Origin of the sequence: Streptosporangium sp. H16 (assembly GCF_051918855.1) — a bacterium.
In the GTDB taxonomy this organism is placed as follows: domain Bacteria; phylum Actinomycetota; class Actinomycetes; order Streptosporangiales; family Streptosporangiaceae; genus Streptosporangium.
On sequence record NZ_JBPXMD010000004.1, the window covers coordinates 286593 to 341226 of the forward strand.

The 54634-nt window shown below is 71.7% G+C and carries 57 protein-coding genes and 1 pseudogene (2 of these 58 only partly in view); 20 read left to right on the top strand and 38 right to left on the bottom strand.

The features are described from left to right. Positions 1–160, bottom strand: the 5' end (the start) of a protein-coding gene (locus tag ACTOQ2_RS09360; RefSeq protein ID WP_440099261.1) for a phosphotransferase. The gene continues 1109 nt to the left of window position 1, outside the view; the window shows 160 of its 1269 coding nt (coding positions 1–160); it begins with the start codon at positions 158–160; its stop codon lies off the left edge, out of view. Between the two features lie 109 nt (positions 161–269). Next, on the bottom strand, positions 270–1142 hold the full coding sequence (locus ACTOQ2_RS09365; RefSeq protein WP_440099262.1) for an MHYT domain-containing protein: 873 nt from the start codon (positions 1140–1142) through the stop codon (positions 270–272). Positions 1143–1391: 249 nt separating this feature from the next. On the opposite strand from ACTOQ2_RS09365, the gene ACTOQ2_RS09370 reads away from it, so the two are divergent. After that, on the top strand, positions 1392–1652 hold the full coding sequence (locus tag ACTOQ2_RS09370) for a hypothetical protein (RefSeq protein WP_440066237.1): 261 nt from the start codon (positions 1392–1394) through the stop codon (positions 1650–1652). 216 nt (positions 1653–1868) lie between these two features. After that, the gene (locus ACTOQ2_RS09375) at positions 1869–3071 is read left to right on the top strand and encodes a PP2C family protein-serine/threonine phosphatase (protein WP_440099263.1); all 1203 of its coding nucleotides are present in this window, start codon (positions 1869–1871) and stop codon (positions 3069–3071) included. Between the two features lie 58 nt (positions 3072–3129). Here ACTOQ2_RS09375 and ACTOQ2_RS09380 read toward each other — a convergent pair whose 3' ends face one another. The 4 genes from ACTOQ2_RS09380 to ACTOQ2_RS09395 form a co-directional block, all read right to left on the bottom strand. Further along, positions 3130–3954 carry an isocitrate lyase/PEP mutase family protein gene (locus ACTOQ2_RS09380; RefSeq protein WP_440099264.1) on the bottom strand — a complete coding sequence of 275 codons (825 nt, stop codon included), beginning with the start codon at positions 3952–3954 and terminating at the stop codon, positions 3130–3132. Positions 3955–4199: 245 nt separating this feature from the next. After that, positions 4200–4544: an RNA polymerase-binding protein RbpA gene (locus tag ACTOQ2_RS09385; RefSeq protein ID WP_089205581.1), complete on the bottom strand. Its 345-nt coding sequence runs from the start codon at positions 4542–4544 to the stop codon at positions 4200–4202. A 148-nt stretch (positions 4545–4692) separates the two neighbouring features. Continuing rightward, complete coding sequence (locus tag ACTOQ2_RS09390; protein ID WP_440099265.1) at positions 4693–6048, bottom strand: MFS transporter; 1356 nt, start codon at positions 6046–6048, stop codon at positions 4693–4695. A 92-nt stretch (positions 6049–6140) separates the two neighbouring features. Next, positions 6141–6938, bottom strand: a complete 798-nt coding sequence (locus ACTOQ2_RS09395; RefSeq protein WP_440099266.1) for a glycerophosphodiester phosphodiesterase — start codon at positions 6936–6938, stop codon at positions 6141–6143. A 241-nt stretch (positions 6939–7179) separates the two neighbouring features. Between ACTOQ2_RS09395 and qcrB the strand changes: the two genes are divergently transcribed. After that, on the top strand, positions 7180–8886 hold the full coding sequence (gene qcrB / locus ACTOQ2_RS09400) for a cytochrome bc1 complex cytochrome b subunit (protein ID WP_440099267.1): 1707 nt from the start codon (positions 7180–7182) through the stop codon (positions 8884–8886). 22 nt (positions 8887–8908) lie between these two features. On the opposite strand, the gene ACTOQ2_RS09405 is transcribed toward qcrB, so the two are convergent. The 3 genes from ACTOQ2_RS09405 to ACTOQ2_RS09415 form a co-directional block, all read right to left on the bottom strand. Further along, entirely contained in the window at positions 8909–9466 is a 558-nt protein-coding gene (locus ACTOQ2_RS09405; RefSeq protein WP_440099268.1) for a TrmH family RNA methyltransferase, read from the bottom strand. A gap of 163 nt (positions 9467–9629) precedes the next feature. Next, positions 9630–10241 (bottom strand): class I SAM-dependent methyltransferase, encoded by a 612-nt coding sequence (locus ACTOQ2_RS09410; RefSeq protein WP_362686291.1) that lies wholly within the window; start codon positions 10239–10241, stop codon positions 9630–9632. Between the two features lie 72 nt (positions 10242–10313). Next, positions 10314–11177 (bottom strand): LysR family transcriptional regulator, encoded by an 864-nt coding sequence (locus ACTOQ2_RS09415; protein ID WP_440099269.1) that lies wholly within the window; start codon positions 11175–11177, stop codon positions 10314–10316. 93 nt (positions 11178–11270) lie between these two features. Between ACTOQ2_RS09415 and ACTOQ2_RS09420 the strand changes: the two genes are divergently transcribed. Further along, positions 11271–12008, top strand: coding sequence for an SDR family oxidoreductase (locus ACTOQ2_RS09420; RefSeq protein WP_440099270.1), 738 nt, complete (start codon positions 11271–11273; stop codon positions 12006–12008). 185 nt (positions 12009–12193) lie between these two features. Here ACTOQ2_RS09420 and ACTOQ2_RS09425 read toward each other — a convergent pair whose 3' ends face one another. The 3 genes from ACTOQ2_RS09425 to ACTOQ2_RS09435 are packed head-to-tail and all read right to left on the bottom strand — an operon-like array spanning position 12194 to position 15119. After that, a complete protein-coding gene (locus ACTOQ2_RS09425) occupies positions 12194–13141 on the bottom strand; it encodes a VWA domain-containing protein (protein ID WP_440099271.1) in 948 nt (315 codons plus the stop codon). Beyond that, positions 13138–14118, bottom strand: a complete 981-nt coding sequence (locus tag ACTOQ2_RS09430; RefSeq protein ID WP_440099272.1) for a DUF58 domain-containing protein — start codon at positions 14116–14118, stop codon at positions 13138–13140. Before ACTOQ2_RS09430 ends, ACTOQ2_RS09425 begins: the two co-directional genes overlap by 4 nt. Beyond that, positions 14115–15119, bottom strand: a complete 1005-nt coding sequence (locus tag ACTOQ2_RS09435; protein ID WP_440099273.1) for an AAA family ATPase — start codon at positions 15117–15119, stop codon at positions 14115–14117. Before ACTOQ2_RS09435 ends, ACTOQ2_RS09430 begins: the two co-directional genes overlap by 4 nt. Positions 15120–15311: 192 nt before the next feature. Here ACTOQ2_RS09435 and ACTOQ2_RS09440 point away from each other — a divergent pair, with 192 nt between their 5' ends. From ACTOQ2_RS09440 to ACTOQ2_RS09470, 7 genes are all read left to right on the top strand, one after another. Continuing rightward, complete coding sequence (locus tag ACTOQ2_RS09440; RefSeq protein WP_440099274.1) at positions 15312–16076, top strand: hypothetical protein; 765 nt, start codon at positions 15312–15314, stop codon at positions 16074–16076. 253 nt (positions 16077–16329) lie between these two features. Beyond that, positions 16330–16938 carry a PadR family transcriptional regulator gene (locus ACTOQ2_RS09445; protein ID WP_440099275.1) on the top strand — a complete coding sequence of 203 codons (609 nt, stop codon included), beginning with the start codon at positions 16330–16332 and terminating at the stop codon, positions 16936–16938. Position 16939: 1 nt separating this feature from the next. Beyond that, entirely contained in the window at positions 16940–18385 is a 1446-nt protein-coding gene (locus ACTOQ2_RS09450) for an FAD-dependent oxidoreductase (protein ID WP_440099276.1), read from the top strand. A gap of 94 nt (positions 18386–18479) precedes the next feature. After that, a complete protein-coding gene (locus tag ACTOQ2_RS09455) occupies positions 18480–19436 on the top strand; it encodes a DUF2268 domain-containing protein (RefSeq protein ID WP_440099277.1) in 957 nt (318 codons plus the stop codon). Positions 19437–19512: 76 nt separating this feature from the next. Further along, complete coding sequence (locus ACTOQ2_RS09460; RefSeq protein WP_440099278.1) at positions 19513–19905, top strand: ChaB family protein; 393 nt, start codon at positions 19513–19515, stop codon at positions 19903–19905. A gap of 190 nt (positions 19906–20095) precedes the next feature. After that, positions 20096–21754, top strand: coding sequence for a catalase (locus ACTOQ2_RS09465; RefSeq protein WP_440099279.1), 1659 nt, complete (start codon positions 20096–20098; stop codon positions 21752–21754). Positions 21755–21963: 209 nt separating this feature from the next. Further along, positions 21964–22236 carry a WhiB family transcriptional regulator gene (locus ACTOQ2_RS09470; protein ID WP_362686321.1) on the top strand — a complete coding sequence of 91 codons (273 nt, stop codon included), beginning with the start codon at positions 21964–21966 and terminating at the stop codon, positions 22234–22236. 90 nt (positions 22237–22326) lie between these two features. Here the strand turns inward: ACTOQ2_RS09470 and ACTOQ2_RS09475 are convergent, their stop codons facing one another. The 17 genes from ACTOQ2_RS09475 to ACTOQ2_RS09555 all read right to left on the bottom strand — a co-directional run bounded on the left by ACTOQ2_RS09475 (position 22327) and on the right by ACTOQ2_RS09555 (position 39106). Then, on the bottom strand, positions 22327–23331 hold the full coding sequence (locus ACTOQ2_RS09475; RefSeq protein ID WP_440099280.1) for a DUF72 domain-containing protein: 1005 nt from the start codon (positions 23329–23331) through the stop codon (positions 22327–22329). A 30-nt stretch (positions 23332–23361) separates the two neighbouring features. Beyond that, positions 23362–24420 carry an NAD-dependent epimerase/dehydratase family protein gene (locus tag ACTOQ2_RS09480; RefSeq protein WP_440099281.1) on the bottom strand — a complete coding sequence of 353 codons (1059 nt, stop codon included), beginning with the start codon at positions 24418–24420 and terminating at the stop codon, positions 23362–23364. 244 nt (positions 24421–24664) lie between these two features. Then, on the bottom strand, positions 24665–25486 hold the full coding sequence (locus tag ACTOQ2_RS09485) for a DUF3152 domain-containing protein (RefSeq protein WP_440099282.1): 822 nt from the start codon (positions 25484–25486) through the stop codon (positions 24665–24667). 302 nt (positions 25487–25788) lie between these two features. Further along, positions 25789–26733, bottom strand: a complete 945-nt coding sequence (gene bdeA / locus ACTOQ2_RS09490; protein ID WP_440099376.1) for a bis(hydroxyethyl) terephthalate hydrolase — start codon at positions 26731–26733, stop codon at positions 25789–25791. Between the two features lie 220 nt (positions 26734–26953). Further along, on the bottom strand, positions 26954–29767 hold the full coding sequence (locus ACTOQ2_RS09495) for an AAA family ATPase (protein ID WP_440099283.1): 2814 nt from the start codon (positions 29765–29767) through the stop codon (positions 26954–26956). 298 nt (positions 29768–30065) lie between these two features. Then, entirely contained in the window at positions 30066–31745 is a 1680-nt protein-coding gene (ptsP, locus tag ACTOQ2_RS09500) for a phosphoenolpyruvate--protein phosphotransferase (protein ID WP_440099284.1), read from the bottom strand. After that, positions 31738–32043: an HPr family phosphocarrier protein gene (locus ACTOQ2_RS09505; protein WP_362686345.1), complete on the bottom strand. Its 306-nt coding sequence runs from the start codon at positions 32041–32043 to the stop codon at positions 31738–31740. The genes ptsP and ACTOQ2_RS09505 overlap by 8 nt, the downstream gene beginning before the upstream one ends. A gap of 146 nt (positions 32044–32189) precedes the next feature. Beyond that, on the bottom strand, positions 32190–33221 hold the full coding sequence (locus tag ACTOQ2_RS09510) for a zinc-dependent dehydrogenase (protein WP_362846881.1): 1032 nt from the start codon (positions 33219–33221) through the stop codon (positions 32190–32192). Next, positions 33218–33676: a PTS sugar transporter subunit IIA gene (locus tag ACTOQ2_RS09515; RefSeq protein WP_440099285.1), complete on the bottom strand. Its 459-nt coding sequence runs from the start codon at positions 33674–33676 to the stop codon at positions 33218–33220. Before ACTOQ2_RS09515 ends, ACTOQ2_RS09510 begins: the two co-directional genes overlap by 4 nt. Further along, entirely contained in the window at positions 33669–33977 is a 309-nt protein-coding gene (locus ACTOQ2_RS09520) for a PTS lactose transporter subunit IIB (RefSeq protein WP_344744158.1), read from the bottom strand. Before ACTOQ2_RS09520 ends, ACTOQ2_RS09515 begins: the two co-directional genes overlap by 8 nt. Positions 33978–33980: 3 nt before the next feature. Beyond that, positions 33981–35102, bottom strand: a complete 1122-nt coding sequence (gene mtlA, locus ACTOQ2_RS09525; protein WP_440099286.1) for a mannitol-specific PTS transporter subunit IIC — start codon at positions 35100–35102, stop codon at positions 33981–33983. 64 nt (positions 35103–35166) lie between these two features. Then, complete coding sequence (pfkB, locus tag ACTOQ2_RS09530; protein ID WP_440066291.1) at positions 35167–36108, bottom strand: 1-phosphofructokinase; 942 nt, start codon at positions 36106–36108, stop codon at positions 35167–35169. Positions 36109–36181: 73 nt separating this feature from the next. Continuing rightward, the gene (locus ACTOQ2_RS09535) at positions 36182–36943 is read right to left on the bottom strand and encodes a DeoR/GlpR family DNA-binding transcription regulator (protein WP_440066293.1); all 762 of its coding nucleotides are present in this window, start codon (positions 36941–36943) and stop codon (positions 36182–36184) included. 229 nt (positions 36944–37172) lie between these two features. Then, positions 37173–37715 (bottom strand): RNA 2'-phosphotransferase, encoded by a 543-nt coding sequence (locus ACTOQ2_RS09540; RefSeq protein WP_440099287.1) that lies wholly within the window; start codon positions 37713–37715, stop codon positions 37173–37175. A 206-nt stretch (positions 37716–37921) separates the two neighbouring features. Then, positions 37922–38365 (bottom strand): type II toxin-antitoxin system PemK/MazF family toxin, encoded by a 444-nt coding sequence (locus ACTOQ2_RS09545; RefSeq protein ID WP_440066297.1) that lies wholly within the window; start codon positions 38363–38365, stop codon positions 37922–37924. 147 nt (positions 38366–38512) lie between these two features. Further along, positions 38513–38716 (bottom strand): DUF5302 domain-containing protein, encoded by a 204-nt coding sequence (locus ACTOQ2_RS09550; RefSeq protein WP_329079480.1) that lies wholly within the window; start codon positions 38714–38716, stop codon positions 38513–38515. 207 nt (positions 38717–38923) lie between these two features. Further along, positions 38924–39106, bottom strand: a complete 183-nt coding sequence (locus ACTOQ2_RS09555) for a hypothetical protein (RefSeq protein WP_440066299.1) — start codon at positions 39104–39106, stop codon at positions 38924–38926. An 88-nt stretch (positions 39107–39194) separates the two neighbouring features. Between ACTOQ2_RS09555 and ACTOQ2_RS09560 the strand changes: the two genes are divergently transcribed. Then, positions 39195–39632, top strand: a complete 438-nt coding sequence (locus ACTOQ2_RS09560) for a MarR family winged helix-turn-helix transcriptional regulator (protein ID WP_440066551.1) — start codon at positions 39195–39197, stop codon at positions 39630–39632. A gap of 37 nt (positions 39633–39669) precedes the next feature. Beyond that, positions 39670–39897: an HGxxPAAW family protein gene (locus ACTOQ2_RS09565; RefSeq protein ID WP_440099288.1), complete on the top strand. Its 228-nt coding sequence runs from the start codon at positions 39670–39672 to the stop codon at positions 39895–39897. On the opposite strand, the gene ACTOQ2_RS09570 is transcribed toward ACTOQ2_RS09565, so the two are convergent. The 3 genes from ACTOQ2_RS09570 to ACTOQ2_RS09580 form a co-directional block, all read right to left on the bottom strand. Then, positions 39898–40242 carry an STAS domain-containing protein gene (locus ACTOQ2_RS09570; RefSeq protein ID WP_440099289.1) on the bottom strand — a complete coding sequence of 115 codons (345 nt, stop codon included), beginning with the start codon at positions 40240–40242 and terminating at the stop codon, positions 39898–39900. A gap of 81 nt (positions 40243–40323) precedes the next feature. Next, positions 40324–40995, bottom strand: coding sequence for a response regulator (locus tag ACTOQ2_RS09575; RefSeq protein ID WP_440087500.1), 672 nt, complete (start codon positions 40993–40995; stop codon positions 40324–40326). Next, positions 40992–42677: a sensor histidine kinase gene (locus ACTOQ2_RS09580; protein ID WP_440099290.1), complete on the bottom strand. Its 1686-nt coding sequence runs from the start codon at positions 42675–42677 to the stop codon at positions 40992–40994. The genes ACTOQ2_RS09575 and ACTOQ2_RS09580 overlap by 4 nt, the downstream gene beginning before the upstream one ends. 87 nt (positions 42678–42764) lie before the next feature. On the opposite strand from ACTOQ2_RS09580, the gene ACTOQ2_RS09585 reads away from it, so the two are divergent. Both ACTOQ2_RS09585 and ACTOQ2_RS09590 read left to right on the top strand, forming a co-directional pair. Continuing rightward, the gene (locus ACTOQ2_RS09585) at positions 42765–44123 is read left to right on the top strand and encodes a cation:dicarboxylate symporter family transporter (protein WP_440099291.1); all 1359 of its coding nucleotides are present in this window, start codon (positions 42765–42767) and stop codon (positions 44121–44123) included. Between the two features lie 281 nt (positions 44124–44404). Then, positions 44405–45247, top strand: coding sequence for an amidohydrolase family protein (locus ACTOQ2_RS09590; protein ID WP_440099292.1), 843 nt, complete (start codon positions 44405–44407; stop codon positions 45245–45247). 59 nt (positions 45248–45306) lie between these two features. On the opposite strand, the gene ACTOQ2_RS09595 is transcribed toward ACTOQ2_RS09590, so the two are convergent. Continuing rightward, positions 45307–45909, bottom strand: a complete 603-nt coding sequence (locus ACTOQ2_RS09595) for a hypothetical protein (protein WP_440099293.1) — start codon at positions 45907–45909, stop codon at positions 45307–45309. 2 nt (positions 45910–45911) lie between these two features. Next, positions 45912–46139 carry an RNA polymerase subunit sigma-70 gene (locus tag ACTOQ2_RS09600; protein WP_440099294.1) on the bottom strand — a complete coding sequence of 76 codons (228 nt, stop codon included), beginning with the start codon at positions 46137–46139 and terminating at the stop codon, positions 45912–45914. A gap of 185 nt (positions 46140–46324) precedes the next feature. Here ACTOQ2_RS09600 and ACTOQ2_RS09605 point away from each other — a divergent pair, with 185 nt between their 5' ends. Next, on the top strand, positions 46325–46687 hold the full coding sequence (locus ACTOQ2_RS09605) for a DUF2203 domain-containing protein (protein WP_440099295.1): 363 nt from the start codon (positions 46325–46327) through the stop codon (positions 46685–46687). A gap of 21 nt (positions 46688–46708) precedes the next feature. Here the strand turns inward: ACTOQ2_RS09605 and ACTOQ2_RS09610 are convergent, their stop codons facing one another. Next, a complete protein-coding gene (locus ACTOQ2_RS09610) occupies positions 46709–47119 on the bottom strand; it encodes an organic hydroperoxide resistance protein (RefSeq protein ID WP_440099296.1) in 411 nt (136 codons plus the stop codon). Positions 47120–47198: 79 nt separating this feature from the next. Here ACTOQ2_RS09610 and ACTOQ2_RS09615 point away from each other — a divergent pair, with 79 nt between their 5' ends. Beyond that, a complete protein-coding gene (locus ACTOQ2_RS09615) occupies positions 47199–47630 on the top strand; it encodes a MarR family winged helix-turn-helix transcriptional regulator (RefSeq protein ID WP_440099297.1) in 432 nt (143 codons plus the stop codon). On the opposite strand, the gene ACTOQ2_RS09620 is transcribed toward ACTOQ2_RS09615, so the two are convergent. Next, positions 47631–48542, bottom strand: a complete 912-nt coding sequence (locus ACTOQ2_RS09620; protein WP_440099298.1) for a hypothetical protein — start codon at positions 48540–48542, stop codon at positions 47631–47633. Between the two features lie 195 nt (positions 48543–48737). On the opposite strand from ACTOQ2_RS09620, the gene ACTOQ2_RS09625 reads away from it, so the two are divergent. The 3 genes and pseudogenes from ACTOQ2_RS09625 to ACTOQ2_RS09635 form a co-directional block, all read left to right on the top strand. Then, complete coding sequence (locus tag ACTOQ2_RS09625) at positions 48738–49946, top strand: LLM class flavin-dependent oxidoreductase (protein ID WP_440099299.1); 1209 nt, start codon at positions 48738–48740, stop codon at positions 49944–49946. After that, positions 49943–50971, top strand: coding sequence for an NtaA/DmoA family FMN-dependent monooxygenase (locus tag ACTOQ2_RS09630; protein ID WP_440099300.1), 1029 nt, complete (start codon positions 49943–49945; stop codon positions 50969–50971). Before ACTOQ2_RS09625 ends, ACTOQ2_RS09630 begins: the two co-directional genes overlap by 4 nt. Then, positions 50929–51833: pseudogene (locus tag ACTOQ2_RS09635) on the top strand (LLM class flavin-dependent oxidoreductase); the annotation flags it as partial. The gene ACTOQ2_RS09630 and the pseudogene ACTOQ2_RS09635, both read left to right, overlap by 43 nt. An 81-nt stretch (positions 51834–51914) precedes the next feature. Here ACTOQ2_RS09635 and ACTOQ2_RS09640 read toward each other — a convergent pair. Together ACTOQ2_RS09640 and ACTOQ2_RS09645 are read right to left on the bottom strand one after the other, a co-directional pair. Further along, positions 51915–52736, bottom strand: coding sequence for a hypothetical protein (locus tag ACTOQ2_RS09640; protein ID WP_440099301.1), 822 nt, complete (start codon positions 52734–52736; stop codon positions 51915–51917). Then, positions 52736–54634 carry the 3' portion of a polymorphic toxin-type HINT domain-containing protein gene (locus ACTOQ2_RS09645; RefSeq protein ID WP_440099377.1) on the bottom strand. It continues 4839 nt past the right edge of the window, so the window shows 1899 of its 6738 coding nt (coding positions 4840–6738); its start codon lies beyond the right edge, outside the window; its stop codon occupies positions 52736–52738. Before ACTOQ2_RS09645 ends, ACTOQ2_RS09640 begins: the two co-directional genes overlap by 1 nt.

The following is a 54634-nucleotide window of genomic DNA, read 5'->3' on the forward strand; positions in this document are numbered from 1 at the left end:
GCACCACCACGGGCGTGCCGAGCACCTCCTCCAGGTGGGCCACGACCGATCCGACCTCGGCCCACCAGGGGTCGGCCACCGGGAACGGCCCGACCGTTCCCAGCCACTCGTCGCCGGCCGTCACGAGGGCACTCACCGTGCGGCCCGATGCTTCGCTCACGCGGGCAGTGTGCCGCCGGGGAGGCCGCCGACGCCACGGGTTTTCGCCGGGCCCCCTGTCCAGCCGGGCCCCTGTCCAAGAGGGTGCCCGGTGTCCAAAGGGTGCCCGGTCAGTGCCCGGGGCCGTGGTCGTCGAACAGGGAGGGCTCGCGCCGCCGGTTCGGCCGCGCGTGGGGTTCCATCGGCCCGGCGGGCTGGCGGTTGTCGCCCGCGCGGTCGCGCCGCAGCTGCGACCGGAGCTCCGCGTCCTCGCGCAGCTCCTGCTCGGAGGGGGACAGGAAGATGGCCAGGAGCAGTCCGAGGGTGAGCAGGCTTATCCCGACGAGCAGGGGCAGCATGAAGTCCATCCCCTGTGCCCCGCTCGCCGGCGCGGCGTCGTCGTGCGCACCGACGCCGACGGCGAACATGCCGGTGTAGTGCATTCCATTCACTGCGAGCCCCATCAGCAGGGCGGCGCCGGTGGTGGCGAGCGCCCCGCGTACGCGCAGGCTGAACCAGAGCGCCACCGTCGCCGCGACCACGGCGATGAGCACCGACAACCCGACCAGGAGGGGGTCGTAGCTCACGGGCGAGGACATGTTCATGGCCGCCATGCCCAGGTAGTGCATCCCGGCCACGCCCAGGCCGGTGAGCAGCCCGCCGCCGACGAGCGCGCCGGTGCTGTTCTCCCTGCGCGAGACCAGGAAAAGGCCGGCGCCGACGACGACGACCGCGAGCAGCGCGGACGCGACGGTCAGCGGTACGTCGTAGCGGATCGACGCGCCCTGCACGTCGAAGCCCATCATCGCGATGAAGTGCATCACCCAGATGCCGGTCCCGCCGATGGACAGGGCCGCGCCGCCGAGCCAGAGCGCGCGCGAGCCGTCCTCCGCCCCGCGTGCCCGCGCGGCGAGCAGCAGCCCCAGCAGGCAGCCGATGCTCGACATGATGTACGAGGCCGCCGGCGTGACGAACCCGTAGGCGAAATGGTCGATGGCAGGCATGGCGGACTCCTGGCGGACGGGAGAGTGTTGGAACGTGCCAAAGGGAGGTCGGGTCTGACGGCGTGCGGGATCGGTCGTGGGGTGGCCCGGACCGCGATTGGTTGACCGACCAATCACTGCGAGGGGTGCTCACCATACAGTTCCGTGGTTCCGAATGGCCATAATGGGGTGATTAAGAATGTCTAAAACGATCACTCGGTGACTGTTCCGCTCACGTGAAGTGAACATTCCAGGAGAGGAGGAGGGCCGATGATCAGGCTCACCGGTCAAGGACGGAAGACGCCGCCGCCCCCGGTATGGCCGGAGGACCGCTACGAGGTCGTCTGCGAGCGTGACGAGCCGCACGGGAGCACCCGCGACCGCTACCACTTCCCCCGGCACGCGGTGCACTCGGCTCGCGACCTGGAGACGGCCGGGCTCGCCAGGAGGGTGCGCGTGGTCAGGCTGTCCGACGGAGTGGTGATCTACGACCGTGTCGACGGCGTAGACCTGCCCGCCGACGAATGGTGATCCACCGGCTCCCCGGAGGAGGGCGGGGGGGCCGGGTCAATCCCCCGGGCGGGGGTAGAGGTTCTGGATGGACGCCGATGCGCCACCCGCGCCGGCCGCCCCGGGTGGTGCCGTGAGTGTCGAGGAGTGGTCGTGGACGGATCCATGTCATCTGCACCGCGAACGGACGGGAATCGCGGGAACGGCAGGATGAGGCCCTACGAAGGACGCGCGAGAATGCTCGCGGGACTGGCCGAGGCCAGCCACATGAGCGCGATGGAGGATCTACCGGCCATCGCCGAGGAGCACGCCGCCCACGCCGGGCTGTACGACGTGCTGATCTACCTGGCCGACCTGCAGCAGGACGTGCTGCGCCCGCTGACCGGCCTTGGCGCCGGTGAGGAGACGGAGCGGGAGAAGGGCGAGCTGCGGATCGACGGGACGCTGGCCGGCCGGGCCTTCCAGGAGGTGCGCGTCCTTTCCAGGCCACCCATGGAAGACGAACCGGGCCGTTGGTGGGTGCCGCTGCTCGACGGCACCGAACGCCTCGGGATACTGCGCGTCAGCCTCCGGCCGAGGACGGACGGGAAACGGGCCCAGGAGGACATGAGGCATCTCGCGTCCATGATCGCGCTGCTGCTGGTGAGCAAGCACTCCCAGAGCGACTCCTACGCCCGGCTGGTGCGGACCCGGCCGATGAACGTCGCCGCCGAGATGCAGTGGAACCTGCTGCCGCCGCTCACCTTCGCCACCGAGAAGGTGGTGATCGGCGCCGCGCTCGAACCGGCCTACGAACTCGGTGGCGACGCCTTCGACTACGCGCTGGCCGGCGATTCCGTCCACCTGGCCATCTTCGACGCGATGGGCCATGACGCGTCCGCGGGGCTGACCGCGAACCTCGCGGTGGCCGCCTGCCGCAACCGCCGCCGCCAGGGCGCCGACCTCATCGAGGTCAGCGAGGGGATCGAGGAGGTGCTGATCGAGGAGTTCGGCCTGGGCAACCGCTTCGCCACGGGGATCCTGGCCGACCTGGACATGCGTACCGGCGTGTTCACCTGGGTCAACCGTGGGCACCACCCCCCGGTGGTGATCAGGAGGGGGCGCTGGGTCGCCACCCTGCAGTGCCCGCCCGCTCACCCGATGGGTCTCGGCCTGGGGCTGGCCGTGACCCCGTGCAGGGAGCAGCTGGAGCCCGGCGACCGCGTGCTCCTCTACACCGACGGCATGACCGAGGCCCGTAACCGGCTGGGGCAGGAGTTCGGCCTGGAGCGCTTCGTCGACTTCATCATCCGCCGCAATGCCGACGGCCTTCCCGTACCGGAGACCCTGCGCCGCCTGGTCCGCAGCGTGCTGGAGTATCACGACGGGAGGCTGCAGGACGACGCGACCGTCCTGCTGGTGGAGTGGCGGGGCGGCGCCCAGGGGAAACTGCGCCTCTGAGCCGGGCGCCGCAAAGCCCGTGCCGCCTGTGCCGGACGCGGGGCCCGGGGCGCCGGGGTCAGGGCGCGGACAACCCCGGAGAGTAGGGGCTCTCGCCGTCCCGGATCGCCGCGAGCATCCGGGCCGCGTACGCCCGTACGGCCTCGTGCAGGCCGTGACCGAAACTCACGCGGGCCACCCCGAGGTCCGCCAGCTCGCCGAGCGACGGCGTGCCGGGGCGGAACAGGATGTTGATCGGCCCGCCGATGCCCTCGACCAGTGCGCGGACGGCCCCCGCCTCGGCCGCGAAGATCGGATAGACGCAGTCGGCGCCCGCCTCCAGGTAGCGGCGGCCCCGCCGCACCGATTCGGTCAGCCTCTCCTCGGCGCTCCCCGTACCGTGGAGGTAGGTGTCGACCCGGGCGTTGATCACCAGGTCCACGCCCGCGGCGGTCGCGGCGGCCCTGACGGCGCCGAGGAGGGCGGCCTGCTCGTCGACGTCGGCCATCGCCCCGGTGCGGGGGTCGGAGTCCTCCAGGTTGCAGCCGGACGCCCCCGCGGCGACCAGCCGCTCGACCAGCTCCGCGGGCTCCAGCCCGTAGCCGCGCTCCATGTCGGCGGTGACGGGCAGGCCGACCGAGCGGCTGATCCTGGCGATCGCGGCCAGCATCTCCCCGACGGGCGTCTCCTCGCCGTCGTCGTACCCGAGCACCGGGGCGATCGCGGCGCTGCCGGTGGCGATCACCGGGAAGCCCGCCGCCTCGACGGCGCGGGCCGACGCGGCGTCCCAGACGTTGGGCACCACCAGCGGACGGCCGGGTACGTGCAGCGCCCGCAGCGCCGAGGCCTTCCCGCGGGCCTTCGATGCGGTGCCGCCGGTGTCCTCGCTGGTAGAAGTGGTCATGGGAGCGACCCTAGGGGGAGAGCGGACCGATCTTAAGAGCCAATTCCGCGCCAATCGATTGGGCCACTTCCCCTCCGGCCCGCCGCCGGGGAGGAGCCGGACGCCCTTCTCCCCTCGGGCCCGCCGCCGGGGGAGGAGCCGGACGCCCTTCCACGGCCGGGACGGCCCTCCGGGAGCGGGGAAACGCGGACCCCCGGCCCTGGTGGGGGCCGGGGGTCCGCGACTCTCCGAACTCTCCGAATCGGTCAGGCGCTCTTGCGGCGCTGGGCGCGTAGAATCGCCAGGCGCTCGTTGAGCACCTCCTCCAGGTCCTCGATCGTGCGGCGCTCCAGCAGCATGTCCCAGTGCGTCCGTGGGGGCTTGGCCTTCTTTGCCTCCGGCAGCTCGCCGTCCACCCGGAGGGCGGTCGCGCCGCACATGCGGCACTCCCAGGTCGCCGGGATCTCGGCTTCAGCGGCAAGCGGAACGTCGAATCGATGACCCTTCGGGCAGGTGTAGGACACCTCCTGGCGCGGGGCCAGATCGGTGTTGCGGTCGTTCTCGTAGCTGGTCGCCCCGAGTCTGGTGCCGCGTAGCGCACGCTCGCCCATGTCTGAATGCCTCCTGAGGGCCCCGTCGTGAGGGGTTCGTCTCCCACGGCGTACAACGCTTGATACCGTGTGTGGATTCCCACAGACAGGGTGATCCAATCGCACGTTCTTGACCCGGTCTGCGAAGGGCCCTCTTTTCCGGGGTTTCTCAGATGCGTTCCGGCACCTGGTTTCCGGCCGCCCTGATGGCCTTGGGCAGGTCGATGAGGGCGAGCAGCACGAAACCGAGCACGAAGAAGATCACCAAAGAGATGATGCCCAGGCGATAGCTGTCGGTCAGCTGGAGCGCCAGGCCGAGGGTGAACGAGCCGAGGAACGTCGAGCCCTTGTCGCTGATCTCGTACAGGCTGTAGTACTCCGCCTCCTTGCCCTTCGGGATCACGTGGGAGAACAGCGACCGCGACAGGGCCTGGGTCCCGCCCATCACGATCGCGATGGCGAACGCCAGCGCGAAGAAGGGCAGGTCCGCGCCCCTGGGCAGGAAGTAGGCCACGGCCACCACGGCGATCCAGGCGATCAGCGCGACCATCACCACCCGCTTGGCCCCGTACGAGGCGGCGAGCCGTCCGAGCAGCAGGGCGCCGAAGAAGGCCACGAACTGCACCATCAGGATCGCCTGGATCCGCGTGTCCTGATCCAGTCCGAGCTCCTTGTCGGCGTAGGTGGCCGAGAAGGAGATGACGGTCTGCACGCCGTCGTTGTAGATCAGGTAGGCGACCAGGAAGCCCAGGGTCAGCGGGTAGCGCCGCAGCTCCCTGATCGTGCGGCCCAGCTGGCGGAAGCTGCCCGTCACGGCCTGGGCGGCCGTCTCGGCGCCGGGAGCGAGCGCCCGCCGGTTGCGCAGCCGCAGCAGCGGGATGATCGTGAACCCGCCCCACCACAGGCCTGCGGACGACAGGGCGATGCGCACGGCGTCACCCTCGGCGATGCCGAAGGACTCGTGGTAGAGGAAGAGCACTAGATGGAGGGCGAGCAGCAGGCCGCCGCCGAGGTAGCCGAAACCCCATCCCCTGGCGGAGACCTTGTCACGCTCGTCCGCCGTGGCGATCTCCGGCAGGAACGAGTTGTAGATCACGAACGCGGCGGCGAAGGCGACGCTGGACACCAGGAACAGCGCGCCGCCCAGCAGGTAGCGCCCGTCGGCGACGAACCAGAAGCAGACGGTCGCACCGGCGCCGAGGTAGGCGAACAGGCCGAGAAGCTCCTTCTTGCGGCCGGTGTGGTCGGCCAGCGCGCCCACGACGGGCATCAGGATGATCTGCAGGACGGCCGCGAAGCCCACCACGAAGGAGTAGTAGGCGCTGGGCCGCACGTCGAACCCGATCACGTCCACGTACGGGCGTCCCTGGGCGGCGGTCTCCGCGATCGTCGTCAGGTACGGGCCGAGGAAGACCGTCAGGATGGTGGTCGGGAAGGCGGAGTTCGCCCAGTCGTAGAAGTACCAGCCGCGTTGCTCGCGGCGCCGGGACTGGGGGGAGTCCTCGACGGCCTGTTCGGAGGTCATGAGCGGTCCTCGGTCTGTCGGGGGGGGCGGGGGGAAATCGGGGAATCGAGGGAGGAGCGGGGAACGGGCGGGGGGACTCGTGCCCGCGCGGCCTACGCGGCGAGGCGACCTGGATACCACTGGCCGCGGGCCTCCAGCACGTCGCGCAGCCCCGAGATGTTGTCGGTCATCAGGCCGTCCACCCCGAGGTCGAGCAGGCGTTCCATCACCCCGGTGTGGTTGACGGTCCACACGTGGATCTGCATGCCGAGCGCGTGGGCCGTGCGGATCAGGGCGGGCGTGGTGATCCGCAGGCCGCGGAAGCCCACCGGCACCTGCGCGCACGGCACCCCGGCGCGGGCCAGGCGGGCGAGCAGGCGGCCGTACCCGGAGGTGGTGGCGGCGGCGCGCAGGGTCGCCACGCCGCGCGGGCCCAGCGAGGAGCACACCTCGCGGCCGATCGCGGCGCGGGCCCTGGCGAGCCGCTCCTCGGAGAAGGAGGTGAGGCAGATCCGGTCGTGGGAGGCGGTCCTGCCGATCGCCCTGGCGAGCGGCGCGATGGCCGCCGACTCCTTGACGTCGATGTTGAAGCGCACCTCGGGCCACGAACCCAGCAGGTCCTCCATCAGCGGGATCTCGTCGACGCCGCCGATCCGCGCCTCGCGCACCAGCCGGTACGGCAGTTCGGCGATCCGGCCCCGGCGGTCGGTTACCCGGTCCAGGGTGTGGTCGTGGAAGGCCAGCAGCACCCCGTCGGCGGTGGCGTGCGCGTCGGTCTCCAGATAGGTGTAACCGAGTCCGACGGCCCGCTCGAAGGCGGGGAAGGTGTTCTCCCTGCCCTCGGCGGCTCCACCCCGGTGGGCGAAGGGCAGGGGGCCGGGATGGTCGAGGAAGGGATAACGGCGTTGCACGTGCAGGAGTATGCCCCCTGCGAGCTGGACGCGTCATCGCGGGCGGGTGAACGTTTGGATCACAAGGCGCCGAACGGGACGCGGCCGGACCCCGGGCAGGACTTTGCCTTCGCCTGCCCATCGCCGTGGATGATGGGAAATACCTGGTTATCCACGGCCGACCTCGCTGTTTCGCCTGATCGCCGGTTTTTCCGGGGCGCGGCGGCGCCGAGGCGGAGGTCCGTGAGAACGGAGGCCGCGCATGAGCAAGGGAAGCACGTCCGGACGCCTGGCGAGCGTGAGCGGTTTCGCCGACGACCGCCTCGGCACGGCGGGATTCCTCAAGCGGAACATGCGGAAGATCTTCCCCGACCACTGGACCTTCCTGCTGGGGGAGATCGCCCTCTACTCGTTCGTCATCCTGCTGCTGACCGGCACGTTCCTGACGTTCTTCTTCAAGCCCGTCATGGAGGAGGTCGTATACAACGGCTCCTACTCGCCGCTCAAGGGCATCGCGATGTCCGAGGCGTACGCCTCGACACTGGAGATCAGCTTCGACGTGCGCGGCGGCCTGCTGATGCGGCAGATGCACCACTGGGCCGCCCTGCTGTTCATCGGCGGCATGATGATCCACATGCTCCGGATCTTCTTCAACGGGGCGTACCGCAAGCCGCGCGAGCTGAACTGGCTGATCGGCGTCGCCCTGCTGGCACTCTCCCTGTTCGAGGGCCTGACCGGCTACTCGCTGGCCGACGACCTCCTCTCCGGCGCCGGGTTGCGGATCACCGCAGGCGTGGCGCAGTCACTGCCGTTGGTCGGCACCTGGCTCACCTTCTTTCTCACCGGCGGCGAGTATCCCGGTGACGAGATCATCCCGCGGTTCTACTCGATCCACATCCTGCTCCTGCCGGGCATCCTGCTGGCGCTCATCACCGCCCACCTGATCCTGACGTGGGTGCTGAAGCACACGCAGATGCCGGGCAAGGGCCGCACCAACGACAACGTGGTGGGCGCGCCGACCTACCCCTCCTTCATGGCCAAGTCGGGCGCCTACTTCATGTTCACCTTCGGCGTCATCGCGCTGCTGGGCACCTTCGCCCAGATCAACCCCGTCTGGCTGTACGGCCCCTACACGCCGTCCGACATCTCGGCGGGCTCCCAGCCCGACTTCTACCTGGCGTTCCTGGACGGCTCGCTGCGCCTGATGCCCTCCTGGGAGATCAACTTCCTGGGCTTCACGCTGCCGATGAGTGTGATCATCCCGGCGCTGCTCCCGCTGGGGATCATCCTGCTGGGCCTGGTCCTGTACCCGTTCGCCGAGCAGTGGGTCACCGGGGACCGCCGCGAGCACAACCTCGTGGACCGCCCCCGCAACAACCCGCACCGCACCGCGATCGGCATGTCGGCGGTCACGTTCTACGGCGTCCTGTGGCTGATGGCCGCCACCGACGTGATCGCCGCGAACTCCCGCCTCTCGATAAACGAGATCATCTACACCGGCAGGGTCCTGGTCTTCCTCGGTCCGGCCGTGGCGTACTACGTCACCTACCGGATCTGCCTGGGCCTGCAGCGCCGCGACGCCGAGGCTCTCGGGCACGGCGTGGAGACCGGTGTGATCAAGCGCCGGCCCACGGGGGAGTACATCGAGGTCCACGTCCCGCCCATGGAGTCCATCGAGGCCCAGGTGCGGGGCAAGGAGCCGGTCCCGATCCTCGCGGGGACGGCCGAGGACGGCGACGGGGAAGGTGTCCCGGCGCACAACGGGAAGCATCACCCGCTCCGCAGGCTTCGCGCCATGATGAGCAGGGCGTACGGCGGCGAGAAGGTCCCGCTCGACGGCGACCGGGACCACGACGGCCACGGTGAGCACGACGGGCGTGACCGTGCCGGGCGCGGCGAGCACGACGGGCGTGACCGTGCCGGGCGCGCGGCCGTCGGGCCGGGGAAGGACGAGAACAGGTCGCCGTGACCGGCACGACGGCCGCGCGCCCTCACTCCTCGGGCGGCACCTTGCCCGACCACTCCTGGCGGCGGGCCTCGGCCACCGCGATCGCCGCCGCCACCGCGACGTTGAACGAGCCGACCCGGCCGACCTGCGGGATGTAGCAGACGCCGTCGGCGGCCTCCAGCAGCGCGGGGGAGCACCCGTGGTCCTCGCTGCCCACCACCAGGCACACGTCCCCGCCCAGCTTGACCTCGGACAGGGGCACGGCGTCCCCGGTCAGCTCCACCGCGACCACCGCGAACCCGTCCTCCTTGGCCGCCCGTACGGCCTCCAGGACGGGGACCGGCTCCTCCCAGGCCACCAGCCGGTCGGTGCCCAGCGCGGTCTTCTGCGCCTTGGGGTTGGTCGGCGGCGTGGCGTTGCCCGCCAGCCAGATCCGCTCCACGCCGAAGGCGGCGGCCGTGCGGAAGATGGAACCGATGTTGAACGGACCGGTCACCGACTCCAGGATCAGGGCCAGCCGCCCCTCGGTGTTCCTCCGCCAGGTGCGGTTGAGGCGCTTGACATCGGTCGGGCGCAGCTGCCTGCGCGGGTTCGCCGTCATCGGTCGTTCACCGTTCCTCGTCGTTCCTCGTTCGTCCCGCGTGTTTCGCGGTGATCCGCTTCTCGCCCGCCATCGTGCCGCCGGTCGTGCCCGCCCGCGCCCGCCTGCCCGCGCTCGCCCGCCCGTGCCCGTCGCGCCGGCGTGCTCGCGGGGGAGCGGGGGCTCACCGCGGCTCCGCCTCCGGGCGCGCCTCCACCCGGAGGATCCGGTACGAGGAGCGGGAGGCCACGCGCTCGGCGGGCCAGCCCCGCTCGTTCAGCCAGCGCTGCAGGGAGTCGGAGCCCAGGTGCTTCTGGACCACCAGGTGGGCGACGCCGTCCGGGGTGAGGCGCGACAGCCAGCGGGTCAGCATCTCGTGCATCGCGGCCTTGCCGATGCGGATCGCCGGGTTGGACCAGATGGCGGAGAACCGCACCTCCGGCGGGACCTCGTCGACATGCATCGACCTTACTTTGTCAAGGGAGGCGGCCCTGGCGTTTCTCGCGCACAGCTCGATCGACCTGCGGTTGACGTCCACCGCCCAGACCGTCGCCTCCGGGGCGCGCGAGGCCATCGTCAGCGCGATCGGCCCGTAGCCGCAGCCCAGGTCGAGCAGGTCGCCGCCCGGCGGCGGAGGGGGGACGCTCTCCAGCAGGATCCGGGTGCCCTGGTCGACGCGCTCGGCGGAGAACACCCCGCTGTCGGTCTCCAGTCTCAGATGGAGGTCGGGGAGCACGAGCGTGACCGAGCCGGGACGGCCCGCGGTCTCCGGACGCTCCTCGAAGTAATGTGCCACGTCGTAGAACGTTACCAACGGCCGGGACCGGCCGGTCTTGGGGAAGGACCGGGGCGGACGACCGGGAGAGGGTCACAGCCGTGTGGCCGTGCGGATCAGCCTGGCGAGGGCGGGGGAGCGGCTGTGCGCGGGCCAGGCGATGTGGGTGACGACAGGGGGTGCGTCGGTCAGGGGGACGGCGGTGTGCTCGGCCCACAGCCAGGCGCGGGCGGAGTCGGGGAAGACGGCCACGGTGCGTCCGAGGGCGATCAGCTGGGCCAGCTGCGTCTGGTCGTGGATCTCGGGGCCCGGGCCGGGCGGGTAGGTGCCGTGGCGGGACCAGCGGGCGAGCGGAAGATCGGGGATGTCGCCGACCTCGGCCAGGGACAACGTCGTGCGCGCGGCGAGGGGGTGTTCGGCGGGCAGGATGGCGATCTGCCCTTCGGTCATCAGTTCCTCGCTGTCGAACCCGGCCAGGGAGTTGAACGGCGCGTGCATGAGCGCCGCATCGGCGCGGCCATCGCGCAGCATCTCTCCCTGCTCGCACGTGCCGCTCGGTAGCACCTCGATCTCGGCGGCGCCGGGCTCGGCCGCGTAGGCGTCGAGGAGCTTCTGCAGCAGCTCGTGAGACGCGGCGGCCTTCACCGCCAGCACCAGGCGGTCGCGGGGGCCGCCCGGACCGTCGGCGCCACCGGCGCGACGGGTGCGGCGAGCGGCGGCGGTGGTCGCGTCGAGGGCCGCGCGGCCCTCGTGCAGCAGTACTTCTCCGGCGCCGGTCAGGGAGACGCCGCGGCGGTTGCGTTCCAGCAGGGAGACGCCGAGGCGCCGCTCGAGCCGCTGGATCGCCCGGGACAGCGGTGGCTGGGCCATGCCGAGGCGCTCGGCGGCGCGGCCGAAGTGCAGCTCCTCGGCGACGGCCGTGAAGTATCTCAACTCGCGGGTTTCCAGGGTGTCCACGGCCACAGCGTACCCCGGTGATACCTACCGGGTATGACAGGGCACCGTAGCGGTGTTGGATGCACCGCTCGTCCGCGAGCGAACATCGACGGCATGAGCGACACGAGAATCGCGTTGGTGACCGGCGCGAACAAGGGAATCGGGTACGAGATCGCGGCCGGGCTGGGTGCCCTCGGGTACCGCGTGGGCGTGGGAGCCCGCGACGAGGCCCGGCGCGAGACCGCCGTCGGGAAGCTGCGCGCCTCCGGGGTGGACGCGTTCGGGGTGCCGCTGGACGTGACCGGCGACCAGAGCGTCACCGACGCCGCTGAACTGGTCGAACGGCGGGCCGGGGGCCTGGACGTCCTGGTCAACAACGCCGGCGTCTCGGGGGAGGTGGGTCCCGGGTGGGTGCAGGATCCGACCACGCTCGACCTCGACGTGGTCCGCGCGGTCGTGGAGACCAACGTCATCGGTGTCATCCGGGTGACCAACGCGATGCTGCCGATGCTGCGGCGCTCGGCGTCGCCACGCATCGTCAACGTCTCCAGCGCCGTCGCCTCCCTGACCCGGCAGGCGGACCCGGACATCGAGATCGGCCCCGTCATGGCGGCCTACTCGCCGTCGAAGTCGTTTCTCAACGCCGTCACCGTGCAGTACGCCCGGCAGCTGGCCGGTACGAACATCCTGATCAACGCCGCCTGCCCAGGCCTGGTCGCGACCGACTTCACCGGCTTCCAGGGGCCCCGCACTCCCGAGCAGGGCGCGGCCACGGCGATCCGGCTCGCCACGCTGCCCGAAGGCGGCCCGAGCGGTTCGTTCTTCGAGGACGACGGCGTCATCCCCTGGTGATCCCGAACCTGTCGCGATCATGCCGTAAGCCCTGGCGTGCTCGACGCGGCCGCGGACGCCCGGGGAGTGCCGCGACTCGTGCGGGTCCCACCCGGTGCCGGTCTCGACCTGCCGGAAAGCCTCGGCGGCGCCCCCGGCGGCGCCCCCACCCGTACGCCCGCCCTCACCGGGTGAGGGGCACGAGGTCAGGGGATCCGCGACCCCAGCAGCAGGGCCACCCCGGCGGTCAGCAGCCCGGCCAGGATCGCCGCCACCACGAACCACTGGGTGATCTCCTGGTTGACCGTCCGGTAGCCCAGCGAGGTGCCGATCTGCTCGTACACCTGCTTCAGCTCGCTGCCCGACTCCGCCTCGTAGGCCCGGCCGCCCGTGCCCTCCGACAGGGTCTGCAGGGTGGCCTTGTTCACCGGTACGTTCACGTCGCGGCCGTCGATCGAGACCGTCCCCTCCTGGGTGCCGTAGGCGATCGTGGAGACCGGGACCCGTACGCTCTTGGCCGAGTCGATCGCCTCGGCCACCGAACGTCCCGAGGTGTTGTCGCCGTCGGACAGCAGCACGATCGCGGCCGGGGGCGGGTCGGTCACCGCCTGCTGGTCGAAGGAGCGCAGCGACTCCAGGGAGCTGAACACCGCCTCGCCGATCGCGGTGCCCGCCCGGGTGGTCAGGGTGCCGAGGGAGGTGCCGACCGCCTGGTGGTCGGTGGTGGGCGAGACCACGACCGACGCGGAACGGGCGAAGGCGACCAGTCCGACGTTGAACCGTTCCGGCAGGTCCGCGACGAACTTCTGGGCGGCCTCCTTGGCCGCGGTGATCCGGTTCGGCTGGACGTCGTCGGCCTCCATCGACAGCGAGACGTCCAGCGCGATGATGATCGTCGCCCGGTCGCGGGGAACGCGCACCGAGTCGGCGGGACGGGCCGCGCCCACGATCAGCAGGCTCATCATGACGAGGAACAGCGCCGGGGCCACGTGCCGCCGCCAGCCGGGCCCGGCGGGGGACACCAGCGTCAGCAGGGGCAGGTTGGTGAAGCGCAGCGCGTAGCGGCGCCGGGCGAACTGGGCGGCCACGTAGCCCGCCACCAGCAGCGCCAGCGCGGCGAACAGCCACAGCCAGACCGGAGAGAGGAAGGTCACCGTGTCGCTCCCGACCTCGGGGGCCGATGGGTCAGGTGCGCCATGCGACGCTGCCGCAGCACGAACTGCGCGATGTCGAACACCCAGTCGCGGTCGGTGCGCAACACCAGGTGGGCCACCCCGCAGCGGCGCAACGCCACCTGGTTGGTCATCCGCTGAGCGGCGGCGGCCTCCGCGTACGCCCGGCGGACCCTGGGCGTGAGCTGGATCTCGCGGCTCCGCCCCGTCTCCGGGTCGGTCATGCTGACCAGCCCGACCGGCGGCAGCTCCAGCTCGCGAGGGTCGATCACCTCGACGGCCAGCACCTGGTGGTGGGCGGCCAGCCGGCGGATCGGCCGCTCCCAGGGCAGCTCCAGGCCGGGATCGAGGGTGGGCTCGGGGTCGAGGAAGTCGGAGACGATCACCCGCAGGCCGCGCCGCCGCCGCGCCGAGGCGAGGATCTCGATCGCCTCGGCCAGGTCGGGGGCACCGGCGACGGCGCGGCCCCTGGGGGCGTCCATCAGCGAGTGCAGCAGGCCGTACAGCGCCGGACGGCCGCTCCTGGCGGGCATCCGGTGGACGTACTCGTCGTGCAGGACGTACGTGCCGAAGCGGTTGCCGATCCGGCCCGACAGGAAGCCGATCGCCCCGACGGCGGCCACGACCAGGTCCCGCTTCTCCATGCCGGCGGTGCCGAAGTCCATGCTGGGCGACAGGTCCGCCAGGGCCCAGGTCTCCAGTTCCCGGTCGGCGATCAGGTCGCGCACGTGCGGGACGGTCGTGCGGGCGGTCACCGCCCAGTCCATCCGCCGGATGTCGTCCTCGCCGGGCACGTAGACCCGGCTGTCGCCGAACTCGCTCCCCGGACCGGGGAGGAGTCCCTGGTGGGCGCCCTGCAGCAGCCCGTCCAGGCGCCGGACGATGGTGAGCTCCAGCCGCCGCAACGCCTGCTCGGCCGTACTCAGGTCAGGATCGCCGGCGCCTTCGAGGCCGGTCACCGGGGGCCCTGGTTCCAGACGACCAGCGGCGGCGGCACGGCGGCGAGGACCTGGCGGACCACGTCCTCGGGGTCGATCCCGTCGGCGATGGCGTCGAAGGTGAGCATCAGCCGGTGGGACATCACGTCCACCGCCACGTCGCGCACGTCGTCGGGGAGCAGGTAGTCGCGGCCGCGCAGCAGCGCCAGGCCGCGTCCCGCGGCGACCAGGCCGAGGGTGGCCCGGGGGCTCACGCCGATCTCGATGTTCTCCTGCAGCTCGGCCAGGCCGTACTCGGCGGGGGAGCGGGTGGCCATCACGAGCCTGACCACGTAGTCGGCGACGAGCTGGTGGACCGAGACCTGGTCGGCCATGGCCTGCAGCGTGGCCAGCCGCGCGGGGTCGAGCACCGGCCTGGGGGTCGGCGGGGTCACGCTCATCCGGTGCAGGATCTCCAGCTCCTCGTGGGCGCTGGGATGGGTGACGCGGACCTTGAACAGGAACCGGTCGCGCTGGACCTCGGGGAGGGGGTAGACGCCCTCCGACTCGATCGGGTTCTGGGTGGCCAGCACGATGAACGGCCTCGGCAGCGGATGGGTCTCCCCGGCGAGGGTCACCTGCCGCTCGGCCATGACCTCCAGCAGCGCCGACTGGACCTTGGCCGGGGCCCTGTTGATCTCATCGGCGAGCAGGAAGTTGACGAACACCGGGCCGAGCTCGACGTCGAAGGCCTCGCGGGAGGGGTGGTACACCCGGGTTCCCACGATGTCGCTCGGGACCAGGTCCGGGGTGAACTGGATGCGGGCGAACTCCCCGCCGACCACCGTGGCCAGGGTCGAGGCCGCCAGGGTCTTGGCCACCCCCGGCACCCCCTCCAGCAGGCAGTGGCCCCTGGCCAGGAGCGCCACGAGCAGCCGCTCCACCATGTGCTCCTGCCCGACGATGACCCGCCGGACCTCGGTCAGGGCGTCGCGCAGCAGTCCGGTGTCGGTCTCGCTCGGCAGTTCTTCGGCGACGGTCATGTCGGTATTCCATCAAATGAAATGGCGGCTCGCACGACGGGCCCGCTCCGTATTTCCTGACAGTGCCCGCCGCGTGCCCGCCGCGTGCCCGCCGCGTGCCCGCAATACGCCCCCGGCGTGCCCCGCGTGCCCGCGGGGCGGCCCGATCCCGGCGGCCCGCGGGGCGTGGTGTGATCGGCCGGGTGTGCTTTCATGTCAGACGTGGCCACTCCACTCCAGTACGGTGACCCGCCCCAGCTGGGGCCCTTCCTCGTGCAGGCCCGCCTGCGCGTGGGACCCGCCGGGCTGGTCTACCTCGGGCTGGCGCCCGACGGCCGGGCCGTCTCGGTCGCGGTGCTGACCAAGGGGGCGGCGCTCGACCCGGCGGCCCGCGACCGCTTCGTCACCGGGGTCCGCGACGCGACGGCGAGCCGTTCCGGCGTGCGGGGCTGGGTGGCCAGGGCGACACGTGCGCGCACCGCGGTGGCCGACACGGTCCCGCAGGTGCTGGCGATGGACGGCGGGAGCGCCCCGTGGGTGGCCACGCCGTACGAGCCCGACAGGGCCGGGGCGGAGCGGTTCCTCGAACCGGTGCTGGTCAGCGGCACGCTGATCGGCGAGCAGCACGGCCCCGACTTCGCGCCGCACTGGGTGGGCGACCGCTCGCCCGCGCTGCCCGCGCCGCCCAAGGGCGCTCCGCCGCCGACCGAGACCCGCAGGTCCGTGATCATCGCCGGGGTCGTGCTGGCCGCGCTGCTCGTGCTGCTGGCGGTGATGGTCTGGTTCCTGCTGCGCAGGGAAGACGATTTCGAGCCGTTGCCGAGGCCGCTGCCGCCCACGGTGTTCGTCCCGACCCCGCCGCCGGTCCCGGCGACGCCCGAGCCGGGCCGGCCCACCCCGTCGCCGTCGCCGAGCCAGAGCGGGACCGGCACGCCCGGCCCGCAGGAGGGCGACGAGAACGAGGGCGAGCCCATCTAGGGATGCCCGCCCGGGGCGTCCGGACGCACCGGGGCCGGATACGCCCGGGGCCCGAAGCGAGCCGGGCGGATGCCCAGGTGGGGAGATCGCACTCCCCTGTCGAACTGGCCTGTCCGGGCGAGGTACGCCCGTCGCGCCTGAAGTGAGCCGGGTGTGTGTCCAGGGAGAGGTCCCGTGGGTCTTCTCCGCTTCACTACTCGTTTGCGAGTACTCATGTTTGACTATCCTTACCTACTCGTGTTTGAGTAGTCGCATGAGTAGTACGCGATTGTTCATCCTGGGGGCGCTGGCCCGCAGGGGGCCGATGCACGGCCACCAGATCCGGCAGAGCGCGCAGACGGACAGGACCGAGCTGTGGACCGACATCAAGGTCGGGTCCCTGTACGGGGCGCTGCACCGGATGGAGGCCGAAGGGGTGATCGAGACGGTGCGCACCGAGCAGCAGGGCAACCTCCCGGCACGGACCGTCTACGCGATCACCGAGGACGGCGGGCTGGAGCTGGAGTCGCTGCGCGAGGCGGCCCTGCGCGACACCCGCCTGCGGCCCGATCCCGTGGACCTCGCTCTCCAGCTCAGCTCCGACATGGGCGAGGGGGAGCTGCGGGCCGTCATCGAGGACCGGCACCGCAAGCTCACCGCCGAGCTCCAGACCTGGCAGCGGCTGAGGGAGGCGGCCACCCCCCACCTCCGCGGCCTCGAACCACTCGGCTTCGACCACACCCTCGTCCGCCTGCGGGCGGAGATCGCCTGGCACGAGACGCTGCTCGACGAACTGCCCCGGCTCCTCGGCGCCGCCGGGGGATCCCCCGGGACGCCCCCCGGCGACAACGACGGCGGCGACAACGACGGCGAAGGAGCCTGACATGCCCGCGAAACCACTCGACGTCCTCGTCGTCGGAGGCGGCATAGGAGGCCTGGCGCTGGCCCAGGCGCTGTCACCCTCCGGGGTGAACGTCCAGGTCTACGAGCGCGAGCGCGAAGCCGCCGGCTGGGTGCGGGGCTACCGCATCCACCTGAACCAGATCGGCAGCCGGGCGTTGCACCGGTGCCTGCCGGGCCCGCTGTGGGAGGCGTTCCTCGCCACCTCCGGCCACCCCGGCCCCGGCTTCGGCTTCCACACCCACCGGCTGCGAGAACTCGTGTTCGTGGAGGAGAGCGTGATGACCGGCGGGGCCGCCGACCCCTCGGGAGGCCAGTACGCGGTCAGCCGCACCACCCTGCGCAGGCTCCTGCTGGCCGGGCTGGAGGGCGTCGTCCACCACGGCAGGACCTTCCAGCGCTACGAGGTGAGGCCGGACGGCAGGATCGTCGCCTTCTTCGCCGACGGCACCTCGGCCACCGGGGACGTGCTGGTCGGCGCGGACGGTGCCGGCTCGCGCGTACGCGGCCAGTATCTGCCGCGGGCCCGCCGCGTCGACACCGGCGCGCTCGCGATCGGCGCCCGGCTGCCGCTGGACGACCGGGTCCGCGGGTGGCTGCCCGGAAACCTCGCCGACGGGCTCAACCTCATCCTGCCGCCGAGCGGGAGCGCCATGTTCACCGCGGCCTTCAACGGCAGGCGCAGGGCGGATCGCCTCCTCGCGCGGGGGGCGGGTCCCGGTTCCGCCCGCGAGCCCGGGGCCGCCGGAGGAACCGCGCGGGAAGGGGGCCTCGCCGAGCTGGAGACCGGCCTCGCCGGGTTCGGGCTCGACCTGAGGTCCCTGGCCGACGATCTCCAGGACTACGTGCTGTGGGCCTTCGTCGCCCCTCACGGGGCCTATCCGGCCGGGGCCGCGGACCTCGACGGCGACGGGCTCAAGGCTCTGGCCGGGACGATGACCTCCGGCTGGCACCCCGACCTGCGCCGCCTGGTCGCCGAGGCCGACCCGGCCAGTGTCCAGTTGATGCCGTTCAAGACCTCCGTCCCCGTCGGCCCGTGGCCCGCGACGCCGGTGACGCTGCTCGGGGACGCCATCCACAACATGACGCCCGCGATGGGCTTCGGCGCCAACACGGCGCTGCGCGACGCCGCCCTGCTGGCGAGCAGGCTGGTGGCGTTCCAGCGGGGCCGGGGCAGCCTGACGGAGGCCATAGGCGGCTACGAGACCCGGATGCGCGAGTACGGCTTCGGTGCCGTCCGCACCTCCGCGAGGTTCGCGGAATTCATGATCTCCGGCAGCCCTCTCGTCCGGCGCGGTGCGAAGGCCTGGTTCCGCCTGTGCGACACCCTGCCGCCGGTCAAGCGGATGAGCTTCGGCCGCCTGTGGACCGACGGCGCGGCAGGGGAAGGGGAGGCGGGACCGGCCAGGGAGGCGGTGGCGCGCCCCTGAGGGCGGGCGATCCGTAACCGGCGCCGCGTTCCCCCGGGTCCTCGCCGGTAATTCGCTTGAATCTCCCGTAACGGGAGACTTTACCATCGCGGCCATGGAAATCACCGTTCACGACACCCCGCGGGCCATGCTGGACCTGGCGAATCTCCCGCTGGAGCGGCGCCCGGAGGCGCTGCGCGCGATGCTGGCGCCCATGCGCGAGGCCATTCCCATGCCCGGCGACCTCGTCGACATCCACCACATGGGCGGCGGCTTCCGCGTGGACCGTGACGACGACCGCCACCTCCCCGCGCTGCGGCGGCTGGTCGAGCAGGACGTGCGCGGCCGGATCGAGGACGCCCTGCGGTCCGCCTGGAGGCATCTCGGCGACGCGGTGCCGGACCTCAAGGGGCCGGAGAGCCTGCGGGTCATGCTCGTGCTCGGCGACCCCGGCGACGCGTACCTCATGGACGTCGCCGGCGGCTACTACGGCATGGGCGGCTCGCCGGGCTGGCTCTACCTGCTGGCCTGGCCCTCGGACGACGTCATCGGCAGGATCGCCCACTGCGCGGTGCACGAGTTCCACCACCAGGTGCGCTACCACAACGTGGAGTGGAACCCCGCGACGGTCACGGTCGGCGAGCACGTCGTGTCCGAGGGGCTGGCGGAGGCGTTCGTCAGGGAGTTGTCCGGCCCCGAGGCCATGGGCCCGTGGTCGGGGATGGTGACCGGCGCGGAGCTCGACCGCGCGTACGAGACGATCATCGCGGCCGCCGGTCTGCGGGGCATGTGGAACACCCCGGCCTACGTGCTGGGCGACGCGGCCATGCGCAGGTTCGGCCAGGAACCGGCCGGTGTTCCCGACATGGCCGGTTACGGGGTGGGACTGCGCATCGTGGACGCCCACCTGGCCGCGTCCGGCCTGACGGTCGCGCAGAGCACGGTGCTGCCCGGGGAGGAGATCCTGCGCAACGCCGGGGTGACCGTCCAGCCGCCCCCGCCGTCCCAGAAGTCCCAGGTGGTCTCCGGGGTCTCGGCGGGGGGCGACGAATCCCTGCCGGGCGGGAGGTGACGGCATGATCGACGATCGGGCGGGCATGTCGCCGTTGAGGTTTTGACCTGCGAGGAAGAGGAGAGGTGACCACGCGATGCCGGCACGCGAGGAGATCCCGACCACCCTGCGGCGTTCGCCGAAGAAGGCGCAGGAGACGTGGATCAAGGCACATGACTCCGCGGTGGAGACCTACGGGGAGGGGGAGCGGGCGCACCGCACGGCGTTCGCCGCGCTGAAGCACTCCTTCGAGAAGGTCGGCGACCGCTGGGAGCCGAAGGGCCGCAAGGGCCCGTCCGACGCCCAGGCCGCCCGGAGCAGGCCCAAGGCGGGCAAGACCGCCGAGGGGGTGGACGCCAACGCCTCCAAGCAGCACCTGTACGACGTGGCCAGGCGCCTGGACGTCAGGGGGCGGTCCACGATGTCGAAGGAGGAGCTGGTCTCGGCCATCATGAAGGCGAACCGGCGGGCCACGGCGAAGGCCCGCTGAGCTCCTGAGCGCCGGATACCCACCCGGGGGCCGTGTTCCCGGGTGGGCATCGTCCTGCGTAAATCACTGCCCCTTTTTACGAAGATTTTCTTCCTTATCGCCATAAAGCGCCTTATGTCGGATAAGCGTGCCGTGTATCGATGTGTATATCGCACGCCGAAGCGACCGCGGCAGGGAAGGAAGCGTCGTCATGACGGATGTGTCGAGCACGGGACCCCAGCCGGGCGATGACCGTCCGGTCCTGACGAATCGTCAGGGGCACCAGGTCTACGACAACCAGAACCAGCGCACGGTCGGCGCGAGGGGACCGGCCACGCTGGAGAACTACCAGTTCCTGGAGAAGATCAGCCACTTCGACCGCGAGCGCATCCCCGAGCGGGTGGTCCACGCCCGGGGGACGACCGCCTACGGCCACTTCGAGGCCTACGGCAAGCTCGGCGACGAGCCGATCGGCCGCTACACGCGGGCGAAGCTCTTCCAGGAGGCCGGCAAGCGGACCGACGTGGCCGTGCGGTTCTCCACGGTGATCGGCGGCAGGGACTCCTCGGAGGCCGCCCGCGACCCGCGCGGGTTCGCGGTGAAGTTCTACACCGAGGACGGCAACTGGGACCTCGTCGGCAACAACCTCGGCGTCTTCTTCATCAGGGACGCCATCAAGTTCCCCGACGTGATCCACGCGCTCAAGCCGGACCCGGTGACGTTCAGGCAGGAGCCCGGCCGGATCTTCGACTTCATGTCGCAGACGCCGGAGAGCATGCACATGATCGTCAACCTGTTCAGCCCGCGCGGCATCCCCACCGACTACCGGCACATGCAGGGCTTCGGCGTCAACACCTACAAGTGGGTGAACGACCGGGGCGAGACCCACCTGGTCAAGTACCACTGGATGCCCAAGCAGGGCGTGCGCAGCATGACCGCCGAGGACGCCGCCGCCGTACAGGGGCAGGAGCTCGGGCACGCCACCAAGGACCTGCGCGAGGCGATCGACCGGGGCGACCACCCCGAGTGGGAGCTGCTCGTGCAGATCATGAGCGACGACGAGCACCCCGAGCTGGACTTCGACCCGCTGGACGACACCAAGGTGTGGCCGGAGAACGAGTTCCCGCCCATGCCGGTCGGCAGGATGGTCCTGGACCGCAACGTGGCCAACAACTTCGCCGAGAACGAGCAGATCTCCTTCGGCACCGGCGTCCTGGTCGACGGTCTCGACTTCTCCGACGACAAGATGCTGGTGGGCCGCACGTTCTCCTACAGCGACACCCAGCGCCACCGGGTGGGCCCGAACTACCTGCAGCTGCCGGTCAACCAGGCCAAGAACGCCGAGGTGCGCACCAACCAGCGCGACGGCCAGATGACCTACCACGTCGACGGGCAGGGCGAGAACCCGCACGTCAACTACGAGCCGTCCATCACCGGGGGGCTCAGGGAGGGACGGTACCCCACCCACGACGAGCAGGGGCCGGTCGTCTCGGGGCGGCTGACCCGCAAGCGCATCCCTCGGACCAACGACTACACCCAGGCGGGCCAGCGCTACCTGCTGATGGAGGAATGGGAGCGCGACGACCTCGTGCTCAACTTCGTCGGCATGCTGAGACAGGCCGACCGGGCCGTCCAGGAGCGCATGGTCTGGCACTTCCTGATGGTCGAGGACGACCTCGGGCTCAGGGTCGGGGAGGGACTCGGGATCGGCCCCGACGACGTCTCCCACCTGGAGCCCCTGGCCGGCCAGGACCTGGGCGACGAGGACCGCGAGCGGATGTCCGGACTCGGCAAGAACGGGCCGCGCGACGTGACCGGCCTGAAGATGACCCACTGCGTGCCCGACGAGAGGACGCGGGCGCAGTTGTAGGACCCGTCGCCGGGTCGGAGCGGGCCGCGCTCCGGCCCGGCGCGGAGGGGAGTCGTGAACGGAGGTGACGGCGTCGGGACAGCACGAAATCCTCGGTCAAGGTCGCCCGATTTTTCCGCTTAAAAGGTATGAATGCCATTACAGCGGGCACGCGATCCTCAACCTGAGCCGCCGACACCTGAGCCTTTCCTACTCCCAATTGGATCGCCATGCCTGTTAAGAGCAACGTCATTCCGATCATCCACTGGTCCCGCCGCTCGTCCTGCCTCAGCGAGGACCCCGAGCTTTTCTTCCCCGTGTCCTACGAGGGGCCGGGCCGTGAGCAGTACGAGCGCGCCAGGGCGGTGTGCCGCCGGTGCCCGGTGCGCGGGCGCTGCCTGGAGTACGCGTTGAACACCCAGCAGATGTACGGCGTCTGGGGAGGAACCACCCCGGAGGAGCGCAGGGCCGCCATGACCGGGGAGAGGCGCAGGGTCAGATAACGCCTTCCGCGGCGACGGGCCGTCCCGGCCTCCTCCGTATTTTCCAGGTTCAGGGTCCCCGCGTCTCCCGGTCCTTTTCCGCGTCGGCCGTCAGCCGGCCATCCGGCCCTTCACGGGCCTGCCCGCTCCGCCCTGCCCGCCCGGCGCGTAGTCCAGGGCGATCTGCCCGCCAGGCTCGCCGGTTTCACCCCGCTCCCCGGTCTCCTCGCGCTCCCCGGTCTCCCCGACGAGGGCGCGGAGCCGGCCGGCGTTGCGCTGGGAGTTGTCCGCGCAGCAGTTGTTGAAGAGCACGTGGGTCTCCTCGGCCCCCTCCGCGAGTTCCAGGACCCTGGCCGCCCACCGCGCGAGCTCCGCCTCCGAGTACATGTACGCGAAGCGCTCGTCGACGTTCTTGCTGGTCCACTTGTCGGAGTGCCCGTGCAGCCGCAGCACGGCGAGGCCGGAGGTCGCGGCCAGGACCGGCGGGATCGACGAGGTGTGCCCCTGGGGCATGTCGACCCCCACGTACGCGAGATCGTGCCCGGCGAGGAAGGCCAGGGTGTCCTCGCGGTTCTCCTCGTCCATCCAGGTGCGGTTGCGGAACTCGACGCTGACGCGCATCGGCGCGCAGCGCCGGGCGCACTCCAGGATGTAGCGCCTGTTGCCCTCCCCGATCGGGAACCACGGCGGGAACTGGAAGAGCACCGCCCCCAGCTTGCCCGCCTCGTGCAGCGGTTCCAGCGCGCCGAGGAACCGCCGCCAGACCTCGTCGGTGATCTCCCGCGGCACGTCCTTCGGGTAGAGGTTGCGCTGCGGGGGCGCGCCGAGGTTCTCCCGCAGGTCCTTGTAGAGGGAGGCGGGCCGGGTGGGATGCCCGGTCAGCAGGGAGAACGCCTTGACGTCGAAGGTGAAGTCCGCGGGCGTACGGTCGCGCCACGCCTCCACGGTGCTCTGTGACGGCGGGTGGTAGTAGGTGGCGTCCACCTCGGCGATCGGGAACCTCGTCGCGTAGTAGGCCAGGCGTTTCGCCGGGGTGGAGGCGTCGGGGGGATACCAGCCCGACTCCAGCAGCGACCGGTGCGTCCACGAGGCCGTGCCCACGAGGATCCTGCCCATACCCGCGTCCTCCCTCACGCCGCCGGGCCGCTAGGGCCTTCCACCGACGCCGCCGGCCAGCTCACCCAGGCGCGCGGGCCCTCCGGTGCTCGGCGACAGCGGCGGGGTGTCCATACCCTCGGCGCCCTCGGCGCCCCGCAGTCCCTCGAACAGCGCTTTCATCGCCTCCACCGCCGTGTGGCGCGGCTGCCAGCCCAGCTCGGCGCGGGCGCGGCCGATGTCCATGATCGGCATTCTGAGCACCAGGTCGACCAGGCCCGGCGAGGCGGGGATCAGTCTCATGTGCCAGGCCGCGGCGACGGTGCTCCTGAGCGCCCAGCCCGAGACGGGAACCAGCCGGGCACCGAGCAGTTCGGCCAGCACCGAGGGCTCGATCACCGGGTCGGCGGCGATGTTGAAGGCGCCCGACACCGGCCGGGTGACCGCCAGCCGGTAGGCCTCGCCGACGTCGTCGGTGTGGACCGTCTGGAAGCGGAGCCCGGGAGTGTCGGGCACGAACGGGATCAGGCTCGGCCGCACCAGCCGCTGAGGCACGAACGGCCCGCCGAACAGGCGCCGCTGCCCGACCGCCGCCTCCCGCTTGAAGATGAACCCCGGCCGCAACCGCACGACCCTGATGCCGGGGTGGTCACGCTCGAACAGGTCGAGCACCCGCTCCACGTAGGCCTTCTCCCGGCCGTAGGCGACACCTGGCCAGCCATGGGTCGGCCAGTCCTCGGTGACTGCCCGGTCCTTGGGAGCGGAGGAGTAGGCGCCCACCGAGGAGGCGTGCACGAGCGTGGAGACACCCGCCCGCGCGGCGGCCTCGAAGACCCTGATGCTGCCCAGGACGTTGTTCCGCCAGGTCGTCACCGGGGCACGGGTGGGCTGGAACAGCCACGCCAGGTGGACGACCGCGTCGGCTCCCTCCAGGTGTGGCGCCAGGTCGCCGCCGGCGACGTCGACGGTCCGCCAGGTGGTCTTGGGCGGATTCCAGTCCGGCTGCCTGCGGGCCAGGCCCACGACGGATGTGACGTCCTGATCGGCCGCGAGGGCGGACACCACGCTCGTGCCCACGTTTCCTGTCGCGCCGACGACTACTACTCGCATGCCTACCGGGTGCCCCGGGAGGGCCCGGTGAATCCATCCTCACGACTGCTTTGCCGTACGAGGAGACGATCCGGCGACACGCGATCGCCGCGTCCGGCCGTTCGGGGGCGTCGTCCACCGGCCGGGCCGGACGCGGGGCCGGGTCCGTCGCCCGCCGTCCGGGCCGGCCCCGGACCGTCGCGCCCAGGGTTCCCGGAGCCGCCCGCGAGGGGCGGCGGGGAGACGGCGGCGAGACGGCGGCGGGTCAGCGCCGGGGGGACGGCCAGGGGTTGGGGCGGCAGCCGTACAGGGACTTGGTCTGCTGGAGCATCACCGGCGCCCGCCGGCCGCGCCCCGGGCAGGAGACGTGGCCGTGGCCGAGGCCGTGGCCGACCTCGTGGCTGATGACGTACTCGCGGTAGGAGGCCACGTCGCGGCCGTAGCCGGTCGCCCCGCTGTTCCAGCGGACCGCGTTGATGACCGCGCGCCCGCCGTTCCAGCAGGAGAGGATGCCGTTGGTGCGCATCGGCAGGCACCGCCTGTCGGTCGTCTCGGGGCTGTTCAGCGAGACCCTGATCCTCACCGGGCCGTGGGCCACCCGCTTGAACCGGTACCCCCAGCCGCGCGGGTCGTTGAGGATCCGGTGCACCTCGGCGGCGAACTCCTCCACCTCGAACGGCAGGCCCCGCTCGACCTCCACCACGTACCGGATCACCTTGCCCTTCCCCCTGGGAGGCCGGGCCTCGCCGGGGGCGACGGTGTAGCGGCCCTTGGCCGACCGGGGAACCCTCACCTTCAGCGGCTGCTGCCGGCCGTTGGCGAGCAGCAGCGGCTCCTTGGCCGGTGACGGGGGCGTGGGACCGGCGGAGTTCGCGGGCGCGGCCGTGTCTCGAAGGTCCTGGGGTTGCGGCGGCGGGGTCGGCGTCGCGGGCACCGCCGGTATCCCGGGCGGGGCGGCGTCAGGAGGCACGGGCCTGTCGGGAACGGGTTCGAGGTGACCGCTCAGCACCGTGGCCCCACCGGCTGTGAAGGTGACCACGATGCTCAGCGCGAGAAGCCACAGAACGGTCTTAGGGTCACGTCTCATTGCGTTCCTGGGCATAGACCGTAAACCTTATTGCCCCTCGGCGGTAACTGATCAAACCAGGAGAAAATCCGTCATATGACGGCGGTGCCGGGGAACTTCGGGGGGTACGCCGACGGCGGCCGCATGCTGCGGCCGCCGTCGGATCAGGAGTTTTGTGGGCTTAAAAAGCCTTTTGTTAGCTTAACGGATGGTTTGCTGACCTATGTCGTCGAGCGTCACCGGCTGTCGCAGGGAACCACCGGCCGGCGGCGGGGGCCGCGGCCGGTGTCGTGGCCCGGTGGCGGTCCTGCGGTCCCGCGGTATTACGAGTGCGGGCAGGTGTCCCGGTACTCGGAGATGCTCAGGCTGACCTGGGGCGCCGGGCACAGGAACTGCTCGTAGCGGGTGTCGTCGTCGATGAAGCGCTTCATCCACGAGACGCTGTACTTGGCGATCGTCGTGTTGGAGGAGTTGGGCGCGAAGTGGCTGGCGCCGTTGAGCTCCAGGTACGCCTTCTCCGAGGAGGCGGGGATGCTGTTGTAGAACGGCTTGGAGTGCAGGGTCACCGAGGCGATCGAGTCGTTCTCCGCGCCGATGATCATTGTCGGGACGCGCACGTCCGACCAGCTCTTGGTCGTGTGCCACGGGGTCAGCGGGATGGCCGCCTGCAGCTGCGGCCGGCTGTCGGCGGCCGCCAGCGTGCCGCCGCCGCCCATCGAGTGCCCGGCGACGCCGAGCCTGCTCGCGTCGACCCGGTTCGCGACCGAGCTCTCCCGCGTGAGGTAGTCGAGCGCGGCCAGCAGCTGCCGTCCTCGGCTGGCGGGCTGGTCGGAGCGGGTGATGGTGTCGATGTTGAAGACGACGAAGCCGTGGGAGGCCAGCCGCGAAGCGAGCCAGGCCATGGTGGACCTGCTCGCGGTGTATCCGGGGGCGATGGCGATCCCGCCGAACGTCCCCTCGGCGGTGGACGTCGGGTAGTAGATCGTGCCTCCGCCGAAGCCGCTCACCCGCAGCGAGGAGACGGTGGTCTCCGAGATCGAGAACGGTCCTCTGACCGCCTCGATGCTGGAGTTGGTCGGGTCGGGGCCGCGGTCGTAGGGACCGGCGGAGGCGGCCTGCGCGGCGGGGGCCGCGACGGCCTGCGCGGCGGGCGCGAGGGTCCCGCCGGTGCCGAGCAGAGCGAGTGCGAGGGTCAGCGTGGCGACCGTCGTCGCCCGGCGGGAACGCCTGGGCGCGGGGGCCTGGGGGGTGGTGCCGTACGGCTGCACGTTGCTGTACTCCGTTCCTGTGGGGGGAACCACGGCGATACGGCGGTCGAGGCTGACGGCCGTTCGTCGCGCGTCGGCCCGCCACCGGGAACGGCGGCGGTACGGTCAGCGCACCGGGGTGACCCCTCGGGTTTCTGACAGACGCAACTTTCTCCCTGTCAGCCCCGGAGTGCATCGGTGAAATCACCCGTACTCCATCGCACTGGTCAACACCGGTGAATCACGACATCAACCGCACCAGTTCCACCCGGGAGCGGATGTCGAGCTTGGCGAAGATGTTCCTGAGGTGGTGCTCGACGGTCCTCGGGCTCAGGAAGAGCCGGGCCGCCACCTCCCGGTTGGTGGCGCCGTCCGCCACGATGCGCGCGATCTGGTACTGCTGCGCGGTGAGCTTCTCCGTGGCCTTCGGGCGGTGCGACCGGACGGCCTCTCCCGCCCCGCGCAGCTCGGCGCGGGCCTGCTCGGCCCAGAGCCGCGCGCCGGAGCGCTCGAACGTCTCCAGCGCGCTGTGCAGGTGCTCCCTGGCCGCGCCCGGACGCCGGTTCCTGCGCAGCGCGCTGCCGAAGAGCAACTGGGTGCGGGCCGTCTCGAACTCGGAGAACCCCTGGTGGTGCAGGTCGAGCGCGGCCCTGAAGTACTCCTCGGCGTCGCCGGGGGCGGCCAGGAGCGCGTGGCAGCGCGTGGCCAGCGCGCGCCGGTCGGGACTTCGGGTGCTGCCCACCCAGCGGTCGAGCACCCGCAGCGCCTCCCCTGCCCGCTCCCGGTCGCCCGTGCGCGCGGCGGCCTCGACGAACAGGGGGGTCGACATGACCCGCACGACGAGGTGGCCGCTGGTCCCGTCCGCCCTGGTCGTGGCCCGCAGCCGCTTGGCGGCGTCGGCGTGCCGGCCCGCCGCGAGGTCGAGGTGGGCCAGCGCCCAGGTGCCGAGCGCTCCCGCCACGCACACGCCGTGGGCGCCCGCCAGCTCGATGGCGCTCGCCGCCCTGATCGCGCACGTCTCCTCGTCCCCCTCGACGGCCGCGGTGAGGGCCAGCCACCCCAGGTGCTGGCCCGCGCTGTTGGGCCGCCCGCGCTCCTGGGCCAGCCGGAGCCCCTCGACGGCGCTGGCGGTGATGGAGGCGTAGCGGCCCATCCAGAGCTCGGCATTGATCATGAACTCCAGGACCTGCGGCACCGTGGAGACCGCCCCGCGGGCGCGCGCCGTCTCCACCGCCCGGCCGCACAACCGCACCGCCTGCGCGTCGTCGCCGAGCAGCAGGCTGGCCACGCCCGCCCACACCAGCACCGAGGGGGTGCGCACCGAGGGCGCGAGCTCCAGCACCCGGCGGAGCGGATCGGCCGCCTCCCGGTGACGGCCGTCGAAGGTCGCCGCCGTGCCGGCCAGATACTCGAACATCAGCTGGGTGGCCGCCGGGTCGTCCGGGCGGCGCAGCGTGGCGGCCCACCGCGCCATGTCCAGGTAGCGAAGGTTGTCGCCGGCCAGGTAGCTCGCCTCGCCCGCGCGGATGAGCACCCGCACGGCCTGCCCCCGGTCCCTGTCCAGCAGCGACTCGGCCGCCGCCAGCAGGTCCTCCCCGGCACTGCCGGTCTTCCCGCTGCGCATCTCCAGGCTGCCGCGGATGAGCTCGGCCTGGCTGCGCACCTCCTCGGAGATCGTCAGCGACTGCAGGCGGGTGAGCAACGACCGGGCGCGGCGGGGCAGGCCCGCGTGCCAGGCGCGGTTGGCGGCCGCGGCCAGCCGCGCGGCCTTGACGTCGCCGTGCTCGGTCAGCTCGGCCGCCCGCTCGAAGGCGAGGAAGGTCGCCGGGTGGCCGCCGGGGGAGGTCGCCGCCGCCGCGGCCGCCGCCAGCTCGTCGGCGAGCGACTCGGCGGGGCCGTCCATCGCGGCGGCCCGGTGCCAGGCCCGCCGCAGCCGCTGGTGGTCGTGGCACAGCATGCCCGCGAGCAGGCGGTGCGCGGCGCGGCGGCGGGCGAGGGAGGCGCCGGCGTAGACGACCGTCCGCATCGCCGGTTCGCGGAAGTCGTAGCGGTCACCGGCGCCGGCGCCGGCACCGCCGCCGCCGACATGGACGATCACCCCCGCCCGCTCCGCCGGTTCCAGCGCGGCCGGCGCGCACTCCGGCTCCGCCGCGTCGGCCAGGGTGACCGTCTCCAGGTCGGGATCCGCCGCTAGCAGCAGGAGCATGTCCGCGGTCTCGCCGGGCAGCCGCGCCAGCCGGTCGGTGTACGCGCGCCAGAGCCGCCCGCCCCTCGGCAGGGTTCCGGGCGGGGCGGCGACGCCGGAGATCTGCTCGGGGCTCAGCGACCTGGCGAGCTCTCCGAGCGCCAGCGGGTTGCCGCAGGCGATCTCCAGCAGCGACGCCCGTACGTCGTCGGCCAGTCCCGGCACCAGGTCGTCGGCGAGCCGCCTGGCGGCCTTCTCGTCCAGGGCGCCCAGCTCGAACGCCGGTATGTCGTCGGGGGCGGCTGCGCCGCCGTCGCCGCCGTCGTCGGCCCCGAACAGCAGCACGACCGGTTCCCCCGCCAGCCGTCTGGCCGCGAAGAAGAGCGCCGCGCGGCTGGGCGCGTCGAGGTGGTGAACGTCGTCGACGCAGGCCAGCACCGGGCCACCGGCCGCCGCCAGGAGGTTGAGGACCGCCGCGGGAAGCGTCAGCCCGCCGTCCGCCGCGCCCAGCTCCAGCGCCCGGGTCAGCGCCTCCGCCTGCGCGGGGGGGAGCGCGGGGAGCCGGTCGGTGACCGGCCTGAGCAGGCCGTGCAGCCCGGCGTACGGCAGGTGCGACTCCGCCTCGGTACCGCGCACCCTGAGCACGACGAAACCGCCCGTGCCGCCCGTGCCGCCGGGGTTGTCGGTGCCGCCCGCGTGGGCCGCCGCGAGGTCGAGCAGCGCGGTCTTTCCCGTGCCCCGCGCCCCCCGCAGGATCGCCGCGCCCCCGGAGCCGCGCCGGGCGGCGTCGAGCAATCGCAACAGCGCGTCCTGCTCCGTGTCACGGCCGTGCAGCACCGGTGACCGGGTGGCGGCGGAGGGGGAGGGCATCCCTCAGTGTTACGCGCGTGTGTCGCGCCTGGAAAGAGCGCGTGGCGGGGTTCCCCACCGGCCTCCGCCGACCTGCGCCGGTGTACCGGTGGCCCAGGAAAGACCGGTGATTTCACCGATGCGCGCCGAGGGGATCCCGGACGGGTCCCGGGCGGACCTCGGGCGGATCTTCAGCGGACACCAGGCGGGATCCGGGTGGACTCCGCGCGGGTTCCGGGGAGGGGCCGCGGAGTGGAGGGGGCCGGACCGGCGGGGGCCGGCCCGGCCGAGGGGTGGGGCCGGGGTGGGGCCGGGGCGCTCACCGGTCCGGGGCGATCGCCTTCCTGGCCTGTCCGGGGTCGTCGGCGGCCAGGGCGATCCGGGCGTTGTCGCGGCACCGCTGCAGGGAGTGGGCGGCGAGAGCCTCCCGCACCGGGGAGATCCCTGGTGCGGACATCGACAGGCTGGTGACGCCCAGGCCGACCAGGACGGTCGCCAGAAGCGGGTCGGCCGCCGCCTCGCCGCACACGCCGACGGGCTTGCCCGCCGCTCGCCCGGCGGCCGCGCAGTCGGCGATCAGCTGGAGCAGCGCGGCCTGCCAGGGGTCGAGCAGGTCGGCGAGTTCCCCGTGCTGCCGGTCGGAGGCGAAGGTGTACTGGCTCAGGTCGTTGGTACCGATGCTCAGGAAGTCGAGTTCCTCCAGCAGACGCCCGGCGCGCAGCGCGGCGGCGGGGACCTCCACCATCGCCCCGACGCGCGTGATCCCCCGGGCACGGGCCCGCCCGGCGAAGCCGGCGGCCTCGGCCACCGTCGTCACCATGGGCGCCATCACCCACGGCTCGGTCCCGGTCACGCGGGCCGCCTCGGCGATGGCGTCGAGCTGGGCGTCGAGCACCTCGGGCCTGACCCGGGAGACCCGCAGTCCCCGTACGCCCAGCGCCGGGTTGGTCTCCCCGGCCAGCCCGAGGAACGGCAGCGGCTTGTCCGTGCCCGCGTCGAGGGTACGGACCACGACGTGCCCGCCGGGGGCGGCGCGCAGGACCGCGGCGTAGGCGGCCACCTGCTCCTCGCGGCTCGGCTCCTCGCGCCGGTCCAGGAAGAGGAACTCCGTGCGGAACAGCCCCACCCCCTCGGCGTCCACGCCCCCGGCCCCCTCCGCCGGGGGAACCCGGTCCGGCGGTGCGAGGTCGGCCGCCGAACCGATGTTGAGCAGCAGCTTGACCGGGTGGCCGTCGGAGGTCCGGCCGGGGCCCCGGACGGTGCCCGTCCGGCGGCGGTCGGCCTCGGCCCGGCGCTGGATCTCGGCGGCGGCCCCCTCGCCGATGCCGACCTCCACCTCGCCCCGCAGGCCGTCGACCGACACCCACGTCCCCTCGCCGATGTCGCCCGCCCCCCGGCAGGCGACCACGGCGGGCAGGCCGCGGGCACGGGCCAGGATGGCGGTGTGGCTGGTCGGGCCGCCCTTCTCGGTGACGAGGGCGAGGACGGACCCGGGATCCAGGTTCACCGTGTCGGCGGGGGACAGATCCGCGGCGACCAGGACGAACGGGTGACCCGGGTCGGGCACCCCGGGGACGGGCAGGCCCAGCACCGCCGCCACGGCCCGGTTGCGGATGTCGTCGAGGTCCGCGGCACGCTCGGCGAAGTAGCCGCCCGCCGCCACCAGCGCGCGCCGGTGGTGGGCGCAGGCCTCGTCGATGGCGTGCGCCGCGTCCTTTCCCGACCTGACGTTCGCCTCCACGGACTCGTGCAGGCCGGGGTCGTCGGCGATGAAGGACTGCGCCTCCAGGATCGCCCTCGCGTCGGCGTCGGGCGCCTTTTCCGCCCGCGCCGCCAGCTCGGAGACCGTGGCCCGCAGCGCGTGCATCGCCCGGTCGAGCTCGGCGCCGGCGTCGGTGACGGGGGAGGGCGCGGGCAGCTCCGGCGGGCCCGCCATCCGGCAGACCCGCCCGGCGGCCCGGCCCGAGCTCACGCCCAGGCCACTGAGCGTCTCAGCCACGGGAGGTCTCCCCGGCGCCACGAGGGGCCTCTTCGGCGTCGAGGTCGCGGGCGAGCAGCTCGGCGAGGGAGTCGAGCGCCTCGTCGGCGCCCGGTCCCTCCGCCTCGATCGTGACCTCCGTGCCGTGCGTGGCGCCCAGCGCCAGCACGGCGAGCATGCTGTTCGCCGGTACGGGCTTGCCGTCCCCGACGCGGATGCGGACGGGCATCCCCTGCTTGGCCGCGGCCTGCACGAAGATCTTCGCGGGCCGGGCGTGAAGGCCCGTGCGTGAGGCGACGACCACTGTCCTCTCCGGCATCTCCGGTTCTCCTTCTGCGCGTTCTGCGAGTGGTGCGAGCTTGAGGGGGCCCGCGCGAGTTCGGCGGGCCTGTCCGGGCCTGTCGTGTGTGGGGGGCGGCCCCTTCCGCCGGGCTTGGCGGAAGGGGCGTGGGAGACCGGAGCCGGTCAGGGTTCGATGGTCACCTTGATGGCCTCGCCCCTGCTGACGATGTCGATCCCCTCCAGGACCTCCGCGAGCGGCAGCCGGTGCGTGATGAGGTCGGCGACCGGCACCGAGCCGTCGGCGATCAGCCGCAGGGCCCGGGCGTTGTGCGCCGGGCTGGACCCGTTGGCGCCGACGATGGTCAGCTCCCGGTAGTGGACCAGGTTGGAGTCGCACTGGATGATCGGGTTGTCCTTGGGCAGGCCGCCGAAGAAGCTGATCCGTCCCTGTCGGGCCGCCATCCGCAGCGCCTGCTCCTGGGCGGCGCCGGAGGCGGCGGCGGTGATGACGACGTCGGCCCCCCTGCCGTCGGTGAGCTTGAGCACCTGCTCGACGACGTCCTCGCCGTGGACGACCGCGTCCGGGTGGACCAGCCCCGCGGCCATTTCCAGCCGCCCGGCGTTGATGTCGACGAGGAAGACCCGCGCCGCGCCCCGCGCCCGCGCCAGCCGCACGTGCAGGCAGCCGATCGGGCCAGAGCCCATGATCACCACATCGTCGCCCTCGCCCACGCGGGCCAGCTCCTGGCCGTTGAGCACGCAGGCCAGCGGCTCGGCCACCGACGCCTCGGCGAAACCGACGCCGTCGGGGACGCGGTTGACACCGTCGACCGCGAGGACCTTCGCCGGGATGATCATGTACTCGGCGAACCCGCCGTCGTAGTGGTAGCCCATCGACTCCTGGTTCGGGCAGACGGTCATCCGGCCCCGGCGGCACTCCGCGCACTTCCCGCAGGGGATCGCGGCGATCACCTGCACCCGGTCGCCCGGCGCCCACTCGCCCGCGTCGACGGCCTCGACCACCTCGCCGGCGATCTCGTGCCCCATGACCCTGGGCGGCTTGATGTGGTGGTGACCGTGCTTGAGGATCTTCGCGTCGGTGCCGCAGGTCGAGCAGTTGCGCACGCGTATCTTGATCTCGCCTGGTCCGGTGACGGGTTCCGGCGCCTCCTCGACGCGGATGTCGCCAGGGGCGTAGAAACGGGCGACCTTCACTGTGCTTCGTCCTCTTCGTTCGGTTGCAGCAGCCGGACCACCTCGGCGACCTCCGTCGCCTCGCGAAGGGCCCGAGCCTGGTCGGGATCCATCAGGATCTGGGCGAGTTCGGCGAGCAGCCGTACGTGGCCGTCGCCCTTGGCGGCGATGCCGATGCACACCGTCACCTGGTCGCCGTCCCAGTCGACACCGCCGGGAAAGCGCACGACGCTGATGGCGTCGTGCCGGACGGCGTCCTTGGCGGCCAGGGTGCCGTGCGGGATGGCGACCCCCTCGCCGACGTAGGTGGAGATCGAGCGCTCCCGTTCGAGCATGGTGTCGATGTATGCGCTCTCCACCGCGCCGACGGCGAGCAGGGCCTCCCCGCACTGCCGGATCGCGTCGTCGCGGTCGGCGGCCGAGGCCGCCAGCCGGATGGCGCGCGGGTCCAGCGGCAGCGGCGCCGTCTCAGGCATTGACGGTGCCACCACTCTTGATCGTGCTGACCAGCCTGGTCACCGCCGGGTCCCCGATGAAGACCTGGAACGGGATCAGCACCTTGTCCGGGGCCCCGGCCCTGGCCCGGTTCGCCAGGCCGGCGTGGCAGACCACCACGTCGGCGTCGGCGGGGATCGAGTTGACCGGGGTGTGCTCCACCTGGACGTTCTGGTCCTTCAGCTGCTTGCGGAGCTGGGTGGCGAGCATGACGCTGCTGCCCATGCCCGCGTCGCAGGCCACGACGATCTTGTGGATGTCCTTGCTCTCGATGCTGGCCATCGGTCAGGCCTCCTTGGCGACGGGTGCGGTCTCGGTCTCGGTCTGGGCCGGGGGTTCCTCGGGGTTCTCCTCCGTCTCGTCCTTACCCCTGCCGAAGCCGAGGAGGGCCGAGGCGACGGCGAAGGAGACGAGGGTCGCGGCGAGGACGCCGGCGATGGTGCCGAACCACCCGCCCCTGGGAGTCACCGCGAGGAAGGCGAAGATGCTGCCGGGCGACGGCGTGGCCACCAGCCCGGCCCCGGTCATGATGAAGACCAGGACGCCCGTGGCGCCACCGGCGATGACCGCGAGGATCAGCCGGGGCTTCATGAGCACGTACGGGAAGTAGATCTCGTGGATGCCGCCGAAGAACTGGATGATGATCGCGGCGGGGGTGCTGGGGCGCAGCGCGCGGGGGCCGAAGAACATGAAGGCCAGAAGCAGTCCGAGCCCGGGTCCGGGATTCGACTCCAGCATGAACAGGATCGACTTGCCCGTCTCGGCCGCCTGTGCCACGCCCAGCGGGCCCATCACGCCGTGGTTGATGGCGTTGTTGAGGAAGAGCACCTTGGCGGGTTCGATCACGACCGAGGCCAGCGGCAGCAGGTTGTTGCCGATCAGCCAGGCGACCGCGTCGCTCGCGACACGGGTGATATTGGTGACGACGGGGCTGATGGCCAGGACCCCCACCAGGGCCATGGCGCCGCCGATGATGCCGGCGCTGAAGTTGTCCACCAGCATCTCGAAGCCGGCCTTGACCCGGTCGGCGACGAGCCCGTCGAACAGCTTCAGGAGGTACGCGGTCAGCGGCCCTATGATCATCGCGCCGAGGAACATCGGGCTCTCCGCGCCGGCGACGACGCCCATGGTGGCGACGGCGCCGACCACGGCTCCGCGCTGGCCGTGGACCATCCGCCCGCCGGTGTAACCGATCAGGATCGGCAGCAGCACCTTCACGATCGGGTCGACCAGGACGGCGAACTTCTCGTTGGGCAGCCAGCCGGTGGGGATGAACAGAGCGGTGATCAGGCCCCAGGCGATGAACGCGCCGATGTTCGGCATGATCATCCCGGCGAGGTACCCGCCGAAACGCTGGATGCTCGCTCTCGCCCCGGTTCCTGTGACAGTCGGGGTGTACTCGCTCATGTGTGCTGCTCCTTCCGGGGCGGCCGGCGGCTGGGCCGGCCAGGGGGGTGGATCCGCGCCACTGTCAGCCCCCGGACCGCAGCGGCAGGGCGGGATCGGCTCCGGTGACGCGGACGTCGTCGCGCCGGATGTGGTGCGGGGAGGGCATCCGGCTTCCCGGTAGCCCGACCGCGGCGGTCGCCCAGGCCAGCGCCTCGACCAGCGCGCTCTCGCCGCGCGCCCCGCCGGCGAGGAACCCCGCGAGCATGGCGTCACCGGCGCCGACGGTGCTGCGCGGCTCGGCCACCGGGCACTGGCCGTGCCAGATCTGGTCGTCCTGCAGGAGGATCGCGCCGTCGGCGCCCAGGCTGGCCAGGACGGCGCCCGCGCCCCGGACCCGCAGGCTCTCCGCGGCCTTGATGGCGTCGCCCAGGGTCGAGATGGCGATCCCGGTGGCCTCGCCCAGCTCCTCCCGGTTGGGCTTGACCAGGGCGGGGGCCTCGGCGAGCGCCGAGACGAGGGCGGGGCCGCTGGTGTCGATCGCGACGTTGATGCCCGCCGCGCCGAACCGCTCGCACAGGCGGGCGTAGACGTCGGCGGGCACTTCTGGCGGGAGGCTGCCCGAGGCGACCACCCAGTCCGCGGAGCTGGCCGCGCCGAGCACGGCCTCGGCGATGGTGTCGAGCTCGGCCGGCGACAGGGCCGTCCCCGGCTCGTTGATCTTGGTGACCGTGCCGTCGGGTTCGGCCAGGGCGACGTTGGACCGGGTGGTCCCGGCGACCGGGACGGTGATCATCTCGATGCCCTCGGCCGCGAGCAGGCTCACCAGCTGCCGTCCCTCGTCGCCGCCGAAGGGGACGACCGCGCACGAGCGAATCCGGTTGGCCAGCAGCGCCCGGGAGACGTTGACGCCCTTGCCGCCGGGGTCGAGGTGGGCGGCGGCGGCGCGGATGACGGCCCCGCGGGTCAGCGACGCCACCTCGATCGTCCGGTCCAGGCTGGGGTTGAGGGTCAGGGTGACGATCACGCCGGGACCACCTCGATCGTACGGCCGGGGCCGGGGCCGGGGCCGGGGCCGGGGTCGGGGGACAGGGGGACGGTCACGCCCGGACCACCTCCGGCCCGGCGGCGGCCAGCTCGGCCGCGACCCCGGTGTCGAGCCCCGTGTCACTGATCACCGCGTCGATCTCCTGGATCGAGGCGAAGCGCGCCAGGTAGGTGTTGGCGAACTTGGTGTGGTCGGCGAGCAGCACGCACCGCTGCGCCGCGCCGATCATCGCCCGCTTGATGGCGGCCTCGGCCGGGTCGGGCGTCGTCAGCCCCTTGGCCACCGAGCACCCGTTGGTCGCCATGAACGCCACGTCCACGTGCAGGTCGGAGAGGGGGCGCAGCGCCCAGTCGTCGACGGTGGCCAGGGTCCGCCCGCGCACCCGCCCGCCCAGCATGATCACCGTCAGGTTGGGGCGGGTGGCCATCGCCGTCGCCAGCGGCGGGGAGTTCACGATCACGGTCAGCTCCCGGTCGACCGGCAGCGCCTGCACCAGCCTGCCGGTCGTCGACCCGGCGTCGATGATGATCGCGCCGTCCTCGGGGAGCTCGGCGAGCGCCGCCTTGGCGATGCGCTCCTTCTCTCCGATCATCACCTCGTCGCGGGCGGCCAGCTCGGGTTCGAACCCCAGCCGCTCGACCGGAATCGCACCGCCGTGCACGCGCCGCAGCATCCCGGAGCGCTCCAGCACGGTCAGATCGCGGCGAATGGTCTCCGTGGTGACGGCGAACTCCTCCGCCAGCGTCACCACGTCCACCCGGCCCACGGTCCGCGCCCGGCGCAGGATCTCCTGTTGCCGCTCCTCGGCGTACATGCTGTTGATTCACCACCGTTTCAGTGTTGTTTCAGCTTTATTTACACCCGTATGTGTTGGAACGTCAATGGGTTGACTTCCCTCCAAACCAGCATGAACATGAAAAAACCCCAGGTGCTTGCCCGGGGGTGTGGTGCGGGGTGGGAGTGGCCTGCGGTTGGCTCAGATTTTGGAATGCGTTGGAAATCCTGTGTCCTCCGGCGCGAGGTGAGGAGGGGATCCGAGTCCCTCAGCCGGGGAACGAGATGTGGGCGGGCGGCACGTGGGCGGCCAGCCATACGCCGTTGGCGCTGACCCGGAACTCGTGACCCGCCCGGTGCATCTCCCCCGAGCGGACGACCAGCACGACAGGCCTGCCCCGCCGCGCGCCCACCCGGGTCGCGGTCTCCCGGTCGGGGGACAGGTGCACGGCGTGCCGGCTCATCGGCCGCAGGCCCTCCTCCCGGATGGCGGCCACGTACGAGCCCACCGTTCCGTGGAACAGGAACTCGGGCGGCTCGACCGGGAGGAGGCCCAGGTCGACGTCGATCGTGTGGCCCTGGTTGGCGCGGATCCGGCCGCCCTCGATGGCGAAGCGCCGCTTGTCGTTGCCCGCGACCACCTGCGCGAGCTCGTCACGGGTGATCGTGAAGCCGTGCCGCGCGGCGGCCGCCAGCAGGGCGTCGATGTCCGTCCAGCCCTGCGGGCCGAGGACCAGCCCGATGCGTTCAGGCTGGTGCCTGAGGTGTTTGGAAAGATACTTGGAGACTCGAACGAGCCGTCTGTCGTCCATGGGATACCAGGATGCTGGCTCACCCCGCCGTTTTCCACCGGATTCGCGCCCGGCGCTTCCCTGCCTGAGCGCATGTCCGGATGCCTTCGCGTGCCTGTGCCTTGCGTGTCCGGATACCTTCGTGGGCCCGTGCTTCGCGTGTCCGGACGCCTGTGCGGTGTCCGTACCTTCCGCCGGGCGCCGCCCGGGGCAGGCGCGGAGCGGGCTCAGCCGTCGGCGGCCCAGCCGTGGGTGCGCTTGAGGACGGCGGCCACGCGGGCGAAGCGCGCGCCGTCGAGGACGGAGCCCTCGCGGCGGATGTCGCCCTCGGCGAGGGCGAAGACCCGGTCCAGGCGCAGGTACGAGACCCGGTTCTCCCGGTCCCACTGGCCGGGGCCGATCTCCAGCCAGTCGCCCGGGTCGCCGCCGCCGGCCCGGCTGGACAGCATCAGCGCGAGCAGCTTGCGCCCGTGGCGGCCGACGACCAGCAGTGGCCTGTCCTTGCCCCGGTCCGGATCCTCCTCGTAGGGGACCCAGGCCCAGACGATCTCGCCGGGGTCGGCGAGCCCGTCGAGGTCGGGGGAGTAATGCAGGGTCGCGGTCCGGTCGACGCGGTGGACCTCGCTGACCGCGCCTCGAGCCGGCCGGGGGTCCTCACCAAGATCACGCACGTGCACAGCCTATTGCAGACTCCGGACGCTTCCAAGGGGCGCCGGGAGCCGGTGGAGGAAGCGCGCCGCCCGCTGGCCGGGGGCCAGCAGGGCGGCCGAGATCCGGGTGGGCGGGTGCCCTGGTCCGAACCTGGTTCAAAAGACGGCTCAGCCGCCGCTCTTGCGGCGGAAGGAGCGCTTGGCCGCCGCCGGGCCGTGAGCACCGTGGATCTTCGAGGAGTTCTTCCCCTTGCCCCCGGCGCCCGCGTCCGCCTGGGCGAGCTTCTTGCGCTCCAGTGCCTCGCGGAACTTGCGCTTCAGCTCGTCGTCGGAACTTTCGGAACCTTCGGGTTCCGGCGTGACGTCAGACATTACAGACCTCCTGATCTATCGGGCGGTCCAACCCCGACCAACAGGATCATCATCCTCTCATCCGGACCCTTCCGGCGTGCAGGCCCCCCGCTTCGGCTCTGAGAGGAAGCCCCGGCGGAATCCGAGAGGAAGGCCTGGAGGAAGGGGGGAGGAGCGATGCGGGAAGGCCGCGTGCCGCGCGCTTCGCCGGCACGCCGTCCGGCCACGTCAGTGCATGCCCAGGGCCATCATCAGCAGCAGGCCGGCCAGGTGGCCGACGACCACGAAGACGATCACGAAGATGAAGACGAACTTCGCCGGGCCGTGCTCGAAGTGCCGGCCCTCCTTGAGGGTGGAGCGCTCGGCCTGGCGTTCGGCGATCCGCTCCTCGATCGGCTTGCTGTGAAACATGGTGATCCTTTACTCGCCGACGGTTGGGGCGATAATGGTTTGTACACTAATTATCGTACTATGTCGTTTGGAGGCGTGCGTGAGTGACATGGTCGATCCCCTGAGCCTGGACCGCCAGGTGTGTTTTGCCCTGGCGATCGCCTCGCGCAACGTCATCGGGCTCTACCGGCCCCTGCTGGAGCCGATGGGCCTCACCCACCCCCAGTATCTGGTCATGCTCGCCCTCTGGGAGCGGGCACCGCGGTCGGTCAAGGAGCTGAGCAAGCTACTGAGACTCGACCCCGGTACGCTGTCCCCGCTGCTGAAGCGTCTCGAGGCCGTCGGCTACATCCGGAGGCGGCGTGACAGCCAGGACCAGCGTGTCCTGGCCGTCTCGCTCACACCGGAGGGCCACAGGCTGCGGGACGAGGCGGAGAAGGTTCCGCCGGCGATCGTCGAGCGTCTGGGTATGAACCTGGAGGAGCTCCAGGAGCTCCACCGGTCACTGACACGGGTGATCGCCGCGGCGGACGGCGCGCATCACTGATTCGCGGAGAATCAGAGAACAGGGAGAGGAAAGACTCATGGCTGGAAGTCACGGGGGAAGCCCCAAGTCCTGGCTCGCGGTGATCGTCATTCTGCTGGGGTTCACCGTGGGGGGCGTCGCCCTGTGCCTCGGCCCCAACTGGACGTTCTTCTGGGTCGGGGCCGGGATCATCGCGATCGGCGGCGTGATCGCCCTGATGGTCGACATCTTCTCGGACGTCATCATCGACGCGCCCCGCGTGCCGATGGACCAGGGAAACAGCTGATCAGGCCTTCTGCATCGCCTCCTCGACAGAGGCGAAGACCTCGAAGGAGGAGCGCAGGCCGGTGATGGCGAGGATCCGCTCCAGGGTGCCGTGCACGCCGACGAGGGCGAGCCGGACGCCCAGGGTGCGGCTCCGCCGGAGCGCCAGGATCAGCTCGGCGACCCCGGTGGAGTCACAGAAGGTGAGACCCGCGACGTCGGCCACGACCAGGGAGGGCGGCTCGGCGGCCCATGCCTTGTCCATTTCCGCGCGCAGGGCGGGAGAGTGGCGGTAGTCGAGTTCTCCGAGCGCCCGGACGACGAACGCCGTCCCGAGCAGGCTCGATGAGACCGTGAAAAAGGCCATGCTGCACTCCTTTGCCCGCGGGTGGCAGGGCGGGCTGCCTTTTTCCTACCAGTTCCGGGGCCACCGTGCCCCGGCGGGGCCTCAAATGATCCGGTAGAGCAGCTCGGGTCGTCCGAGGCCACCGTACTGGGGCACCCGGTGTGTGATCCCGCTCTCCGTCAAATGCTCCAGGTAACGGCGGGCGGTCACCCGGGAGACGCCGATCGCCGCCCCGGCGGTCTGGGCCGACAGGCCGCCGGGGGACTTGCGCAGCTCCGCCAGTACGGCGTCGAGGGTGGCCTGCGTCATCCCCTTCGGCAGGAGGTTCTGCGCCGGGCCCCGCAGCGCCGCCAGCGCGCGGTCCACCTCGCCCTGACCGCTCGCCTCTCCCGCGCCCTCCACCGACGACCGGAACTCGGCGTAGCGGGTGAGCTTCTCGTTCAGCGAGGCGAAGGTGAACGGCTTGAGCAGGTACTGGGCCACGCCGACGGAGACGGCCGACCTGACCACCGACAGGTCCCGCGCCGAGGTGACCGCGATGACGTCCGACATCACGCCCGCCGCCCGCAGCGCCCGGCACACCTCCAGCCCGTGCATGTCCGGCAGGTAGAGGTCGAGCAGGATCAGGTCGACGGGGTGCCGCCGCAGGAAGCGCAGCGCGTCGCCGCCCGACCTGACCACTCCCGCCACCCGGAAGCCGGGCACCCGCTCCACGAAGACCCGGTTCGCCTCGGCGGTGATCTCCTCGTCCTCGACGACCAGTACCGAGATCATGACGTGCCCTTCCTCCGCAGCGGCAGCCGTACGGTGAACACCGCGCCCGTCCCGTTCTCGGCCGGTCGCCCGGCACCTCCGCCGCCCGCGCGGGCGGCCTCCGCGGCCGGGCTCGACACGGCCGTGTCCGGCTTGCCCGGCTCGCCCGTCCCGCCGACCTCGATCGTCCCGCCCATGCGGCGGACCGCCTGGCCGACCATGGCCAGGCCGAGGCCGCGGCCGTCGCCCTTGGTGGTCCATCCCCGCCGGAAGGCCTCGCCCGCCGTCGCCGGGTCGAGGCCCTGGCCGCTGTCCGCCACGCTGATCACGAAGGTCGTCTCGTCGGCGCGCAGCCGCACCTCCACCCGCGCGGGCCGGGTGCCCGCCATGGCCGCGTCCGCCGCGTTGTCCATCAGGTTGCCGACGATCGTCACCAGGTCGCGGGTGTCCAGGCCGAGGTCGTCGAGCTCGCTGTCCGGGGTGATCGACAGCTCCACCCCCCGCTCCCCGGCCTCGGCGCTCTTGCCCAGCAGCAGCGCGGCGAGCACGGGTTCGCGTACGGCGCCCACCACCCGGTCGGTGAGCTGCTGCGCGGCCTTGATCTCCTCGGTCGCGAACGCCACCGCCTGCTCGGCGCGGCCCAGCTCGACGAGGGTGATGACCGTGTGCAGCCTGTTGGCCGACTCGTGCGCGGCGGCCCGCAGGGAGTCGGCGAACCCGCGCTCGGCGTTGAGCTGCCCGGTCAGGGACTGCAGCTCCGTGTGGTCGCGAAGGGTGACCACGGTGCCGAGCGAGCGGTTGCCGGAGCGGACCACCGCCGCGTTCACCACCAGCGCCCGCTCACCGGTCATGTGGATCTCGTCGGTACGGTTCTCGCCCGCCGAGAGCCGCTCGCCCAGCGAGGGGGGAAGGCCCAGCCGGGTGACGTGCCTGCCGTTCACCTCGCCCGTCAGGCCCAGGAGCTCCCTGGCGCCGTCGTTGCAGAGCGTCACCGTGCCCGCGTCGTCGACGAGCAGCAGGCCCTCCCGTACGGCGTGCAGGATCGCGTCGTGGTACTCGTACATCCGGCTCAGCTCGGCGGGGCCCATCCCGTGGGTCTGGCGGCGCAGCCGGGCCCCGACCAGGTAGGTGCCCGCCCCGCCGACGGACAGGCCGAGCAGGCCGATCAGCGCGGCGCCGGTGATCTGCCCGCGGAGCCTGACACTGATCTTGCTGATGGTGATGCCCCCGCTGACCAGGGCTCGCACCTCGCCACGGGCGTCGCGGACCGGGGCGACGGCGCGGACCGAGGGGCCGAGCGTGCCGGTGTAGGTCTCGGTGAAGACCTGCCCCGCCAGGGCGGGCGCGGTGTTGCCGAGGAAGCGGCGGCCGATCTCGGCGGGGTTGGGATGCGTGTAGCGCACGCCGTCGAGGCTCATGATCGTGATGAAGTCGACCCCGGTCTCCCGCCTCACCCGTTCCGCGTACGGCTGCAGGGCCGCGGAGTCGCCCAGGGAGGCGAGGACGGAGGGGGAGTCGGCCACGCTGACGGTCACCGCCCTGGCGGTGCCGACGGCCTCCTCGACGAGCAGGTCACGCATCTGCAGGAACGCCAGCAGGGCGCCACCGGTCACGGTGACGCCCACGACGACGATCTGGAGGGCCAGCATCTGCCTGGCCAGGCTCCAGTCGCGCATGCGTCTGGGAAGTTTCCGCAAGTTCACGAACGAAATGTACGCAATGGTGACTTAGATCACAGGGCCGGAGATAGTCGCTCGACCGGATTTTTCCTCTAGCGCGGTGGAGCACGCATGAGCGCGGCCCGAGATAAAACACATTACCTGTACATCGCCGTCATCGTCGCCGTGGTCGCCGGTATCGCGATCGGGTTCGCGGCCCCCGACGTCGGCGTGGCCCTGAAGCCGCTCGGCACCGCCTTCGTCGCCCTGATCAAGATGATGATCAGCCCGATCATCTTCTGCACCATCGTGCTCGGTGTCGGGTCGGTCACCAAGGCCGCCAAGGTCGGCCGGGTCGGCGGCCTCGCGCTCGGCTACTTCATCGCCATGTCGACCGTCGCGCTGGGCATCGGCCTGCTCGTGGGCAACCTGGTCGACCCCGGCCAGGGCCTGCAGCTCACCGACGAGCTCCGCAAGGCCGCCGAGGCCGAGGCGGCCAAGGGCGGCGAGACCGACACGGTGTCGTTCCTGCTCGGGGTCATCCCGACCACGCTGGTGTCGGCGTTCACCGAGGGCCAGGTGCTGCAGACCCTCCTGGTCGCGCTGCTCACCGGCTTCGCCCTGCAGGCGATGGGCGAGCGCGCCAAACCCATCCTGAACGGCATCACGCACATCCAGCGGCTCGTCTTCCGGATCCTCGCCATGATCATGTGGGCCGCCCCGATCGGCGCCTTCGGCGCGATAGCCGCGGTCGTCGGAGCCACCGGCATGGACGCGCTCAGGAGCCTCGGCGTCATCATGCTCGCCTTCTACCTGACCTGCGTGCTCTTCGTGTTCGTCATCCTCGGCCCGATGCTCTTCCTGGTGGCGCGGGTCGGCCTGTTCTCGCTGCTGCGCTACCTGGGCAGGGAGTTCCTGCTGATCCTGTCGACCTCGTCGTCGGAGTCGGCCCTGCCCCGCCTGATCGCCAAGATGGAGCACCTCGGCGTGAGCAAGCCCGTCGTCGGCATCACCGTGCCGACCGGGTACTCCTTCAACCTCGACGGCACGGCCATCTACCTCACCATGGCCACGCTGTTCGTCGCGAGCGCCACCGGCGCCCCGCTCGCCTTCGGCGAGCAGGTCTCCCTGCTGGTGTTCATGATGATCGCGTCGAAGGGCGCCGCCGGGGTCACCGGCGCGGGCCTGGCCACCCTCGCGGGCGGCCTGCAGTCCCACCGCCCCGACCTGGTCGACGGCGTCGGCCTCATCGTCGGCATCGACCGCTTCATGTCCGAGGCGCGGGCGCTGACCAACTTCGCCGGCAACGCGGTCGCCACCGTCCTGATCGGCACCTGGACGGGCGAGTTCGACCGGGAGCGCGCGACCGAGGTGCTGGCGGGCAGGGCGCCGTTCGACGAGACGACCCTCCTCGACGACGAGCACGGCGACGACACCTCGCCCCCGCCGCCCGCCTCGCGGTCGGACGACCCGGCCCTGTCGCCGGTGTAGCCGGTGTAGCCGGTGTAGCTGGTCTGGCTGGTCTGGCCGGTGTCGACCGGGGGCCGGCGTGGCGACGGCGGCCCTCCGACGGGCGTACGGGCCGGTGGTGGACGCTCCCCTCAGGGGAGCGTCCACCACCGGCCCGTACGCGTGAGGGCGGGCGCACCGCCCCGTACGGCCGCCGGCTCACCGCCCGGTTCCCGCAGGCCGGCGGCGTTGACACCCCTGCCGCCTCGCCCTAGTTTGTGCAGGTTCAGACGATCTATCGAGAAATCGAAGGGGAGCGGTGGATGGCCGTCATCGATGCCCACCAGCACTTCTGGAACCTGGAGACGGGTTCCTACTCCTGGCTGACGCCGGAGGCGGGACCGCTCTACCGCACCTTCACCCCCGAGGAGCTCCTCCCGCAGCTCGCCGCCGTCGGCGTGGAACGGACCGTGCTGGTCCAGGCCGCCGACACCTACGCCGACACCGACGCGATGCTGGCGCAGGCGGACGCCCACGACTTCGTCGCAGCCGTGGTGGGATGGGTGCCGCTGAACCGGCCCGACGAGGCGGCCGTGGCGCTGGAGCGCTACGGCAGGCATCCGAGGTTCGCCGGGGTCAGGCATCTCATCCACGACGACCCCGACCCCGACTGGGTCGTCCAGGACACGGTGGTCGAGAGCCTGGGCCTGCTCGCCGCGGCGGGGCTCCCGTTCGACGTGGTGGCGGTGCTGCCCAGGCATCTGGAACACGTGCCGTTCCTCGCCGAGCGCGTCCCCGGGCTGCGGCTGGTCATCGACCACCTGGCCAAGCCGCCGATCAGGGAGAAGGGCTGGGAACCGTGGGCGTCGCTCATCTCCCGCGCCGCCGAGCATCCCAACGTGTACGGCAAGGTGTCCGGTCTCAACACCGCCGCCGACCCCGAGACCTGGACGGCCGAGGACCTCCGCCCCTACGTCGACCACGCGCTCGAGGTGTTCGGCCCCGAGCGGCTGATGTTCGGCAGCGACTGGCCGGTGGCCGTCCTCGCGGGCGACTACGCCAAGGTCTGGGAGGAGACCGGAGTGCTGCTGTCGGGTCTCGACGGGGCCGGCAGGGAGGCCGTCCTCGGCGGCACGGCCGCGCGCTTCTACGGCATGGAGATCTGACCTCACCCGTTCTGTCCCCAGGCCGGTTCGCTTCGTCCTCGGACGGGTTCGCTTCGCCCTCAGGCTGGTTCGCGCAGGAAGCCGATGCTCGCCGCGAGGCCGCGGAGGTCGACACCGAGGCCGCGCAGGATGGAGACCGAGGCGTTCGAGGAGTCGGCCAGCAGGCCCTTCAGCAGATCCTCGTCGGTCACCTCGGAACCGGTGCCGGTGCCGGAGGTGTGCAGAGCGACCTCGACGACCTTCCTCGCCCCGGCGGTGAGGAGCAGGTCACCGGCCGGCCCGCTGAGCGTCACGTTCAGCGGGCGCAGCCGTGAGCGCGTCAGCCGCCACGCCAGGGGGTCCGTCCGCCGGGCCGGGAGGCGTCGCCTGATCTCGTCCAGGTCGACGCCGATGGCGGCCAGCAGCTCGCGGTCGCCCGCCCGGCCCCTCGCGGCCTCGCGGTTCCGGATCTCCGCGGCGACCGCCTCGGGGGTGACGGCCTCCGCGCCGGCCACCCCCGGTGTGACGGCCTGCGGGGTGGCCGAGAAACCCGTCACCGGCCACGACCCGGCCAGGGCGAGCAGGAACATGTCCTCGTCGAGCGTGGTGCGGCCGTGGTCGAGCGACAGCAGTCCGGCGCGGACCGTGGTCAGCCGGGCCTCGGGGGTGAATCTCGCGAACATCGTCAGCTCCCGCCCTCGGTGATTCGGTGTGCGTGCTTGCGGTGTGCCGTCTGCCGCCTGACTCCGAGCGCCGCGGCGATGACCTCCCAGGACGAACCCCGGCTTCTGGCCTCGATGACGTGCGCGGCCTCAAGCTCCTCCAGGAGCCTGCGCAGTGCCGCCACGGACGCCAGCGCCACCACCGGATCCTCGCCGTCGACGGCCTCGGCGAACTCGCTCAGCGATCCCATCTTGTCAGCATAAGCTGACAGGCCCATTTTGTCAGCATTCGCTGACAGAACTTCTGTGTCCCGTCGAGCGTCCCGTGGAGTGTCCCGCCGGGTACCTTGCCGAGCGCCCCGCCGGTGCCCCCGATGCCTCCTGGTGCTCCCGGTGCTTCGCAGCGTTCCGGGCGGGGACGCGCTAGCGTGCAGGGGTGGACAGGATCTTCACCGTCGAGGAGGCGCGGGCGCTCATGCCCGTGCTGCTGGAGCGGGCCGCCGCGTTCGTGGCGATGCGGGGTGAGCTGGCCGAGCTCGCGTATGAGCTCCGCAGCACGGGCACCTCCGAGGTCGGCGGGCTGGCGGAGGCGAAGGCCTACGAGGCCAGGCTGGAGGAGATCCTCGGCTGGTTCGAGGAGCGGGGCATCGAGGTCAAGGGTGTCGCGCCCCTCCTGGTCGACTTCCCCTCGGTGCTCGACGGGGTGCGGGTGCGGCTGTGCTGGCTCGAAGGGGACCGCGAGCTGGTGTGGTACCACCGGGACGAGCTCGGCTTCGCCGGCCGCAGGCCCCTTCCCTGACCGCGATCCCCGGGAGCCCGACTACTCGATCACGAGGTTGACCGGGATGTTGCCCCGGGTGGCGTTGGAATAGGGGCAGACCTGGTGGGCGGCCTCCACGAGGGCGGTACCGGCCTCCCCGTGCAACTCGTCGGGGAGCTCGACGCGCAGCGTCACGGAGAGCACCAGGCCCTTGCCCGCCTGGACGAGACCCACCTCGGCGGTCACCGAGGCCTCGGAGACATCGGCCTTCCGCTTGCGGCCGACCAGTTGGAGCGCGCTGGCGAAGCAGGCGGCGTACCCGGCCGCGAACAGCTGCTCGGGATTGGTGCCCTCGCCGGAGCCGCCCATCTCCTTCGGCGGCGCGAGGGCCACGTCGAGGCGCTTGTCGGACGAGACCGCCCGTCCTTCCCTGCCGTTGGCGGTGGCGATGGCGGTGTAAAGCGTACTCATCGGGATCCCCTTCTCGATTTTGGGCAACTCAATTGTGTGCAATTTAGTTGTTAACAGTCAAGCTCGGTACAATTGTGACGTGAAGATCTCCGTCGACAACCTGATCTGCTTCGACGTGCACGCGGCGTCTCGCGCGCTGGACGCCGCCTACCGCAGGGTGCTGGCCGACCTCGGCCTGACCTACCCGCAGTATCTGGTCATGATGGTGCTCTGGGAGTGCGAGCCGGTGACGGTCAAGGAACTCGGCGTCAGGCTGCGGCTCGACTCGGGCACCCTGTCGCCGCTGCTGAAGCGGCTGGAGGCGGCGAGCCTGGTGCGCCGCGAGCGCAGCGCCGACGACGAGCGTTCCGTGCTGGTGCGGCTCACGTCCAAGGGGTCCCAGCTGGAGGAGCGGGCGTGCGACGTCCCCGCCCAGATCTTCGGGGCGGCCGGTCTCGCCCCCGCCGAGGTCCTCGACCTGAAGCACACCCTGCGCCGCGTCATCGCCTCCCTCGACGAGTCGGGGCGGTGATCAGGAGATTCCGCTGAGGTGGACCTCCCGGGCCAGCTTCGTCGTCTGGGCGGCGGAGCGCTGCCAGGTGGTCCCCGCCGGGTGGGCGGTCAGCAGGACCACGATCCAGCGCTCCTTGGGCCCGACGAGCCCGGTGGTGTGCAGGACCGGGCGCCCCAGGTCCGGCACCGGCCCGGCCTGGGCGGGCGCTACCCGTGCGGCGGGCACGACCCGCGCGGTGAGCGGGACGTCGCCGCCGGACGCGAGCCGGGCCGCGGACACGGACACGGACGTGGTGGAGGTCGTGGGGCGGGTCGTGGACGCGGTGGAGGTCGCGGGACGGCAGCGGGCCGGGGGCGTGGAACCGTACCCCGACCAGCCCTGCTTGACCGCCCACGGCCCGCGCACCGCGCGGGGGATGCCGAAGTACTGGTCGAAACCGTCGGAGCCGCACTGCCCCGACCTGCGCAGATGGCCCAGGATCAGGTCGCGGACCTCGGGGTCGGCCCTGTCGAGCAGGTAGCGGTAGGTCTTGACGACGTCCATCGCGCTGAGCGAGGTGTAACCCCAGAAGCCCGGCTTGCCGGCCGGTGGGGGAACGGTGTCGGTGAGCCGCAGCTTGCGCGCCATCCGCTGGACGATCCTCCCCTGGCCGCCCCGGGTCCAGAAGGACGTCGCCGCGTCGTCGTCGCTGACCCGCAGCATGGCCTTGAGCAGCGCCAGGTCCCGCTGGGGAACGCTCCTGCGCGACTCCAGATGGTCGATCGCGATGAGGATCTTCACCACCGACGCCGACCGGAACCTTCGATGCGCGTTGCGGTACTCGGTCACCTTCGCCGCCTGCCGGTCGAAGACCACGTACCCGGCGGTCACCCCCGCCGGGACGCGCGGCTTGCCGGAGGCCGCGGCCGAAGCCGGAGCCGTGGCGGCCATCAAGGGGAGAACCGTCGCGAGAACTGTCAGAAAGCGCGTCACGGGACGAATGCCTATCAGATCTTGGCGCCGACGTCAGGAGGACGTCCCTCCCGGGGGCTCCTCGTCCCGGAGACGGCGGCTCGACGGGCAGGCTTCCGCGATACAGCCGACTAAACATGTAGAGATTAAGGGTTTTGGGGTTATTGTCGTCATATGTCGGCAGTTCCCTTGCAGCTCGCCGTCGCTCTCGACGGCGCCGGATGGCATCCCGCGGCCTGGCGTGACCCCGCCGCCTCCCCGAAAGCCCTGTTCACCGCCGCCTACTGGGCCGCCCTGGCGGCCGAGGCCGAGCACGGCCTCCTCGACTTCGTCACCATCGAGGACTCCCTCGCCCTGCAGACCACGCGCCTGGACGGCCACGACGGCCGCACCGACCAGGTGCGCGGGCGTCTCGACGCCGCCCTCGTGGTCTCCAGGATCGCTTTGCTGACGAGCAGGATCGGGCTGGTGCCCACGGTCACCACCACGCACACCGAGCCCTTCCACGTCGCGAGCTCCATCGCCACCCTCGACTACGTCAGTTCCGGGCGGGCCGGATGGCGCGCCCAGATCTCCGGGCGCCACACCGAGGCCGCCCACTTCGGCCGCAGGGAGGTTCCCGAGCTGAGGCCGGAGGACCTCGGCGACATCGACAGATCCCCCCTGGTGCGGGAGCTGTTCGGCGACGCCGCCGACGCCGTGGAGGCGGTGCGGCGCCTGTGGGACAGCTGGGAGGACGACGCGGTCATCCGCGACGTGGCCACCGGCCGGTTCGTCGACCGCGACAAGCTCCACTACGTCGACTTCGAGGGCGAGCGCTTCACGGTCAAGGGGCCGTCCATCGTGCCGCGACCTCCCCAGGGACAGCCGCTGGTCACCGCGCTGGCGCACGCCCGGCTGCCGTACGAGTTCGCCGCGCGCGGCGCCGACGTCGTCCACGTCACGCCGCACGACACCGAGCGGGCGCGGGCCGTCGTGGCGGAGGTGCGCGAGATCGAGGGAGAGGTACGCGACCCGGGCGCCGGCGCACTGAAGATCTTCGCGGACCTCGTCGTGTTCCTGGGAGAGGACGGGGACGACGCCCGCGAGCGCAGGGCCCGGCTCGACGAGCTCGACGGTGCCGCGTACACCTCCGACGCCGCGATCTTCACGGGCACGCCCGGCGAGCTCGCCGACCTGCTCCTGGAGTGGCGCGCGGCCGGTCTGGAGGGCTTCAGGCTCAGGCCCGCCGTGCTGCCGGCCGACCTGAACGCGATCACCCGCGGCCTGGTGCCGGAGCTGCAGGGACGCGGCGCCTTCCGCCGCGCGTACGAGGCCGGCACGCTGCGCGGCCACCTTCGCCTGCCCCGACCCGCCGGCCGCTACGCAGGGAGCCGACGATGAAGCAGGTCATCCTCGCCGCCCACTTCCCGGGCGTGAACAACCACACGGTCTGGAGCGATCCCGCCTCGGGCAGCCAGATCGACTTCGCCTCGTTCACCCACCTGGCGCGGACCGCCGAGCGCGGGAGGTTCGACTTCTTCTTCCTCGCGGACGGGCAGCGGCTGCGCGAACAGCGCGGGAAGATCCACGACCTCGACGTGGTCGGCCGCCCCGACTCGCTCACCGTGCTCTCCGGCCTCGCCGCGGTCACCGACCACCTGGGCCTGGCCGGGACGATCAACGCCACCTTCAACGAGCCGTACGAGCTCGCTCGAAAGCTCGCCACCCTCGACCACCTGTCCGGCGGCCGGGCCGGGTGGAACGTCGTCACCTCCTCCGACGCGTTCACCGGGGAGAACTTCCGGCGGGGCGGTTTCCTGGAGTACGCGCAACGCTACGAGCGGGCCGAGGAGTTCGTGCGGACCGTCAACGAGCTCTGGGACTCGTGGGCCGCCGGCGACCTCGTCGCGGATCCGGCGGCGGGCACGTTCGCCAGGGCGGGCGCGGGGGAGTTCGCCCACCGGGGCGCCCACTTCGACATCGGCGGCCACTTCACCGTGCCGCGCAGCCCGCAGGGCCGCCCGCTCACCATCCAGGCCGGAGCCTCCGAGGGCGGCCGGGCCTTCGCGGCGGCCACCGCCGACGCCGTCTTCTCCCGGCACAGCAGGCTCCAGGAGGGGCAGGCCTTCTACCGCGACATCAAGTCGAGGCTGGCCGCGCACGGCCGGTCGCCCGACTCCCTGAAGATCCTTCCCGGTGTCACGTTCGCGCTCGGCGACACCGACGCCGAGGCCCAGGAGAACGCCGACCACATCCGCCGCCAGCAGGTGAGCCCGCAGACCGCGATCCTGCTGCTGGAACAGCTGTGGAACCGGGACCTGTCGGCCTACGACCCCGAGGGGCCGCTGCCCGAGATCGACCCGGACATCTCGGACGACTCGATCGTAAGGGCAACGGCGCCGCGCAGGCCCAGCTGTTCCACGTGACCGGCGAGGACCAGTGGGAGCGCAACCGGGAGGGCTACGAGCTGTTCCGCCGCCTGTGGCGGGAGGACAAGGTGACCTGGTCGGGAAGGTTCCGGCCGTCCCTGACCGACGCGGAGACCTGGCCGCGCCCGCTGCAGCGGCCCATCCGCTCCTTCGCCGCGCTCGCGAAGTCGCCGCTGTTCTCCCTGTACGGCGCGCTGCTGCAGCAGCCAGGCGCGGAGAGCCCCGACCTCGCCGACCAGGTCGACGAGATCGCGGCGCTGCTGGCCGGGACCTACCGTTCCCCCGAGGGGGTGGCCGCGCACGCCGTGCCGGGCGAGGGCGCGGATCTGCGGCTGTGGATCCTGGGCAGCAGCGGCGGGCAGAGCGCGCAGGTGGCGGGGAGCGGGGGCTGCCGTTCGCGGCGAACTACCACGTCAGCCCGTCCGGGGTGCTGGACGCCGCGGAGGCGTACCGGGAGGCGTTCAAGCCCTCGGAGGTCCTCGCCGAGCCCTACCTGGTCGTCTCGGCCGACGTCGTCGTGGCGGAGGACGACGAGACGGTCCGGGAGCTCGCGTCCCCGTACGGGCTCTGGGTCCGCAGCATCCGCACCGGCGCCGGGGCGATGCCGTTCCCGACACCGGCCGAGGCCGCGGCCGCGGCCCACGAGTGGACGGAGGAGGACCGGGCGCTGGTCGCCGACCGGCTGGCCACCCAGTTCGTCGGCTCCCCGCGGACCGTCGCGGAGAGGCTGCGCGTGCTGCGCGACGTCACCGGCGCCGACGAGCTGCTCGTCACCACCATCACCCACGACCACGCCGACCGGGTCCACTCCTACGAGCTGCTCGCCGCGGAATGGGAAGGACCCGCCGCCGGACACTGAGCTCCCGTCACGCCCTGCTCGCGCCACCGGATCCGGTGGCGCGAGCAGGGCGTGACGGGTACCGGAGCTCCGCGGCGCTCGTCACGGCCGGCTGGTTGCCCGGTGCCACGCCAAGGAGATCTTCTCCACGATCTCCTCATCCCGCGGGTCGCCGGGGGACCGTAGGGCAGGGTCGTCGACGTACTCCTCGTCCAGGATGTAGAAGACCTCGTCCAGCAGCTCGCCGAGCGTGCCGTGCACCCGCTCGCCGTCGGCCATGGCCGCCGACCGGGTTCTGAACCATTCGGCGGAGATCTCCCGCAGTGTGATCCTCTCTCGCAGGAGTTTCTCGACCAGGTCGACGAGCTGCCTGGTGTGGGAACCGGCAGGCGCCTCGCCCGGCGATGACCACGAGTGCCATCGTGGAGGGTATCCGGCGGCGATGTCCATCAATATCGGATGGGACGCTGCCAGTTTCCTGGCGTGTCGTGCGAACCGCGCACGCGCGTCGTCTACCGAGGCGCTCGCGCACAGCGCGACAAAGCCGGTCGAGCCGCCGATGAGCGCGTATCGCTCGACGCTGAGGAACACCGCGCCCGAGAGGTCGGGAAGTACGAGAAGGACATCGGTGTCACCCCACCCGTCGGGTATCGGCATGCCCTCGGGGTGGGGGGTCACACGGGCGAGCGCGTCGTGCGCGTGCTCGGCCGCGACGCGGGCACCGATCAGGTGGTCGAAGCCCGCCGCCCGTACCCCTCCGGCCATGCTCGCCAGGAGTGCTTTGTCACGAGGCCCGTACGACAGCAACGGGGCGGCGACCCTGCCCTCCTGGCCCAGCCAGGCGCGGTTGAACCGCGTCCGGCCGTCTAGCAGGCGGTCACACAACCGCCCGCTGGTGTCGGGCGGTTCCGCGGAGGAGGGCATCACCACAACTCACCCTTGCGGACAATATCGTCGATCTGGTTGGCACCCAGTTTCCAGGAGGACCAGAAAGCCCCGTTGGGGCGGAGCATCACCATCAAGCCTGTCTTCATGTCGATGAAACCTATGGCGATTCCCTGGCCGTGGTATTTGAAGCGGAACATCTTGGTGCCCGGCGCCGCCATGTGTTCTTTCAGCTTCTTGGCGAACTCCAGCACGTTGGCCTTGTTCTCGTTGCCGTGCACTCCGAACTGATGCGCGTGACTCTTGTACTTCTTCTGAACGAGCTTATAAGAGAAGTCGGCTTTGTTGAGCCAGGCGTTCTTCGGGCATGGGCCGGCATTGTGCACCAGCACGTGCTGTGTGCCGGCGGACACGTGGTAGGTGTGGATCCCGTCGACGGTCAAATTGTGCACCCGTTGGTCGGAGGTGCTCCATCGGGCGACGGCGCTGACCCGGACCTGGGCACCGGTGCTGGTCCGCAGCCACTGGCCCGGCCGCAGTTCACCAGCTGGCCGCCAGCGGCGCGTCTCGTCAGTCCAGAAGGGGTGTTCGGCGGTCGCGATGATCACTCCGGTGGCGTCGCCGCGCGCGCCGTCTGTGTCCACCGTGAGCTGGACCAGGTTCTTGCCGCCCTCGCTGGTGAGGAGCGCGATGACTGGCTTGGCCGAGGTCTTCCCGGTTTCCGGGTCCGTGGCGATGACCTTGTCGCCGATGACGACGTCCTCGACGGCCTTGGTGGTCCCGTCCGCCATGAGTACGCGGGTGCCTGGCACGAAACTGCTGCAGCTCGCCGTGTCGGCCTTGCGCCCTGCGGCCACGGTGTCGTCCGCCTTGCCCGCCAGCTTCTTGATCACTCTGGTGGGAAGCCCGATGGCTTTGCCCCATGGAATGACGCCGGCGCATGCCAAGGCATCACCACGGGCGCATTCGGGGTAGTCGTCAATGAACAGGGCCCACAGGAAGTCCCGCACCATGATCGCGGAGCGCCGGTCGCGTTCGGCGAGGGTTCTCTTCACCCAGGCGTTGACGGCGTCGGGATCGGTCTGGGCCTTCCATGCCATCCACACCGTCTGCTTCTGGTTCGTGCTCAGGTTGCTGTAGTGGGTGTTGTAGACGTGTTCGGCGACCTCCGCCTTGGTCAGTGGCTGCCGTTTGGCGAACTTCTGCTGGATGGTGGTGGTGCATTCGGCGCGGCCGGAGCCGTCGCCGCAGTGGTCCGGGCGTAGCCCGTCGGGGTCGGACTGGCCGATGGGGTCGTTGCCGGCATAGGAGTAAGGGTTGGCCCACTGGGGGGTGGTCAGGTCCAGCAGCGGGTCCGTGCTGACGAACTTGGCGATCGCGGGGTCGTAGTAGCGGGCCGACAGGTAGGTCAGGCCGGTGGAGTCGTCCTCGGTCTTGCCCAGGAAGCCGCGGTCGGTGAAGGGCAGGTCATCGGCGCCGCGCCGCTGGCCGAAGGGCAGGTAGCGTTCCCTGCTGACCTGGCCGGTGGTGGCGTCGACAGCCAGTTGCTGGCTGCCGTGCAGGCCGGACAGTAGCCATCTGACCCCCCCTCCGTCACGCAGGGCGATCGTGGCCCCGTCGGAGGTGGCGTAGTAGCGCTTGGCCGTGACCTGTCCGCCCGTCAGGGTGAGCTCTGTGCCGTCGAGATAGAGCGTGGTCGTGCCGTCGGGGGCGCGCCGGATCAGGCGTTGCCCGTCGGCGTCGTAGACCATGTCGGTGTGCTGGCCGTCGATGGTGGCGCGGGTGAGCTGGCCAAGTTCGTTCCAGCCGAGGGTGCCTTGCTCGCCGCCGACGGTGCGGGCGGTGAGTTGGCCGGCGTTGTCGTAGGCGTAGGAGTCGGTGCCGCCGGGCCGGGTGATGGAGGTGACCGCGTTGGGCCGCACGGCGGTGGCGCCCGG

Bases quoted from the DNA above. Each gene is read 5' to 3' on its own strand.
- ACTOQ2_RS09365 (WP_440099262.1), bottom strand. From the start codon at position 1,142: ATGCCTGCCATCGACCATTTCGCCTACGGGTTCGTCACGCCGGCGGCC.
- ACTOQ2_RS09370 (WP_440066237.1), top strand. From the start codon at position 1,392: ATGATCAGGCTCACCGGTCAAGGACGGAAGACGCCGCCGCCCCCGGTA.
- ACTOQ2_RS09375 (WP_440099263.1), top strand. From the start codon at position 1,869: ATGCTCGCGGGACTGGCCGAGGCCAGCCACATGAGCGCGATGGAGGAT.
- ACTOQ2_RS09380 (WP_440099264.1), bottom strand. From the start codon at position 3,954: ATGACCACTTCTACCAGCGAGGACACCGGCGGCACCGCATCGAAGGCC.
- ACTOQ2_RS09385 (WP_089205581.1), bottom strand. From the start codon at position 4,544: ATGGGCGAGCGTGCGCTACGCGGCACCAGACTCGGGGCGACCAGCTAC.
- ACTOQ2_RS09390 (WP_440099265.1), bottom strand. From the start codon at position 6,048: ATGACCTCCGAACAGGCCGTCGAGGACTCCCCCCAGTCCCGGCGCCGC.
- qcrB (WP_440099267.1), top strand. From the start codon at position 7,180: ATGAGCAAGGGAAGCACGTCCGGACGCCTGGCGAGCGTGAGCGGTTTC.
- ACTOQ2_RS09405 (WP_440099268.1), bottom strand. From the start codon at position 9,466: ATGACGGCGAACCCGCGCAGGCAGCTGCGCCCGACCGATGTCAAGCGC.
- ACTOQ2_RS09420 (WP_440099270.1), top strand. From the start codon at position 11,271: ATGAGCGACACGAGAATCGCGTTGGTGACCGGCGCGAACAAGGGAATC.
- ACTOQ2_RS09435 (WP_440099273.1), bottom strand. From the start codon at position 15,119: ATGACCGTCGCCGAAGAACTGCCGAGCGAGACCGACACCGGACTGCTG.
- ACTOQ2_RS09440 (WP_440099274.1), top strand. From the start codon at position 15,312: ATGTCAGACGTGGCCACTCCACTCCAGTACGGTGACCCGCCCCAGCTG.
- ACTOQ2_RS09445 (WP_440099275.1), top strand. From the start codon at position 16,330: ATGAGTAGTACGCGATTGTTCATCCTGGGGGCGCTGGCCCGCAGGGGG.
- ACTOQ2_RS09450 (WP_440099276.1), top strand. From the start codon at position 16,940: ATGCCCGCGAAACCACTCGACGTCCTCGTCGTCGGAGGCGGCATAGGA.
- ACTOQ2_RS09455 (WP_440099277.1), top strand. From the start codon at position 18,480: ATGGAAATCACCGTTCACGACACCCCGCGGGCCATGCTGGACCTGGCG.
- ACTOQ2_RS09460 (WP_440099278.1), top strand. From the start codon at position 19,513: ATGCCGGCACGCGAGGAGATCCCGACCACCCTGCGGCGTTCGCCGAAG.
- ACTOQ2_RS09465 (WP_440099279.1), top strand. From the start codon at position 20,096: ATGACGGATGTGTCGAGCACGGGACCCCAGCCGGGCGATGACCGTCCG.
- ACTOQ2_RS09470 (WP_362686321.1), top strand. From the start codon at position 21,964: ATGCCTGTTAAGAGCAACGTCATTCCGATCATCCACTGGTCCCGCCGC.
- ACTOQ2_RS09475 (WP_440099280.1), bottom strand. From the start codon at position 23,331: ATGGGCAGGATCCTCGTGGGCACGGCCTCGTGGACGCACCGGTCGCTG.
- ACTOQ2_RS09480 (WP_440099281.1), bottom strand. From the start codon at position 24,420: ATGCGAGTAGTAGTCGTCGGCGCGACAGGAAACGTGGGCACGAGCGTG.
- ACTOQ2_RS09485 (WP_440099282.1), bottom strand. From the start codon at position 25,486: ATGAGACGTGACCCTAAGACCGTTCTGTGGCTTCTCGCGCTGAGCATC.
- ACTOQ2_RS09495 (WP_440099283.1), bottom strand. From the start codon at position 29,767: ATGCCCTCCCCCTCCGCCGCCACCCGGTCACCGGTGCTGCACGGCCGT.
- ACTOQ2_RS09505 (WP_362686345.1), bottom strand. From the start codon at position 32,043: ATGCCGGAGAGGACAGTGGTCGTCGCCTCACGCACGGGCCTTCACGCC.
- ACTOQ2_RS09515 (WP_440099285.1), bottom strand. From the start codon at position 33,676: ATGCCTGAGACGGCGCCGCTGCCGCTGGACCCGCGCGCCATCCGGCTG.
- ACTOQ2_RS09520 (WP_344744158.1), bottom strand. From the start codon at position 33,977: ATGGCCAGCATCGAGAGCAAGGACATCCACAAGATCGTCGTGGCCTGC.
- mtlA (WP_440099286.1), bottom strand. From the start codon at position 35,102: ATGAGCGAGTACACCCCGACTGTCACAGGAACCGGGGCGAGAGCGAGC.
- ACTOQ2_RS09535 (WP_440066293.1), bottom strand. From the start codon at position 36,943: ATGTACGCCGAGGAGCGGCAACAGGAGATCCTGCGCCGGGCGCGGACC.
- ACTOQ2_RS09540 (WP_440099287.1), bottom strand. From the start codon at position 37,715: ATGGACGACAGACGGCTCGTTCGAGTCTCCAAGTATCTTTCCAAACAC.
- ACTOQ2_RS09550 (WP_329079480.1), bottom strand. From the start codon at position 38,716: ATGTCTGACGTCACGCCGGAACCCGAAGGTTCCGAAAGTTCCGACGAC.
- ACTOQ2_RS09555 (WP_440066299.1), bottom strand. From the start codon at position 39,106: ATGTTTCACAGCAAGCCGATCGAGGAGCGGATCGCCGAACGCCAGGCC.
- ACTOQ2_RS09560 (WP_440066551.1), top strand. From the start codon at position 39,195: ATGGTCGATCCCCTGAGCCTGGACCGCCAGGTGTGTTTTGCCCTGGCG.
- ACTOQ2_RS09565 (WP_440099288.1), top strand. From the start codon at position 39,670: ATGGCTGGAAGTCACGGGGGAAGCCCCAAGTCCTGGCTCGCGGTGATC.
- ACTOQ2_RS09570 (WP_440099289.1), bottom strand. From the start codon at position 40,242: ATGGCCTTTTTCACGGTCTCATCGAGCCTGCTCGGGACGGCGTTCGTC.
- ACTOQ2_RS09575 (WP_440087500.1), bottom strand. From the start codon at position 40,995: ATGATCTCGGTACTGGTCGTCGAGGACGAGGAGATCACCGCCGAGGCG.
- ACTOQ2_RS09585 (WP_440099291.1), top strand. From the start codon at position 42,765: ATGAGCGCGGCCCGAGATAAAACACATTACCTGTACATCGCCGTCATC.
- ACTOQ2_RS09590 (WP_440099292.1), top strand. From the start codon at position 44,405: ATGGCCGTCATCGATGCCCACCAGCACTTCTGGAACCTGGAGACGGGT.
- ACTOQ2_RS09595 (WP_440099293.1), bottom strand. From the start codon at position 45,909: ATGTTCGCGAGATTCACCCCCGAGGCCCGGCTGACCACGGTCCGCGCC.
- ACTOQ2_RS09600 (WP_440099294.1), bottom strand. From the start codon at position 46,139: ATGGGATCGCTGAGCGAGTTCGCCGAGGCCGTCGACGGCGAGGATCCG.
- ACTOQ2_RS09610 (WP_440099296.1), bottom strand. From the start codon at position 47,119: ATGAGTACGCTTTACACCGCCATCGCCACCGCCAACGGCAGGGAAGGA.
- ACTOQ2_RS09620 (WP_440099298.1), bottom strand. From the start codon at position 48,542: ATGGCCGCCACGGCTCCGGCTTCGGCCGCGGCCTCCGGCAAGCCGCGC.
- ACTOQ2_RS09625 (WP_440099299.1), top strand. From the start codon at position 48,738: ATGTCGGCAGTTCCCTTGCAGCTCGCCGTCGCTCTCGACGGCGCCGGA.
- ACTOQ2_RS09630 (WP_440099300.1), top strand. From the start codon at position 49,943: ATGAAGCAGGTCATCCTCGCCGCCCACTTCCCGGGCGTGAACAACCAC.
- ACTOQ2_RS09640 (WP_440099301.1), bottom strand. From the start codon at position 52,736: ATGCCCTCCTCCGCGGAACCGCCCGACACCAGCGGGCGGTTGTGTGAC.